56 protein-coding genes (1 of these 56 cut by a window edge) are annotated in these 57154 nt (G+C 66.5%); 39 read left to right on the top strand and 17 right to left on the bottom strand.

What is annotated here, in order from left to right; genetic code table 11:
• Positions 1-485: cutinase family protein (locus B1790_RS20910; protein ID WP_079925229.1), on the bottom strand; the 485-nt coding region annotated here is incomplete at its 3' end.
• A gap of 45 nt (positions 486-530) precedes the next feature.
• Complete coding sequence (locus B1790_RS20915; RefSeq protein WP_079925175.1) at positions 531-1961, bottom strand: APC family permease; 1431 nt, start codon at positions 1959-1961, stop codon at positions 531-533.
• Between the two features lie 110 nt (positions 1962-2071).
• Here B1790_RS20915 and B1790_RS20920 point away from each other — a divergent pair, with 110 nt between their 5' ends.
• The 4 genes from B1790_RS20920 (at position 2072) to B1790_RS20935 (ending at position 4980) form a co-directional block, all read left to right on the top strand.
• Entirely contained in the window at positions 2072-3268 is a 1197-nt protein-coding gene (locus B1790_RS20920) for an ROK family protein (protein WP_198952075.1), read from the top strand.
• A complete protein-coding gene (locus B1790_RS20925) occupies positions 3268-3999 on the top strand; it encodes a glucosamine-6-phosphate deaminase (protein ID WP_079925176.1) in 732 nt (243 codons plus the stop codon). Before B1790_RS20920 ends, B1790_RS20925 begins: the two co-directional genes overlap by 1 nt.
• Entirely contained in the window at positions 3996-4625 is a 630-nt protein-coding gene (locus tag B1790_RS20930; RefSeq protein ID WP_079925177.1) for a hypothetical protein, read from the top strand. Before B1790_RS20925 ends, B1790_RS20930 begins: the two co-directional genes overlap by 4 nt.
• A 70-nt stretch (positions 4626-4695) precedes the next feature.
• A complete protein-coding gene (locus B1790_RS20935) occupies positions 4696-4980 on the top strand; it encodes a type VII secretion target (RefSeq protein ID WP_079925231.1) in 285 nt (94 codons plus the stop codon).
• Here B1790_RS20935 and B1790_RS35400 read toward each other — a convergent pair.
• A complete protein-coding gene (locus B1790_RS35400) occupies positions 4977-5339 on the bottom strand; it encodes a hypothetical protein (protein ID WP_233165241.1) in 363 nt (120 codons plus the stop codon). The two genes, B1790_RS20935 and B1790_RS35400, sit on opposite strands and share 4 nt — an antisense overlap.
• Between B1790_RS35400 and B1790_RS20940 the strand changes: the two genes are divergently transcribed.
• The 4 genes from B1790_RS20940 to B1790_RS20955 are packed head-to-tail and all read left to right on the top strand — an operon-like array spanning position 5329 to position 8223.
• Entirely contained in the window at positions 5329-6357 is a 1029-nt protein-coding gene (locus B1790_RS20940; protein ID WP_233165242.1) for a hypothetical protein, read from the top strand. The genes B1790_RS35400 and B1790_RS20940 overlap by 11 nt on opposite strands.
• Before the next feature lie 41 nt (positions 6358-6398).
• Positions 6399-7130, top strand: a complete 732-nt coding sequence (locus B1790_RS20945; protein ID WP_079925179.1) for a hypothetical protein — start codon at positions 6399-6401, stop codon at positions 7128-7130.
• Between the two features lie 41 nt (positions 7131-7171).
• Positions 7172-7384 (top strand): hypothetical protein, encoded by a 213-nt coding sequence (locus B1790_RS20950; RefSeq protein WP_079925180.1) that lies wholly within the window; start codon positions 7172-7174, stop codon positions 7382-7384.
• Positions 7384-8223 (top strand): glucosamine-6-phosphate deaminase, encoded by an 840-nt coding sequence (locus B1790_RS20955; RefSeq protein WP_079925181.1) that lies wholly within the window; start codon positions 7384-7386, stop codon positions 8221-8223. The genes B1790_RS20950 and B1790_RS20955 overlap by 1 nt, the downstream gene beginning before the upstream one ends.
• On the opposite strand, the gene B1790_RS20960 is transcribed toward B1790_RS20955, so the two are convergent.
• Entirely contained in the window at positions 8143-9558 is a 1416-nt protein-coding gene (locus B1790_RS20960) for a Fis family transcriptional regulator (protein ID WP_079925182.1), read from the bottom strand. The genes B1790_RS20955 and B1790_RS20960 overlap by 81 nt on opposite strands.
• A gap of 170 nt (positions 9559-9728) precedes the next feature.
• Here B1790_RS20960 and B1790_RS20965 point away from each other — a divergent pair, with 170 nt between their 5' ends.
• From B1790_RS20965 to B1790_RS20985, 5 genes are all read left to right on the top strand, one after another.
• Positions 9729-11603 carry a hypothetical protein gene (locus B1790_RS20965; protein WP_079925183.1) on the top strand — a complete coding sequence of 625 codons (1875 nt, stop codon included), beginning with the start codon at positions 9729-9731 and terminating at the stop codon, positions 11601-11603.
• 11 nt (positions 11604-11614) lie between these two features.
• Complete coding sequence (locus B1790_RS20970; RefSeq protein WP_079925184.1) at positions 11615-13237, top strand: class I SAM-dependent DNA methyltransferase; 1623 nt, start codon at positions 11615-11617, stop codon at positions 13235-13237.
• 74 nt (positions 13238-13311) lie between these two features.
• Positions 13312-14409 (top strand): restriction endonuclease subunit S, encoded by a 1098-nt coding sequence (locus B1790_RS20975; RefSeq protein WP_079925185.1) that lies wholly within the window; start codon positions 13312-13314, stop codon positions 14407-14409.
• A 224-nt stretch (positions 14410-14633) separates the two neighbouring features.
• Positions 14634-15710, top strand: coding sequence for a YhcG family protein (locus B1790_RS20980; protein ID WP_233165243.1), 1077 nt, complete (start codon positions 14634-14636; stop codon positions 15708-15710).
• Positions 15707-18880: a type I restriction endonuclease subunit R gene (locus B1790_RS20985; RefSeq protein WP_079925187.1), complete on the top strand. Its 3174-nt coding sequence runs from the start codon at positions 15707-15709 to the stop codon at positions 18878-18880. Before B1790_RS20980 ends, B1790_RS20985 begins: the two co-directional genes overlap by 4 nt.
• Positions 18881-19200: 320 nt before the next feature.
• Here B1790_RS20985 and B1790_RS20990 read toward each other — a convergent pair whose 3' ends face one another.
• A complete protein-coding gene (locus B1790_RS20990) occupies positions 19201-20658 on the bottom strand; it encodes a cytosine permease (protein WP_079925232.1) in 1458 nt (485 codons plus the stop codon).
• Entirely contained in the window at positions 20658-20822 is a 165-nt protein-coding gene (locus B1790_RS34745; RefSeq protein ID WP_158083859.1) for a hypothetical protein, read from the bottom strand. Before B1790_RS34745 ends, B1790_RS20990 begins: the two co-directional genes overlap by 1 nt.
• Before the next feature lie 41 nt (positions 20823-20863).
• Between B1790_RS34745 and B1790_RS20995 the strand changes: the two genes are divergently transcribed.
• From B1790_RS20995 to B1790_RS35405, 6 genes are all read left to right on the top strand, one after another.
• Positions 20864-22330, top strand: coding sequence for a flavin monoamine oxidase family protein (locus B1790_RS20995; protein WP_369832390.1), 1467 nt, complete (start codon positions 20864-20866; stop codon positions 22328-22330).
• The gene (locus B1790_RS21000) at positions 22327-24357 is read left to right on the top strand and encodes an acetate--CoA ligase family protein (RefSeq protein WP_079925188.1); all 2031 of its coding nucleotides are present in this window, start codon (positions 22327-22329) and stop codon (positions 24355-24357) included. The genes B1790_RS20995 and B1790_RS21000 overlap by 4 nt, the downstream gene beginning before the upstream one ends.
• Positions 24354-25169 (top strand): SDR family oxidoreductase, encoded by an 816-nt coding sequence (locus B1790_RS21005; RefSeq protein WP_079925189.1) that lies wholly within the window; start codon positions 24354-24356, stop codon positions 25167-25169. The genes B1790_RS21000 and B1790_RS21005 overlap by 4 nt, the downstream gene beginning before the upstream one ends.
• Positions 25170-25198: 29 nt before the next feature.
• Positions 25199-26362, top strand: coding sequence for an acyl-CoA dehydrogenase family protein (locus tag B1790_RS21010; RefSeq protein ID WP_079925190.1), 1164 nt, complete (start codon positions 25199-25201; stop codon positions 26360-26362).
• A gap of 73 nt (positions 26363-26435) precedes the next feature.
• The gene (locus B1790_RS21015) at positions 26436-27029 is read left to right on the top strand and encodes a TetR/AcrR family transcriptional regulator (protein WP_079925191.1); all 594 of its coding nucleotides are present in this window, start codon (positions 26436-26438) and stop codon (positions 27027-27029) included.
• A gap of 239 nt (positions 27030-27268) precedes the next feature.
• Positions 27269-27958: a chitin-binding protein gene (locus tag B1790_RS35405; RefSeq protein ID WP_079925234.1), complete on the top strand. Its 690-nt coding sequence runs from the start codon at positions 27269-27271 to the stop codon at positions 27956-27958.
• A 238-nt stretch (positions 27959-28196) separates the two neighbouring features.
• On the opposite strand, the gene B1790_RS21025 is transcribed toward B1790_RS35405, so the two are convergent.
• Entirely contained in the window at positions 28197-28475 is a 279-nt protein-coding gene (locus tag B1790_RS21025) for a hypothetical protein (RefSeq protein WP_142271428.1), read from the bottom strand.
• A 145-nt stretch (positions 28476-28620) separates the two neighbouring features.
• Positions 28621-28752, bottom strand: coding sequence for a hypothetical protein (locus B1790_RS35675; RefSeq protein ID WP_255407292.1), 132 nt, complete (start codon positions 28750-28752; stop codon positions 28621-28623).
• Positions 28753-28876: 124 nt separating this feature from the next.
• Here B1790_RS35675 and B1790_RS21030 point away from each other — a divergent pair, with 124 nt between their 5' ends.
• The 3 genes from B1790_RS21030 to B1790_RS21040 all read left to right on the top strand — a co-directional run bounded on the left by B1790_RS21030 (position 28877) and on the right by B1790_RS21040 (position 31746).
• Positions 28877-29905, top strand: a complete 1029-nt coding sequence (locus B1790_RS21030; RefSeq protein WP_079925193.1) for an AraC family transcriptional regulator — start codon at positions 28877-28879, stop codon at positions 29903-29905.
• 97 nt (positions 29906-30002) lie between these two features.
• Positions 30003-30614 carry a dihydrofolate reductase family protein gene (locus B1790_RS21035; protein ID WP_079925194.1) on the top strand — a complete coding sequence of 204 codons (612 nt, stop codon included), beginning with the start codon at positions 30003-30005 and terminating at the stop codon, positions 30612-30614.
• Positions 30615-31344: 730 nt separating this feature from the next.
• Positions 31345-31746: a type II toxin-antitoxin system VapC family toxin gene (locus tag B1790_RS21040; RefSeq protein WP_079925195.1), complete on the top strand. Its 402-nt coding sequence runs from the start codon at positions 31345-31347 to the stop codon at positions 31744-31746.
• Here B1790_RS21040 and B1790_RS21045 read toward each other — a convergent pair.
• Positions 31743-33080, bottom strand: a complete 1338-nt coding sequence (locus B1790_RS21045) for a plasmid pRiA4b ORF-3 family protein (RefSeq protein WP_079925196.1) — start codon at positions 33078-33080, stop codon at positions 31743-31745. The two genes, B1790_RS21040 and B1790_RS21045, sit on opposite strands and share 4 nt — an antisense overlap.
• A 197-nt stretch (positions 33081-33277) precedes the next feature.
• Here B1790_RS21045 and B1790_RS21050 point away from each other — a divergent pair, with 197 nt between their 5' ends.
• From B1790_RS21050 to B1790_RS21065, 4 genes are all read left to right on the top strand, one after another.
• Positions 33278-34087 carry a carbon-nitrogen hydrolase family protein gene (locus B1790_RS21050; protein ID WP_079925235.1) on the top strand — a complete coding sequence of 270 codons (810 nt, stop codon included), beginning with the start codon at positions 33278-33280 and terminating at the stop codon, positions 34085-34087.
• 141 nt (positions 34088-34228) lie between these two features.
• Positions 34229-34810 carry a TetR/AcrR family transcriptional regulator gene (locus B1790_RS21055; protein ID WP_079925236.1) on the top strand — a complete coding sequence of 194 codons (582 nt, stop codon included), beginning with the start codon at positions 34229-34231 and terminating at the stop codon, positions 34808-34810.
• A gap of 113 nt (positions 34811-34923) precedes the next feature.
• Positions 34924-36804 carry a S9 family peptidase gene (locus tag B1790_RS21060; RefSeq protein WP_079925197.1) on the top strand — a complete coding sequence of 627 codons (1881 nt, stop codon included), beginning with the start codon at positions 34924-34926 and terminating at the stop codon, positions 36802-36804.
• A complete protein-coding gene (locus tag B1790_RS21065) occupies positions 36801-37451 on the top strand; it encodes a DUF3159 domain-containing protein (RefSeq protein WP_198952078.1) in 651 nt (216 codons plus the stop codon). The genes B1790_RS21060 and B1790_RS21065 overlap by 4 nt, the downstream gene beginning before the upstream one ends.
• Here the strand turns inward: B1790_RS21065 and B1790_RS21070 are convergent.
• Positions 37440-38141: a haloacid dehalogenase type II gene (locus B1790_RS21070; RefSeq protein WP_079925199.1), complete on the bottom strand. Its 702-nt coding sequence runs from the start codon at positions 38139-38141 to the stop codon at positions 37440-37442. The two genes, B1790_RS21065 and B1790_RS21070, sit on opposite strands and share 12 nt — an antisense overlap.
• A gap of 77 nt (positions 38142-38218) precedes the next feature.
• Between B1790_RS21070 and B1790_RS21075 the strand changes: the two genes are divergently transcribed.
• Both B1790_RS21075 and B1790_RS21080 read left to right on the top strand, forming a co-directional pair.
• The gene (locus tag B1790_RS21075) at positions 38219-38521 is read left to right on the top strand and encodes a WXG100 family type VII secretion target (protein WP_158083861.1); all 303 of its coding nucleotides are present in this window, start codon (positions 38219-38221) and stop codon (positions 38519-38521) included.
• Positions 38521-38808, top strand: coding sequence for a WXG100 family type VII secretion target (locus B1790_RS21080; protein WP_142271429.1), 288 nt, complete (start codon positions 38521-38523; stop codon positions 38806-38808). The genes B1790_RS21075 and B1790_RS21080 overlap by 1 nt, the downstream gene beginning before the upstream one ends.
• Positions 38809-39071: 263 nt before the next feature.
• Here B1790_RS21080 and B1790_RS34755 read toward each other — a convergent pair whose 3' ends face one another.
• Positions 39072-39227, bottom strand: a complete 156-nt coding sequence (locus B1790_RS34755) for a hypothetical protein (RefSeq protein ID WP_158083862.1) — start codon at positions 39225-39227, stop codon at positions 39072-39074.
• 151 nt (positions 39228-39378) lie between these two features.
• Here B1790_RS34755 and B1790_RS21085 point away from each other — a divergent pair, with 151 nt between their 5' ends.
• From B1790_RS21085 to B1790_RS21105, 5 genes are all read left to right on the top strand, one after another.
• Positions 39379-41412, top strand: a complete 2034-nt coding sequence (locus tag B1790_RS21085; protein ID WP_142271430.1) for a hypothetical protein — start codon at positions 39379-39381, stop codon at positions 41410-41412.
• A gap of 2 nt (positions 41413-41414) precedes the next feature.
• A complete protein-coding gene (locus B1790_RS21090) occupies positions 41415-41684 on the top strand; it encodes a hypothetical protein (RefSeq protein WP_079925203.1) in 270 nt (89 codons plus the stop codon).
• Positions 41685-42151: 467 nt separating this feature from the next.
• Positions 42152-43297: a hypothetical protein gene (locus B1790_RS21095; protein ID WP_142271431.1), complete on the top strand. Its 1146-nt coding sequence runs from the start codon at positions 42152-42154 to the stop codon at positions 43295-43297.
• 63 nt (positions 43298-43360) lie between these two features.
• Positions 43361-43576, top strand: a complete 216-nt coding sequence (locus B1790_RS21100) for an antitoxin (protein WP_079925205.1) — start codon at positions 43361-43363, stop codon at positions 43574-43576.
• Positions 43577-43640: 64 nt separating this feature from the next.
• On the top strand, positions 43641-44069 hold the full coding sequence (locus B1790_RS21105; protein ID WP_079925237.1) for a nitroreductase/quinone reductase family protein: 429 nt from the start codon (positions 43641-43643) through the stop codon (positions 44067-44069).
• Positions 44070-44075: 6 nt separating this feature from the next.
• On the opposite strand, the gene B1790_RS21110 is transcribed toward B1790_RS21105, so the two are convergent.
• Together B1790_RS21110 and B1790_RS21115 are read right to left on the bottom strand one after the other, a co-directional pair.
• Complete coding sequence (locus B1790_RS21110) at positions 44076-44909, bottom strand: MOSC domain-containing protein (RefSeq protein ID WP_369832391.1); 834 nt, start codon at positions 44907-44909, stop codon at positions 44076-44078.
• Positions 44906-45190 (bottom strand): ANTAR domain-containing protein, encoded by a 285-nt coding sequence (locus B1790_RS21115; RefSeq protein WP_079925206.1) that lies wholly within the window; start codon positions 45188-45190, stop codon positions 44906-44908. Before B1790_RS21115 ends, B1790_RS21110 begins: the two co-directional genes overlap by 4 nt.
• 341 nt (positions 45191-45531) lie before the next feature.
• Between B1790_RS21115 and B1790_RS21120 the strand changes: the two genes are divergently transcribed.
• The gene (locus B1790_RS21120) at positions 45532-46113 is read left to right on the top strand and encodes a TMEM175 family protein (RefSeq protein WP_233165245.1); all 582 of its coding nucleotides are present in this window, start codon (positions 45532-45534) and stop codon (positions 46111-46113) included.
• Here B1790_RS21120 and B1790_RS21125 read toward each other — a convergent pair.
• Entirely contained in the window at positions 46044-46784 is a 741-nt protein-coding gene (locus B1790_RS21125) for an alpha/beta fold hydrolase (protein ID WP_079925207.1), read from the bottom strand. The two genes, B1790_RS21120 and B1790_RS21125, sit on opposite strands and share 70 nt — an antisense overlap.
• Positions 46785-47372: 588 nt before the next feature.
• Here B1790_RS21125 and B1790_RS21135 point away from each other — a divergent pair.
• The 3 genes from B1790_RS21135 to B1790_RS21145 all read left to right on the top strand — a co-directional run bounded on the left by B1790_RS21135 (position 47373) and on the right by B1790_RS21145 (position 51180).
• Entirely contained in the window at positions 47373-48716 is a 1344-nt protein-coding gene (locus B1790_RS21135) for a TetR/AcrR family transcriptional regulator (protein ID WP_079925208.1), read from the top strand.
• A 138-nt stretch (positions 48717-48854) separates the two neighbouring features.
• Positions 48855-49715 carry a DUF427 domain-containing protein gene (locus tag B1790_RS21140; protein ID WP_079925209.1) on the top strand — a complete coding sequence of 287 codons (861 nt, stop codon included), beginning with the start codon at positions 48855-48857 and terminating at the stop codon, positions 49713-49715.
• Between the two features lie 22 nt (positions 49716-49737).
• On the top strand, positions 49738-51180 hold the full coding sequence (locus B1790_RS21145) for an NAD(P)/FAD-dependent oxidoreductase (protein ID WP_079925210.1): 1443 nt from the start codon (positions 49738-49740) through the stop codon (positions 51178-51180).
• Here the strand turns inward: B1790_RS21145 and B1790_RS21150 are convergent.
• Complete coding sequence (locus B1790_RS21150; protein WP_079925211.1) at positions 51122-51865, bottom strand: haloacid dehalogenase type II; 744 nt, start codon at positions 51863-51865, stop codon at positions 51122-51124. The genes B1790_RS21145 and B1790_RS21150 overlap by 59 nt on opposite strands.
• Positions 51866-51951: 86 nt before the next feature.
• Here B1790_RS21150 and mug point away from each other — a divergent pair, with 86 nt between their 5' ends.
• The gene (gene mug, locus B1790_RS21155; protein ID WP_079925212.1) at positions 51952-52470 is read left to right on the top strand and encodes a G/U mismatch-specific DNA glycosylase; all 519 of its coding nucleotides are present in this window, start codon (positions 51952-51954) and stop codon (positions 52468-52470) included.
• A 71-nt stretch (positions 52471-52541) separates the two neighbouring features.
• A complete protein-coding gene (locus B1790_RS21160) occupies positions 52542-53894 on the top strand; it encodes a sugar ABC transporter substrate-binding protein (RefSeq protein ID WP_079925213.1) in 1353 nt (450 codons plus the stop codon).
• Positions 53895-53916: 22 nt separating this feature from the next.
• Here B1790_RS21160 and B1790_RS21165 read toward each other — a convergent pair whose 3' ends face one another.
• Together B1790_RS21165 and B1790_RS21170 are read right to left on the bottom strand one after the other, a co-directional pair.
• A complete protein-coding gene (locus tag B1790_RS21165) occupies positions 53917-57027 on the bottom strand; it encodes a cytochrome P450 (RefSeq protein WP_079925214.1) in 3111 nt (1036 codons plus the stop codon).
• Positions 57028-57125: 98 nt separating this feature from the next.
• Positions 57126-57154: the 3' portion of a sulfite reductase subunit alpha gene (locus tag B1790_RS21170; RefSeq protein ID WP_079925215.1), read on the bottom strand. 1714 nt of this gene lie beyond the right edge of the window; the window shows 29 of its 1743 coding nt (coding positions 1715-1743); the start codon falls outside the window, past its right edge — the gene reads right to left on this strand; its stop codon occupies positions 57126-57128.

A 57154-nucleotide genomic window follows, 5' to 3' on the forward strand; every position in this document is an offset into this window, starting at 1 on the left:
GTCACCGCGGCGACGTGGTCGGCGGTGCTGGCAGGCAGCGGCTGCGGAGCGACCGCGGCGGGCACCCCGGCGGGGACCTGGTCGGCGGTGACGAAGCCGGCGACGATCGCGCCCTGCGAATATCCGCCGAGGACGATCTTGGTGGCGGGGCAGTTGGCCGCGGTGGCCTGCACGTGGTTGCCGGCGTCCCTGACGCCGTCGATCACCGTGCTGGCGAACGCTTCTCGATTGTTGAAGTCGTCGCTGGCGGCGTAGTTCACCGGGTAGACGTCGAGGGTTCGCGGGCCCAGCTGGGCACGAAGCGCGTCGACGTAGGACTGGCCGACGCCGCCGACGCCGGGTGCCTCACCGGTGCCACGGGCGAAGACGAGTTCGACGTCGGCGCAGGGTTCGGCCGTTGCGGTGGGTGCTGTGGTGGTCGCGAGAATCGCTCCGGCGGAGACGACGGCGGCGCCGAGCAGGCGGGGCAGCTTGGTGTTTGTCATCTGCTCCACCTACCCCGGCGACGGGTGACGAAAACCCTCGCCGGATTAGCTGGACGTGACGTCACCCCGCACGTCGACGAAGGTCTCGGTGATGTCCTTGGGGCCGAACGGCCAGGTCGTCTCGGCCTTGGCGTAGATCAGGAATGCGACGCAGCCGATGACGATCCAGCCCAGCGACAGCGCGATCGAGAGCCAGGTCGCCGAGTAGTAGACGTACACCCAGCCGACCAACGCGACGATCGTCGGCACCGGGTACAGCCACTGGCGATAGGGCCGTTGAAGATTGGGCTGGCGGCGGCGCAACACCACGATCGCGGCCACCTGCGCCAGCGACTGGATGATCACCAGCGTGGCGACCGCGGCGTTGATGATGGTGGTCAGCGTGAACAGCGACCCGATGATGGTGATGACGCCCATGGCGATCACGCCCGCGGTGGGCAGGTTCAGCTTCGGGTGCAGCTTGGCGAACACCGACAGGAAGACCTTGTCGCGGGCCGCTTCGAACGGCACGCGGGATCCGCCGAGCAGACCGGCGAACACCGAGCCGATGGCGGCGACCACGATCAGCGCGGTAATGATCTGTGCCGCAGTCGAACCCCAGGCCTGTTCGAGTACTGAGGAGGCGACGGAGGTGGAGGCCTTGATCTCGTCGAGCGGCAGGGAGCCGAGCACACCGATCTGCAGCAGGAAGTAGATGCTCATGATGCCGAGGATGGAGAACACGATGGACCGCGGGATGGTGCGGCCGGGGTCGCGCATCTCGCCGCCGAGGTAGGCGGTGGTGTTGTAGCCGAGGTAGTCGTAGACGGCGATGATCAGACCGGCGCCGAGGCCCGCCCAGAAGGTGCCGTGCGAACCGAAGGCGCCGGGGGTGAAGTCGAAGGCCTGCGCGGCGCTGAAGTGGCTGTACGCGGCGATGATCGTGCTGAAGACGGCGACGAGCATGACGACGAACAGGACGGTGGTGAGCTTGCCGATCTGGCCGATCTTCCTGAACAGGGCCGCCATGATCACCAGCGTGATGCCGACGCCAATCAGCTTGCCCAGCGCCGTGTTTCCGCCGTCGCCGCTCACTCCGGGGATCAGGTAGCCCAGGTATTGGACCAGGCCGATGATGCCGGTGGACATGATCAGCGGGATGAACAGCACCGCGCTCCACACGAAGAGGAACGGCATGAGACGGCCGGTGCGGTACTGGAAGGCTTCGCGGAGGTAGAGGTAGGTGCCGCCGGCGCCGGGCATGGCGGCGCCGAGCTCGGCCCAGATGAGGCCGTCGGCGAGGGCGAGGAGGGCGCCGATGATCCAGCCGAACATGGCCTCCGGCCCGCCGAAGGTGGCGACCATCGCGGGGATGGTGACGAAGGGCCCGATGCCGCACATCTGGGTCATGTTGATCGCGGTGGCCTGCAGCGGGCCGATTTGGCGTTCCAGCGCCGGCTGCTGGGGCGTCGAGGCTCCGGTGGTCGGTGAGCTCATCACGCACCTCCTTCGTTGTAGTTTGTTAGTAAAGTTTCTTAACATACTCGGCGCAAGTGTGCGAGAGTTCGTGTGTAAATTCTGGAGTCGACGAGGACGGGGAGGTGGCGGTGGACGGCCGTACGGCACCGCAGGCGGGGACCCCGGCGAGCATGCGCGCACTCAACCAGCGGCTGGTGCTCGACCGGCTGCGCGAACACGGCGAGGCGACGCGGCCGGAGATCGCCGGTCACACCGGGTTGTCCAAACCCACTGTCGGACAAGCGCTTCTCGACCTCGAACAGCACGGACTGGTGCAGGCGATCGGCCGCCGGTTGGACCGACCCGGCCGGGCCGCGGTGGTCTACCGCACCGCGCCGGACGCCGGCCACATCGTCGGAGTCGACGTCGGTCGGCGGGTGGTGCACGTCGCGGTGGCCAACCTGGACGGCGTCGTGGTGTCCCGCGTCGAGCAGCCGAACCGCAGCCGTTCCGGTGCCATGCTGGTGCGCATCGTGCACGAATCGGTCGCCCGCGCCGTCGCCGAAGCCGGGCTGACGGGAGACGACATCGTCGTCACCGTGGTCGGCACGCCAGGCATCCCCGACACCGAGACCGGCACCGTGCACCGCTCGCCGAACCTGCCCGGCTGGGAGCGGCGCGGACTGCTCGGCGAGCTGATGGAGTTGCTCGGCGCCAACGGCTCGACGGTGCTGGTGGAGAACGACGCGAACCTGTGTGCGGTCGGCGAGCATGCCCGCGGCGCGGCCCAGGGCGTCGACGTGGTGGCGTGCCTGACCGTCGGTACCGGCATCGGCATGGGAATCCTGGTTGGCGGCAACCTGTTCCGCGGTGCCCGCGGGGCGGCGGGGGAGATCGCCGACCTGCCCTACGGCCGGGTTCCGGCCGGGGTGACGTCGCATCGGCCCGGGCCCGTGGAGGTGGTGGCGGCCGGTGACGCGGTGGTGTCGGCGGCCCGCTCCGCGGGGCTTTCGCTGTCGACGGCCAAGGCAGTGTTCGAGGCGGCCCGCGCCGGCGACGAGCGCGCGGTGCGGGTGGTGGCCGACGAGGCGTCCAAGCTGGCGCGGGTGGTCTCGGTGGTCACCGCCGTGTTGGACCCGGGGCTGATCGTGTTGGCGGGCGGCATCGGCCGCAACGTCGACCTGCTGGCCGACCCGATGCGCCGCGAACTGGCCGAGACGATTCCCTTGGTGCCCGACATCGTCGGGGGAGAGCTGGGGGACGACGCCGTTCTGGTCGGGGCGATCGCCACGGCGATGGACACGGCGTGGGACCTGGTGTTCGAGCGAAGGGTGTTGGGACGGTAGTGGACGTCATCGTTGAGCGGGACGAGGCGGCGTGCGGCGCGACCGTGGCCGACGTGTTCGACCGCGCGGTCCGTTCAGGGGCAACGACTTTGGGGTTGGCGACGGGGTCGTCGCCGCTGTCGGTGTACCGGGAGCTGATTCGTCGGCACCGCGAGGAGGGGTTGTCATTCGCGGCGGTTCGGGCGTTCCTGTTAGACGAGTACGTGGGGTTGCCGACGGGGCATCCGCAGTCGTACGCGCAGGTGATCCGGACGGAGTTCGCCGACCACGTCGACCTGGGGGGCGTGTTCGGGCCGGACGGAGGCGCTTCTGACTTGTATTCTGCGGCAAGCGCTTACGACGCGCTGGTCGTCTCGTCCGGGCCGGTGCACGTGCAGCTGTTGGGGATCGGCGCCAACGGGCACATCGGGTTCAACGAACCGGGGTCTGCCTTGGACTCGCGGACGCGGGTGACGACACTGACGTCACAGACGCGTCAAGACAATGCGCGATTCTTCAGGAGCATCGACGAGGTGCCCCACCGCGTCATCACGCAGGGGTTGGGCACGATCAGCTCGGCCCGGCATTTGGTGTTGATCGCGACGGGGGAGCACAAGGCGGCGGCGGTGGCGGCGGCACTGGAGGGTCCCGTGACTCCGGAGTGCCCGGCGTCGGTGTTGCAGTTGCATCCGCGGGTGACTGTGGTGGTGGATGTGGGGGCGGCTAAGGAGCTGGAACGGATTGGCCTGTGAACGTTCCCTTCGTCGTTGCGACGTTCCTCGGCCTCCTGCTCCCAATCTTCGCCCCGCGCAACGACATCACCCTAGGTCGCCGAATGTTCTGGTCGGGGGTGGGCGTGGGCGTGGTGTCGGCGTTCTTCATCGCGTTCCCGCCGGACTGGAAGTCCGGTGCCCAGTTGTCGGCCGTCGTCGCGTTCATGATGCTCGGGACCGCCTACTTCACCAGTCCGTATCTTAAGTTTCGCGGGAAGATCCACGCCGCCTACCGGGCGGACGTCGAGGCCGAGGAACCACCTCGTCGGTCACGGCCTGGCGCGACCCGTGGGTTACTCACGTCGGCGCGAAAGCTGTGGTGGTTCATCGTGGCGGGGATGGCGCTGTGCACGTTCAACGTCGTCCAGCCCGCCCTGACGGGGGACGATCCGCGACTCGCGGTGACGATGGCGGCCGCAGCCGCCGTCATCGCGGTCGGCTTCGGTTTTGCCGAGGGGCGGGCCGGTGACCCGATCGCTCAGGGACAGACTCTGCCGTTCGTCGTCGCCTCGATCGTCACCGCAGGCATCTTCGCCGTTTTGTACGTCGGCGCCCGTGCGGTGGGCAAGAGGAAGCGAACACCGGGTGATCCGGGCTGCAACTGAGAATTGCCGACCTCCGGCAACCCCTGCATACCGGACAATGGGAGGGAAACGGGGATGGCGAGGGGTGGAGATGCAGGTCGATCCGCAGGTGTTGCGCGCGCTGGCGGGACAAGCCGACAGCGTCGCGGGTGCAGTGACGTCCGCAGACGTGGGAACGAAGGTGGTTACGGCGGCCGACGGCTTGCCCGGCTCGACGACCCAGTGGGCGGTCCATACGGTCGGAGACCACTTCACCCAGCAGGCGAAGAAGCTGGCCGACGACGTCACCAAGATGGGGCAAGCAGTGCGCGGCGCGGGCGACAAGTTCGAAGTCGCCGACGACGCGCTCGCGAAGTCCTTTGACGGGTTGTTCTAGACGATGCTTCCGTCACGATCCACCCTGCGAGGTTGGAACCCGGACTCGTTGACCACGTCGGCAACGGCGGTCTCTGCCGGGGCGACAACGGTGGCTGACGCGGTGAAGGACTTCGACGACTCCTGCCACCGCATGCCCGAGACGAAGGCATGGTCGGGTCGGTCGCAGCAGGCGGCGTCGGTGATGTTTGGACGGGCAGAGCGCAACGCCACGGCGTTCGCCGCGTACGCACACGACCTGGCGGAGGCGCTTCGGCACGGCAGCGAGACGATCGGCCCGGCCCGGGCCGCGCTCTTGGCCAAGGCCGACCAGGTGGATGCGGGCCCGTTGGAGGTGACCGACCAGTGGGTGGTGCTCATCGACCCGGTCAAGATGTCGGCTGAGGAGATGGCGAAGCTCGAAGAGTTGGCGCGATTGGAGCAGGAAGCCGTCAACCGCATGCTGACGGCGGTGGGGGACGCCGATGACGCCACCGCGAACGCTGTTGTGGCCGCGGGTAAATCGCGTGGCTTCGTCGAAGCGGGCCCGCCCACGGATATCGGTTCGATGATGATGCCGGTCGCACAGCGTCCAGGTGACCAGGTGCCCGATCCGCGCGATCCGATCGGTGTCGTGGCGCAGGAGGCGATCCGCAACGGAGACATGTCGGTGAAGATCCGCGAGGTCAGCGAGCCGGTGAAGAACCAATACGGTGACGAGGTCACCACGGTGACGATGCAGGACGGCAGCAAGCAGGTGCTGACGAAGTACGATCCGTTCGATTGGCCGAGCAAGGGCAACTTCAACTCGATCACGCAGTACGACAAGGACGGCAACGAGGTGTCGGAAACCAGTTCCTGGCACGACTACGGCACGGATTGCGATCAAACCACCATCACGTGGCCCAACGGCGCCTCCTTCATGATGTCGATGGATCAGTCGGGCACCAGGAGCGCGGGATTCACCACGCCCTTGGGGAAGCACTCCGCTGTGCCGGTCGAGTTGATCGACGACATGTCGAACAATGCCGGCGGCCTGATGTCCGGCTTGGAGAAGCACATAAAGGGCGGCGGTTCCTTGCCCATGGTGACCGCCGAGTCGCTCGAGAACGTCGGCAAGACAGCCAAATTCGGCGGGCCAGCCTTGAGCTTCGCGACGACAGTCTTCGACATGGCAATGGCCGACTCGGGTCGTGACAAGTGCATTGCCGCGGTGGCTGGCGCGGGCGGTTTCGGCGGGGGCTGGGGAGGAGCAGAGGCGGGCGCCGCTGCCGGTGCGCTCTTTCCTCCTGCCGCACCGGTTTTGGTGCCGACCCTCGCTGTGGGTTTCGGCATCGCTGGCGGGTTCTACGGCGCCGATCTCGGAAAATTCGTCGGAGAGATCGTATGTCCTTACTGACATTGCCCGAGCCAGCACATTGGCCGGAAGGTCAACGACGCTTGACCAAGCTGACGCTGGCCGTGGCCTTGTTCGTGGCGATTGGGATCTTCGTCGGCGTTAGGGAAATCGCCAACGGCAACTTATTGGAAGGCGCGGTCGCATTCGGCTTCCTGCCATTGTTCTTAGCGGTTGTCATTGCGGTGCAGCTAATGTCTCGCCGCCCGACCGTTCTTCGTGCCAGCCATGACCGCACCGGAACCGTCTTCAGGCCGAATCGGGTCATAACCACTGTGGCGTTTAGCCTGCTCGTCTACTTCATTCCGTTCGGGCTGGCCGTAGTGGCCCTCACGCTGACAGGCCAACTACACCTTTTCGCGTCCCGGCATGGACAGGCAGTCGCCGTCATCGGGATGGCCCTCGCAACGTGTACTGCCCTCACGGGACTTCTAACTGCTTGGCGCCGCGGCGGTGTCGGCTATGTGAAGCTCACGCCTACGGGCGTCGAGGTCGCCGACATCAAGAGCACGGAGATCGTGGCGTGGGAGGACGTCGTCGGCGTCGACGATCACTCCGAGGTCAACAAGAAGACCCGCAAGGCCGTCGTGCTCCGCCGTCGGGACGGCACTGAGAAGACCATCGACGGCTGCGACTTCTACGTGCCGAATGGTGTCGGGCTGTACTGGATGGTGCGGCATTACTGGCATCACGCTGATGACCGTCCCGAGCTGACCGACGACCGTGCGATGGTGCGACTCGGTGAAGGACGGTTCGACACCAGTGAGGACGGTTAGCTGCGCGGCGTCAGCTTGATGGCGGCGCGGTTGCGGGATCGTTGATCGACTGTGCCTGCCTGCCTGCCTCGCCGTCCCGTTACGTCGACCTGCTGGCCGACCCGATGCGTCGCGAACTGGCCGAGACGATTCCGTTGGTGCCCGACATCGTCGGGGGAGAGCTGGGGGACGACGCGGTGCTGGTCGGGGCGATTGCGACGGCGATGGACACGGCGTGGGACTTGGTGTTCGAGCGAAGGGTGTTGGGGCGGTAGTGGACGTCATCGTTGAGCGGGACGAGGCGGCGTGCGGTGTGACGGTCGCGGACGTCTTCGACCGGGCCGTGCGGTCGGGGGCTGGGACTTTGGGATTGGCGACGGGGTCGTCGCCGCTGTCGGTGTACCGGGAGTTGATCCGCCGGCACCGCGAGGAGGGGCTGTCGTTCGCGGCGGTTCGGGCGTTCCTGCTGGACGAGTACGTGGGGCTACCGGTGGGGCATCCGCAGTCCTACGCGCAGGTGATCCGGACGGACTTCGCTGACCATGTCGACCTGGCGGGTGTGTTCGGCCCGGACGGGGGAGCTGTTGACTTAGATTCTGCGGCAGCCTCTTACGACGCGCTGGTCGTCTCGGCGGGACCGGTGGACGTGCAGTTGTTGGGGATTGGCGCCAACGGGCACATCGGGTTCAACGAGCCGGGGTCTGCCTTGGACTCGCGGACGCGGGTGACGACGCTGACGTCGCAGACGCGCCAGGACAATGCGCGGTTCTTTAACAGCATCGACGAGGTGCCGCGCCGTGTCATCACGCAGGGGTTGGGCACGATCAGCTCGGCCCGGCATCTGGTGTTGATCGCGACGGGGGAGCACAAGGCGGCGGCGTTGGAGGGGCCCGTCACGCCGGAGTGCCCGGCGTCGGTGTTGCAGTTGCATCCGCGGGTGACGGTGGTGGTGATGTTGGGGCTGCGGAGGGGTTGGGGAGTCGGGACCAACCGCTCGGCGCAGACCAACATGCGGCAGAACACTCTTGGAACGTTAGGCCACTGCGTCGGTCGACTGGATCTCACTAGAGTCCGTGACGACGTCAGTCAAAGCGGCCAGCGCCTCCGAGAGTAGACGCTGAATGCCGGAATAAATTCCAGTGCAAGCGCTTTCGATCTTGACGGCGTTCTTCTGGATGGACCCGGCGGTCTTCTTGACGTCGTCAATTTTGTCGAGATGGACGACGGCCTCGGCGATCTTTTCCTCGGCGGTGGCCAACTGTTGGGCTCCGTGACGTGACGCCGCGGCCACTGCCGACGTGCGCAGCACCATCAGGATGGTGCGCACCAACTCGGGGTCGTCGGTCGCGGGGTCGAAGGCAAGGACGATGCGTCGGGCGCCGAGCACCCGGATGGACTGTCCGCCGTTCTGCTCGGGTGTCCTCACCAGGCCGAGCGACGCCGCAGCCTGACGGTTGCGCTCTGCTTCGCCGAAGTACTCCGACCAACCGGCGCGGGCCGAGTCGGTCATCTCGATCACGACGCGGGCAGTCCCGCCGTCGATGGTGAGGAGTCCGTCGCCCTTCTTGGACCGTGTCAGTGCGCCGACGATGGTGCGGGTGTCGGTGTACTCGTCACCGAGGCCGGCGGCGAGGCCGAACAGCACGGTGTTGACCGCGTTCTCGTACGTGTCACCCTTGATGGGGCTGACTTTCGCGATGGTGGTCCGCGCTTCCTGCAGCTTGAGTGCCATGGTTAGCTCGTCGACCTTTTGAACGACCTGCAGGTGGTTCTCGTCGATTCGCTGGGTGAGGTGCTGCTGGCGCGTCTCGAGTTCGGCGGTGTGCTTGGCCATCGGCGACGTCGGATCACTCGGATCGAACTGTCGAGCCGCCTTAGCCAATAGCTCTCCGACGCTCGCCTTCGCCTTGGCGTCGAGATCAACGCCGAACTTGTCCAGCACGGGCTGGAGCCGCTCAAGCAGTTCGGGGTTCTCACCGCCAAGCACCTTACGAACTTCGTTCTGCAAGTCGGTCTTGGCGGAGGTGACCGACTCGGTGAACTGCTTGCGGGTCGCCGCATCGGCCTCGGTGATTGCCTTTTGCGCGTCGGCGGCGGCCTTGGCCATTGCCTGGGAGGCGTCTTTGACGGTCTGCTGTGTGGCTTCGGCCGCCTTGACGGTCGACGCGGCGGCCTTGTCGCCGACGTCTTTCAGCATCTGTTCGAGCACGCGGGCGTCCTGGGCCTGGCCCGTCGCCGACAGCGCGTGGGCGCCGATCTTCATCGCCTCGCAGACGAACTCACGCAGGTCGGCGGTCGCCAACACTTGGGGGTCGTCGATGACGGGTCCGCGCTCGCCGGTGGTCCAGCGCTGCGCCTCGCGGATGACGTCCTTGTCTCGGACGGTCAGGTGTTCGACGACCAGGGCTGCGGCGTCGTCATCGAGATGAGCGGGTCGGTTGGTGTCCATCGGTACCTCCGGCGGTCTGCATCACGTCGGGTTGGTGATGCGCTGCAGCCAGAATGAGCGTTAGATCAATCATCACCAACAATGATGCTTGATAAGGGGGCTTATCAGCGTTCGTAGGAAGAGATTGTGGACATTGATCTACATTGGGATAGATACCAGAGGGGTGCACTATGAGCATGCTGACGCTGCAAGACGTCGCTGACCTCGCAAAGGTACGCCGACCGGTGGTCAGCATGTGGCGAAAGCGGCCGGTGGTGCACGGCGTGTCTATGCCATTCCCGGAGCCGGTGGCCGTGGTCGCCGGTGTAGCGCAGTACTCACGGCCCGACGTCGTCGACTGGTTGAGCCGGACCGGGAGAGGAAACAACGTCGACTTCAGCTACGACGCGGCGGCGCTCGCCGCCCCGGACGGTGTGGTGCTGGAGGACGTCGTCACCCTGCTGTGCTGGCACGTGCTGACCGGCGAGGAACTTGGCGGCACCACCCTGGCGCAGCGGATCCGCCTCGCTGCCGAACACGATTCCAACGACACCCTGCTGCTTCGGGAGATCAAACAGTTGCAGCCGCCGCCCGCAGCGCTCGTGTACGTCGACGATTTGGTGGAGGCGTCCTACGGTGCATCTGATGCATTGGCCCGCGTGGAGTCCGGACGTCTGAAACGAACGCTCGCGGCGCGGGACCTCACGCCCGAGGCAGTCGAACTGCTTCGGGCAGTGACGACGGCGTGTGTCGGGCACTTGGACCAAGACGGTGCTGCATTGCGGACCGACGGGATGCCACTGACGTTGGAGGTCGCCAACGGTGCGGATCTATACGTCGTAGGAGACGACCGAGCGATCCGTCGTCGCGCAGTCATCAAGGGGATTCCGGTCAGCGAGACGGACGCGCGACGACCCAGCGTCTCCGTCTGGTCGGTCGTCGGTCTGGATCTGGCCGCGGCTCTCGATCGGGTCGACGAGGTCGTGGTGGCACTCGATCAGAACGATGTCGCGGTGGTGCTGGGTCCGGCCACTGCGCTGTGCGACCATCTCGCGGGGGCACCCCAGCAGCGCCGAGCTCAAACACTTCGGGTCGGCAATCTCGTTGCAGCCATTCGCCTTCCACGAGGAATGTGGCGCGAAGCGCACCGGCAGAGCCTGTCGGCGTGGATATGCCTCGGTGGAGCACGCTCGCAGCGTCCATGGATCGCCGACCTCGCAGCCGCGGACCATGTCGAACTGGCTGACCTCGCGGCTGACGTCGCCGGTGCCCTCGCCCAGACCGACGATCGCGCCTTTCGCTACGCCCGCCGAACCGACTTGGCCGGTGTCATCGCGGCCGGGTCGCTCGTGCCGCGGGGTGTGCGAGCCCCTAGGCTGCGCAATGCCGACTCGACGACGCACCTGGAACGGGTGCACGGGGCTACCTTGACCACGACTACACCCCTGCAACCGTTGGACGTCCTGGTGGCGCCTTCTCCCGGCCGGTTTCGGATGCGGTTCCGGTCGCTCGGCGAACTACACGAGCAGAAGCACGTGATCATCAAGCGCGGCAGCAGAATCAATCCTGCCGACGCCACCTCGGATGGGACGGTCGCAGTGCTCCCCGTCGATGTCGTCGGCGCCCTGCGACTCGACCCCTTCGACGCGTCACACAGGTACCCACGCGCGAATCGCACCGACCCCGGCGACGTCGTCTTCGTCGAGAAGCCACGTCCACGAGCGTGGGTCGACGTGTCCGGTGGTGCACTCGTCGCCTCGCCCGCGAAGATCATCCGGCTGCGAGAGTCAGCGGAGTTCGGCCCGTGGCTACTCGTCGCCGTCATCAACGAAATGTGTTTGGCAGGAAGCGAATGGCCGACATGGAGCGTCCCCGTGATGATGCGTGACGAAGCCGATCGGCTAGAGGCTGCGCTCCTGGATGCGAACCGATACGAGCATGAAGCGCGTCGACGAACCGACGCCGCGCGGGATTTGAAGAAGGCGTTGATCGAGGGGGTCGCCGCCGGCGCGCTGACCCTCGACGCGCAACCGACCACCCCCGGCATCGCCGGACTACGAGAATAGGAAGGGCACCGATGCCTCCCAGGAAGAAGGCGGAGCCGCAGGCGCCGTCGACCATGAAGGAGCTCAAGGACACGCTCTGGAAGGCCGCCGACAAACTGCGTGGTTCGCTGTCGGCCAATCAGTACAAGGACGTGATCCTCGGGCTGGTGTTCCTCAAGTACGTCTCCGACGCCTACGACGAGCGCCGGGCGGCGATCCGTGCTGACCTGGCGGCCGAGGGGATGGACGAGTCGCAGATCGAGGACCTGATCGACGACCCCGAGGAGTACCAGGGGTACGGAGTGTTCGTCGTGCCGCCGAACGCACGCTGGAAGTTCCTGGCGGAGAATGCGAAAGGCCAGCCAGCCTTCGGCGGTGAGCCGGCCCGCAACGTCGGTCAGCTCATCGACGACGCGATGGACGCCGTGATGAAGGCGAACCCGACACTGCAGGGCACCCTGCCGCGGTTGTTCAACAAGGACAACATCGACCAGCGGCGGCTGGGGGAACTGCTCGACCTGTTCAACAGCGCCCGGTTCAGCCGTCAGGGTGACCAGCGCGCGCGAGATCTGATGGGCGAGGTGTACGAGTACTTTCTCGGCAACTTCGCTCGCGCCGAAGGCAAGCGGGGTGGCGAGTTCTTCACCCCACCCAGCGTGGTGCGCGTGCTCGTCGAGGTGCTGGAGCCCACCAGTGGGCGGGTGTACGACCCGTGCTGCGGGTCGGGCGGCATGTTCGTGCAAACGGAGAAGTTCATCCACGAACACGACGGTGACCCGAAGAACGTCTCGATCTACGGCCAGGAGAGCATCGAGGAAACCTGGCGGATGGCCAAGATGAACCTCGCCATCCACGGCATCGACAACAAGGGCCTGGGTGCGCGATGGGGTGACACCTTCGCCCGGGATCAACACGCCGACCTGCAGATGGACTTCGTGCTGGCGAATCCGCCGTTCAACATCAAGGATTGGACTCGCAGCGAGGAAGATTCGCGGTGGCGCTACGGCGTACCTCCCGCCAACAACGCGAACTACGCCTGGATCGAACACATCCTGTCCAAGCTCGCTCCCGGCGGCAAGGCCGGTGTAGTCATGGCGAACGGCTCGATGTCGTCGAACTCCAACGGGGAGGACGACATTAGGGCGCAGATCGTCGAGGCCGATCTGGTGTCGTGCATGATCGCGCTGCCCACTCAATTGTTCCGTAGCACCGGCATTCCGGTGTGCGTGTGGTTCTTCGCCAAGGACAAGTCAAAGGGCAAGCAGGGCTCGGTCGGCCGTTCTGGACAGGTGTTGTTCATCGACGCCCGCGAGCTGGGTTACATGGTGGACCGCGCCGAGCGGGCTCTCAGTGACGAGGACATCGAGCGGATTGGTGACACCTTCCGGGCGTGGCGGGGTACTCCCGCGGCTGCTGCGAAAGGGCTTGCCTACGAGGATGTTCTGGGCTTCTGCAAGTCGGTGGAGCTCGCTGAGATCAAGGCCGCCGACTATGCGCTGACGCCGGGGCGATACGTCGGTGCGGCTGCTGTCGCGGACGACGGTGAACCGATCGACGACAAGATAGCGCGGTTGAAGACCGAATTGTTTGCGGCGTTTGATGAGTCGGCTCGGGCGGAGCTGGTCGTGCGGAAACAACTGGAGCGGTTGTCGTGACTTGGCCCGTCGTCGCTTTGGAGAAACTGGCAGCCGATGAGCGGAGCGCAATTTCGAAACCGTATGGATCTGCCATGGTGAAGGAGGACTACCGGGACTCGGGCGTGCCGGTGGTTCGAGGCGTGAACCTGACCAAAGGCATCTTTCATGATGACGACTTTGTGTTCATTGAGGACGAACTGGCCGCCCGAATGCCCGGCGCCGAAATGGGACCCGGCGATCTCGTCATCACACATCGCGGCACCGTTGGGCAAGTTTCGATGATTCCCCGTAATTCACGGTTTGAGCGCTACGTTGCTTCGACAAGCCACGTGAAGGTTCGCCTAGACCCACAGAAGGCGGTACCCGAGTTCTACTACTACTGGTTTGCCTCGCCTGGCGGTCAGCATTCGATTCTGTCTAATGTATCGGCCGTCGGTGTGCCTGGTTTAGTCCAGCCCGTAGCCACAGTGAAGAAGTTGCAAGTCCCGTGTCCGCCCGTCCGTGAGCAGAGTGAGATCGCGGAAGCGTTGGGCGCCCTCGACGACAAGATCGCCGCCAACGTCACGGTTCTTGACGCTATCGATTCTCTCGTCGCTGCCAAATACGAGGAAGCACTACTGGCTGGCCAACAAATGCTCCCGCTCGGTCTGCTTGCGACCTTTCACAATCGACGCCGAGTCCCGCTTTCTTCGCGTGAGCGCGACGCGCGGCCCGGAACCGTTCCGTATTACGGTGCCGCTGGCCGACTTGATTTCGTTGACGAGGCATTGTTCGACGAACCGCTCGTACTGGTCGGCGAAGACGGTTCCGTTGTAAATGACGACGGAACCCCGGTCCTTCAGTACGTGTGGGGGCCGTCTTGGGTTAACAATCATGCGCATGTGTTGACTGGTAATGGGATCGCAACGGAAACGCTTCGGTGCGCGCTTGTCCGGTCTGACGTTTCGCACCTAGTGACGGGGGCCGTCCAGCCCAAGATCAGCATGGGGAACCTAAGGAGACTTGAGCTGAAGGTCCCGTCTGCGATCGCTCAGTTCGATTCGAGGTCGCAGGCGTTTGCGGCAATGACCCGGTCTGTGACTACAGAGAATGAGAGACTTGCTCGTACCCGCGACGAACTCCTGCCCCATCTGATGTCCGGGAAGCTCCGAGTTGACGATCTCGAAACCGTCGTCTCGGAGGTCGTTTGATGCATCTCAGACGTGTTCTGGCGCCCGTCATAGACACATCTTGGACACCCAAAAAAGACACTGTGCGAGTGGTGACTATGTCGTCGGCACGGACATATGCCTTTGCGGCATTCGCGACTTCTGACAACCTCCCGCCGAAGGTGCGGTCACGGCGGAAATTGCTCAGTTTTGTCGCCATGAGCGCACGTTTGACGGGGCGATGAGCAATGTCAACGAGCGACCCTGTGAGTCCCGACCGCAAGGTGGCGTTTCCGGCCGCACCGCCGAAGGCGGCTGTCCCGAAGTGGTACCCGGAGTTCTTCGATGCGGTCGCAGAGCGCGTTGAGTCCGGGCGCCAGTGCGCGATCACCGCAGCCAATCAGGAGCTGGTCACCACATACTGGGCCGTCGGAGCGGAGATCCTGGCCCGTCAGAACGCCGAGGGGTGGGGTGCGCGTGTCGTCGACCGGTTGTCGTACGACCTGCGCGAGCGATTTCCCGATGCCAAGGGGTTCTCACCGCGCAACCTCAAGTACATGCGCGCCTTCGCCGCGGCGTGGCCGGACGTCGAAATTGTGCAACGCAGCGTTGCACAATTGCCGTGGCGCCATCACATCGCGCTGATCGAGAAGCTCGACACCCCTGAACAGCGGCTTTGGTACGCCGAGTCCGCCGTTGAGAGCGGCTGGAGCAGGGACATCCTCGTCCATCACATCGAGGGCCGGCTCCACGAGCGGACGGGTCGCGCCATCACGAACTTCGCGCGCACGTTGCCGCCACCGGACTCCGATCTCGCGCAACAGGCTACCCGCGACCCGTACCTCTTCGACTTCGTAGGCAGCGACGACATTCGGCGGGAACGTGACCTCGAACGCTCGCTGATCGATCACGTCGAGAAGTTCCTGTTGGAACTCGGCCAAGGATTCGCGTACGTCGGCAAGCAGGTTCACCTGCAAATCGGTGACCAGGACTTCTACGCCGACCTGCTCTTCTACCACCTGACGCTGCGGTGCTTCGTCGTCGTCGAACTCAAGGTGGGCGAGTTCGATCCCAGCGACCTAGGCCAACTCGGCCTGTACATGGCGGCCGTCGACGATCTCCTACGGCACGCCGACGACAAGCCGACCATCGGCTTGCTGCTGTGCAAGACCAAGAACAACGTCGTCGCCGAGTACGCCCTGCGTGGGTACACCGCGCCCATCGGTGTCGCGGAGTGGAAGACGGCGATCACAGCGAGCCTTCCCGCCGAACTCGAATCGAGCTTGCCCACGATCGAAGAACTGGAAGCCGAGTTGGCCGACGAGTACGGAGAACCCACATGACCGGATTCAGCGAAGCCGACTGGGAACAGATCGCGCTCGAAAGCCTCGCAGAGCAGGAGTGGTTGCCGCTCAACGGGACTCAGATCGCGCCGGGCGCCGAGAACGGCCGCGAGTCCTGGGACGAGCTGGTTCTGCCCGGTCGCATGCTCGCCACGATGCGGAGCCTCAACCCGCACGTGCCCGCCGAGTACCTGGATCAAGCGCGAGCCGCGATCGTCCAGCCGGCCTCCCAGGACGCAATCGCCGAGAACTACCGGCTGCATCAAATCCTGGTGCACGGTTACCGCGGCGTCAGCTACATCGACTCCGGCGGCATCGAACAGAACCCGACCATTCGGCTGGTGGGTCCCCGTCCTGAGGACAACGAATTCCATGCGGTGCAACAGGTCACGATCCGCACCTCGGAATATCAGCGGCGCTTCGACATCGTGTTGTACCTCAACGGGATGCCAATAGCGCTCTTTGAACTCAAGCAAGCCGGATCGGCGCACGCCGACATCGCGGCGGCGCACGCCCAGTTCCAGACGTACCTGCGCGAGTTTCCGATGGCCTTTCGCTTCGCCGTACTCACCGTCGTCAGCGACGGCATCACCGCTCGCTACGGCACGCCGTTCACCCCGCTCGAACACTTCTCGCCGTGGAACGTCGACGACGACGGTAAGCCCGTTAAGTTCGGCCAGGCGGTCGACGACACCCACCTCGGCACCGAACTCGAATTCCTCATCGACGGCGTCTTCAACCCCGAGCGGTTCCTGCAGCTGCAACGCAACTTCACCGCGTTCGATGAGGGTGCCGATGGCCTGTCCAAGCGAATCGCCAAGCCGCACCAGTACTTCGCCGTCGCCAAGGCCGTCGGGACCACCGTGGCTGCCGCCGAGAGCAACGGCAAGGCCGGCGTCGTCTGGCACACCCAAGGTTCGGGCAAGTCGATGGAGATGGAGCTGTACGCCCACCTGGTCGCCGAGCAGCCCAAGCTCAAGAACCCCACCATCGTTGTCGTCACCGATCGCAAGGAACTCGACGGCCAGCTCTACGAGACCTTCAATCGGTCGACGCTGCTGGCCGAGTCTGCCGTCAAGGTGACCACGCGCGGCAAACTCCGCGAGGAACTGTCCAACCGCACCACGGGCGGCATTTACTTCACCACGCTGCAGAAGTTCGGACTCACTGAGGCAGAACGTGAATCGGGTGCTGATCATCCGTTGCTCACCGACCGGCGCAACGTCATCGTCATCGTCGATGAAGCGCATCGCAGCCACTACGATGACCTTGACGGCTATGCCCGTCACATCCGCGACGCCTTGCCGAACGCCGTGTTCATCGCCTTCACCGGCACGCCGATCTCCTTCGCCGACCGCAACACGCGAGACGTCTTCGGCCCGACGATCGACGTGTACGACCTGACCCGTGCCGTCGACGACAAAGCCACCGTCCCGGTGTACTTCGAGCCGCGGCTCATCAAAGTCACCCTCGCCCATGGGGTCAGCGAAGACGACCTAGATCAGGCTGCTGACGAGGCCACCCTCGGGCTCGACGACGTGGAGCGGTCGCAGATCGAGAAGTCGGTCGCGGTGATCAACGCGGTCTACGGAGCGCCCGAGCGGTTGGCGACGTTGGCGCACGACATCGTCACGCACTGGGCCGTCCGATCCGAGGAGATGCGCAAGTTCATCTCATCGCCGGGGAAGGCCTTCATTGTCGGAGCCACCCGGGAGATCTGCGCCAACCTTTACGACGAGATCATCAAGCTGCGGCCCGAGTGGCACGACGACGCCGTCGACAGGGGCGTGCTCAAGGTCGTCTACTCCGGCTCCCCGCAGGACCAGGGCGCCGTCGCCAAGCACGTGCGCCGCGACGCGCAGAACAAGGTGATCCAGAAGCGGCTCCGCGACGCCGAGGACGAACTGCAGATCGTCATCGTCAAGGACATGATGCTCACCGGGTTCGACGCACCGCCGCTGCACACGCTTTACCTCGACCGACCACTCAAGGGTGCGTTGTTGATGCAGACACTCGCGCGGGTCAACCGGACCTTCCGCGGCAAGCCGTCCGGGCTGCTCGTCGCGTACGCGCCGCTCGTCGAGAACTTGAACCAGGCGCTCGCCGAATACACAGAGACCGACCGCGAAACCAAGCCCGTCGGCAGGAACATCGACGAGGCGGTCGCACTCACCGAGGCGCTCGTCGTCCAACTCGACGAAGTGTGCGCCGGCTATGCGTGGCGGTCCAAGATCGACACCTCACCCCACGCGTGGATGAAGGCGGCGGTGGGGCTCACCGAATATCTGCGCTCGCCATCGACTCCCGGCAACCAGGTAGCCGAGGGGGAGCAGACCCTGGGCGAGCTCTTCCGCAGACTGGCAAACCCACTGATGCGGGCGTGGGCGTTGTGCGCAGGCAACGAGTCACTCGATGTGCTCCGGCCGACGGTCAAGTTCTATGAGCAGGTTCGGGTGTGGATGGGCAAGTTCGATGCGCAGGAACGTCAGGCCAGCGGCAAGCCGATCCCCGAGGACATCAAGCGGCTGCTATCCACGCTCGTCGCGGAATCGACGGCCTCCGGCGAGATCGTTGACATCTACGAGGCCGCTGGGCTGCCAAAGCCCTCGCTGTCCGACCTGAGCCCCGACTACGAGGCCAAGGCGAAGGCGGCGTCGAATCCCCACCTGGCGATCGAAGCGCTGCGAGCAGTGCTCACCGAGGAGTCGACCAAGGCCACGGCCAACAACGTTGTGCGGCAGCGGGCATTCTCCGAGCGGATCGCCGAACTCATGCGGCGGTACACCAATGGACAGCTCACCTCAGCGGAGGTCATCGCTGAGTTGATTCAGATGGCGAAAGAGGTTGCTGCCGAGGCTAATCGGGGGGATCATTTCACCCCGCCGCTGTCGAGTGACGAACTAGCGTTCTATGACGCCGTGGCCACCAACGAATCGGCCGTCGAACTACAGGGCGAAGACGTGCTCGCCCAGATTGCTCGGGAGTTGGTCGGCGTGATGCAGCGCGACACCAAGACCGATTGGACCGTGCGCGACGACGTGCGCGCCAAGCTACGCTCGTCAATCAAGCGACTGTTGGTGAAGTACAAGTATCCGCCCGACAAGCAGCCCGAGGCGATCAAGCTCGTCATCGAGCAGATGGAGACGATGGCGCCGCGCTTTGCGCGATAGTCGGCGAGGCTCCGCGGGTCGTGCGGTATATGTGTCAGCTCAGACAACCCCAACTGAAGACCCTGAGGAAAGCTGCTTGGCGCGTTTGAGCCGCGAGGCGCATATGGCCGTTGAGGTCCAGCGACTATCAGCCCAAGTCGGCGAGACGTGCCAATCGCGATTTAACTGGCCGTTGCCGAATGCCGCACTCAATTTGCTGAAGATCTTCTCTGGCCGCCTAGCATCTGTTGGCTGCGGCTGTGCGGGAAGCTTGTCACCCCCGGATGCCTAAATTCAATGTTGCAGATGCATCCGGGGGCAACGGGCGGCGAACAGGACCCCTAGGCCCGCCGCTCGTACCCACCTACACCGAGCGGTTGCACGACCAACCGCGTCAACACGTAGTGCACCATTCCCGCGACCAGGAACGCGGGGATCGACGCCGTGGTGTAGCGGAACAGCTCACTCGGTTCGTACGAAACAGGGTTCAGCAGAAGCGAATACGTGACCGCACCGGCCGCGACCGCGACGAAGGCGACGACGTTCACGCCCTTCCAGTAGCCGTACCGCGACTCGCTGGGCGGCAGGAACAGATCGCGGACGTGCAGCTGGCGCCGACGCAGAATGTAGTAGTCGACCAGCTGGACGCCGCACAGCGGTGCCAAGACGACCGCGCCCCAGGACAGGAAGCGGCCGTAGTTGTCGTACACCGCGGCCGGGAAGAAGACCAGGATCGCGGCCGGCCCGAGGATCACCGCGATCAGCCACGGCCACGCGGCGGTGCGGAACACCCGGCCGCCGCCGCCCTTGAGCGCCACCATCGACGCGTAGCCCTGCGACAGGATGGCGGTGACGTTGGCCAGGCACACGATGACCAGCGCCACCACGCCCAGGACGACGCCTGCGAGCGGGATCATCCACTGGGTCGGGTCGTCGATCTGCAGGGAGAGCGCAGCGAGCGCACCGACGGCCGCGGCGACCACCGACGCGCCGAAGATGCCCATCCAGTTCGGCCAGAAGCCCGCGCGGGACGTGCGGCTCAGGCGGGCCAGGTTGCCCATGTTGGGCCACCAGGCGAACCCGCCCGCGATGTTCAGCTCGATCGCCAGCAGGAAGCTGAGGTGGTTGTCGTCGCTGACGCCGCCCAGCGGTTCCAGCGCGGCGAGCTCGGGCCAGGTGTTGTGGGTGAACACGATGACGATGATGCCGACCAGGATGACCACCAGCATCGGCGCGATGATCCGGCAGACCGCTTCGACCGACACCGGCCCGCGGGCCAGGATGAGGGCCGAGACGATGATCGCGACGAGGGCGAGAAGGCTTGCGGCCGTGCCGGCTTGGGATAACTCGACTCCAAAGAGCTGGTTGACGACCGTCACCAGGCCGTGGCCGAACATGATGGCCAACACGGCCGACCATGCCGCGGCCAGCACCGTGGACGCGGCGACCATCACCAGTCGTGCGCCGTTCTCGCCGAACGCGCTGCGTAGCCCGACGAACTGCTCGATGCCGTACTTCACCGACGGCATGCACGGCGCCAGCGAGATCAGCAGGACGCTGATCCCGTAGCCGATCACGATCGACGCGATGGCCTGCACGACGCCGACGTAGTAGGCGACCGCCGCGCCTTGCAGGAAGGCCCAGGTGGCCACCGCAAGGCCGATGTTGACCCAGGAGTGCTGCCAGAATCCCCAGATCCGTTCCTGGGGGAGCAGGGGGAGTTCGGTCAGCGTGGCGTCGAAGTCGTCGGTGGCGACGGCGGCCTTCGAGGCCTTTCCGCCGCGGAGGAGGTGGGTCATCAGTACGCCCACCACATCAGTGCGGCGATGACGACGACGAGCGAGATGCACGCGGCCAGAAAGTCTTTCAGCGGCAGGTCGGGCACGATGATCGTCGACCCGTCCGGGTGGTCGACCAGGTGCAACCGTTCGCGGAGTTCCCGGTCGAACGTGACGTCGTCCATGCAGACCTCATTCTTGATTGGCGGACCAGTTTATTTACTTTGTGTCCGCAGTCACGTTCTGTCAAGCCGGTGAAGCAACTCACGAAAAATACTTGACTGGCGCGCCAGTTATGAATAGCGTCAACCGCATGTCGAATGTCACACCGCCGCCGACGGCCACCGTCGTGGTCGTCGGAGCCGGGTATGCCGGCCTGTCAACAGCATTGGCGCTGCACGACGAGGGCGTCGACGTGCTGGTGCTCGAGGGCTCGGACCGCGTCGGCGGCCGGGTGCTGTCCGAACGCATCGACGGTGACCTCGTCGTCGACCACGGAGGGCAGTGGGTCGGCCCGACGCAGACCCGGCTACTCGCCGCCGCCGAGCGTTTCGGCTGCACCACCTTCCCGACCTACAACACCGGCGACCACCTCGAACTGTGGTCCGACGGTGTCTGCCGCCCCTTTCACGGCGCCGGGCCCGACGGAGCGCCCGGCGTCGACGCCTATGTGGCGGCCGCCGAGGTCATCGACGAGTGGGCCGCGACGATCGACCTGAACGACCCGACGGCGCACCCGCGCCTGGTCGAGTGGGACTCCGAGACCGTGCAGTCTCACCTCGACCGCACCGTCTCCGACGAGGACGCGCGCCTGCGCCTGGCGCTCGCCGTACAGGGTGTGTGGACCGTCGAACCCCGCGACATCTCGTTGTTCCACTTGCTGTTCTACGTCGCGTCGGCCGGCGGATTCGACCAGCTGATGGAGACCGAGGGCTGCGCGCAGGAGCGCCGCTTCACCGGCGGCGCCCAAGCGGTGGCGCTGGCCATTGCCGAGCACCTGGGTTACCGGGTCGTCCTCGGGACCCCCGTGCGGCGCGTCGAAACCCTCGACGACGGACGCGTCCGCGTCGACACCGACCGCGGGCAGGTGCTCGCCGACCGCGTCGTCGTCGCGACGTCTCCCGGTGCCGCCGTACGCATTCGGTTCACTCCGCCACTCCCGCAGGCCCGCAACCGGTGGATGGAGCGCACTCCGATGGGTGACGTCGCCAAGATTCACACCGTCTACGACACCCCGTTCTGGCGTGCCGACGGCTACTCCGGCGAGGCCACCGCCTACGGCGACAACTCGGTCGGTGTGGTGTTCGACAACTCGCCCGACGACGGCAGCGTCGGGGTCCTGGTGTCGTTCGTCTACGCTGACCGGCAGCACCGGTGGTCGGCGCTCGCCCCGGAGCAGCGGCGGGCCGACGTGTTGGCGACGCTGAGCGCACTCTTCGGCGAACGCGCGGGAAACCCGTTGCAGTACCTCGAAAAGGTCTGGCCCGACGACCCGTGGGCGCACGGCGGCTACGCGGCCAATCCGGCACCGGGAGTCTGGACCGAGCACGGTGCCACCGGTTGGCGCACCGCGTGCGGGTCCGTGCACTGGGCCGGCACGGAGACGTCGAGCGTGTGGAACGGCTACATCGACGGTGCCATCGATTCCGGGCATCGCGCCGCGGCCGAGGTGACGGCGGCACTCCGGTCATGACCGCCGATCTCGCCGTCTTCAGCGACCCGACGTCGGTGGCCGTCGTCGGGGCCTCCGACGACCCCGCCAAGTGGGGCTACTGGCTGGCCTCCGGGGCTCTCCAATCTGAGCACCGCCGCCGAATCTCGTTGGTCAACAGTCGATCCACGTCCGTTCTCGGACACCCCTGCGCGACCAGCGTCGCCGCGCTCGACCACACCCCGGATCTCGTCGCACTGTGCGTGCCCGCACGCCACGTCGACGCCGTGGTCGACGAGTCCCTCGACCGCGGCGTGCGCGGCTTCCTCGGGATCACCGCCGGTGTCGCCGACGACGCCGCCCTCGCCCGCCGCATCACCTCCCGCGGCGCCCGACTGATCGGCACCAACAGCCTGGGGATCTACGACTCCACCACCGAGCTGCAGCTGATGTGGGGCAGGCCGACGCCCGGTCCGCTGGCCGTGGTCTCCCAGAGCGGACAGCTCGGTTCGGAACTCGTGGCCGTCGGGCGCAGGCACGGCCTCGGGGTGTCCCGGTTCGTGTCGATTGGCAACCAATCCGACGTCACCGCAACCGAATTACTCGACGACCTCGCCACCCACGACGCCACCCGTGTCGTCGCGCTGTACCTGGAGAGCCTCACCGACGGTGAGGCGCTGTTCGACACCCTGGGCAGGCTGCGCGCGGCGGGCAAGCCGACGGTGCTCCTGACGGTCGGCGCGAGTGCCGCGAGTTCGCGGCTGGCCCGCACGCACACCGGCTCGCTGACGTCGTCGCTCGACGTGGTCGACGCCGCCTGCCGCGCCGCCGGCGTGATCCGCGTCGTCACCCCCACCGAGGTCGTCGACGTCGCGCGGACCCTGCTGGCGGCGCCCTGGCCCCGCGGCCGCCGAGTCGCCGTCGTCGGGGACAGTGGTGGGCAGAGCGGCATCGCCGCCGACGTCGCCGTCGCTGCGGGACTCGAGGTTCCGACGTTCTCGGCCGCGCTCACCGACACCTTGACGGCCGAGTTGCCCGCCGGCGCCGCCTGTGACAACCCGGTCGACCTGGCCGGTGCGGGGGAGCGGGATCTGCAGAACTACGCCGCCTTCGTCGAGCGCGTGATCGCCGACGGAGACGTGGACGCGGTCGTGATGACGGGGTACTTCGGCTGCTATGGCGAAGACACTGCGTCACTGGCCGACGCCGAACACGCGGTGGCCAAACGGCTCGGCGCCGCGGTGAGCGCCACGGGAGTGCCCGTGCTCGTCCACACCATGGCGTCGCAGTCCGCGACCGCGATGGTGCTGGAGCAGTGCGGCGTTCCCGTCTTCGACCGCATCGAGTCGGCGATGCGCTCACTGGCCGTGATCGGCTGTGCGGCAACCCCTGTCCGCCCCGACTCGGTGCGCACGATGACGTCGAACGCGCCCGTCGCGCCCGGCTACTGGGCTGCTCGTGCCGTCCTGGCCGACGCGGGCGTCCCGTTCCCGCCCGGGGTGTTGGTGCGCACGGCCGCCGACCTGGCCGAGGCGACGCGTCACCTGCAGTCGCCCTACGTGCTCAAGGCCGGTTGGCTGGAGCACAAGAGCGAAGTCGGGGGCGTCCTCACCAATGTGGTTGGACCCGAACAGTTGTCGGCCGCCTTCGACGACATGCGGGACCGCCTCGGCGCGGGTGACTACGTCGTCGAGGAACAAGACACCCGCGGGCACGCCGTCGAAATCCTGGTCGCCGGACGTCGGGATCCCCAGCTGGGCGCCGTGGTCGTCGTCGGGGCGGGCGGCACCGACACCGAGATTCACCGGGACGTCCGGATGGAGCGCGCACCCGTCACACGCGCCACGGCGACGTCCATGCTCGAGGGTCTGCGCTGCGCGCCGCTGCTTCACGGCTGGCGCGGGCGGCCGCCCGTCGACGTGGCCGCGCTCGCGGAGCTGGTCGTGTCGGTGTCCCACCTCGTCGCGCACCGCCGCGACATCACCGAGATCGAACTCAACCCGGTGCGGGTGACCGCCGGCGGCGTCCTCGCCGTGGACGGGCTCATCATGGGAGACAACACAATATGACGACGCAGTACAGCCTGGACCTTTCAGCCGAGTTCGCCGGTCGCGTTGCTCTGGTCACCGGCGGCGGGTCGGGCATCGGACGGGCCATTGCCGAGCGGTGGGCCCGCGCGGGCGGCACCGTGGCGGTACTCGGCCGTCGACGGGAGGCCCTCGACGAGACGGTGCGACGCATCGTCGACGCCGGCGGACGGGCCGAAGCGGTGGTGTGCGACGTTCGCGACCACGCCGGTGTCGCAGCCGCCGTCGACGCCCTGGTCGACACCCACGGCCGGATCGACGCGCTGGTGAACAACGCGGCGGGCAACTTCGTCGTCCCGTCCGAGGACCTGTCGCCGGGCGGCTGGAAGGCGGTCACCGACATCGTGCTCAACGGCACGTACTACTGCACGCATGCCGTCGCGCGGCACATGTTGGCGCAGGGCAGCGGTTCGATCGTCAACGTCATCGCGAGCTACGCCTGGCACGGCCATCCCGGCACGGTGCACAGCGCGGCGGCCAAGGGCGGCGTCGTCGCGATGGCCCGCACGTTGGCCGTCGAATGGGGTGGCCGGGGCGTCCGGGTGAACTGCCTCGCTCCCGGTCCCACCGAGACCGAGGGCGCCGGGGCCGCGCTGTGGGGTGACCCGCAAGCCCGCCGCGAGGTCCTGGCCAGCGTTCCGGCCAACCGGTTCGCCGCACCGGAGGAGATCGCCGAATCCGCCGCGTTCCTGCTCGGCGACCGCGCCGGCTACGTCACCGGCGAGGTGCTGGTCGTCGACGGCGGTCAGTGGCTCGGCAAGTCCGTCTACACCGATTCATCCAAGCGCAACTGACACTTTCGCCCGACTGCAAGGAGACCGACATGTCCAGCACCACCAACATCCCGGCCTGGCCGCTCACCGACGAGCAGCGCCAAATCGTCGAACTGTGCCACGACTTCGCGGCCAAGGAGATCCGGCCTCGGGGCCGTGAGGTCGACGAGGCCGACGTCGTGACCCCGGTCGACATCTTCGCCAAGGCAGCCGCCGTCGGCATCACCGACTTCATGATCCCCGAGGAATTCGGCGGCGGCGGCTTCACCGACGTCTTCACCCAGTGCCTGGTGCAGGAGGAGCTGTGCTGGGGTGACCCCGGCATCGGAAACCTGATGTGCTCCAACGGCTTCTTCTCCGACCCCATCATGGTGCTGGGCACCGAGGAGCAGAAGAAGCGGTGGCTGACACCGCTGACCGGACCGAAGGCCGTGATGACCTCGTTGGCCACCACCGAGCCCGAATCCGGCTCCGACGCCGCGTCTATCGTCACGACCGCCACCCGGGTCGAGGGCGGCTACCGCATCAACGGGCAGAAGGCGTGGATCTCCAACGCCGGCGCTGCGGAGTTCTACGTGGTGTTCGCTAAGACCGACACCACCAAGCGTTCGGGGGGCATCTCGGCGTTCCTCCTCGACAAGGACACGGAGGGTCTGAGCTTCGGCGAGCCGATGAAGAAGATGGGCCAACGGGCCATCGTGTGCCGCGAGATCTTCCTCGACGACGTCTTCGTGCCCGAGGAGGACCGCCTCGGCGACGAAGGGCAGGGCTTCTACGGGCTGATGGGGACGTTCGACATCTCCCGGGTGGTGCTCGGTGCGGCCGCGGTCGGCGCGGCACGGGCGGCGTACGAATACGCCTTGGAGTACGCGAAGACGCGCAAGCAGTTCGGCGTGGCGATCATCGAGCACCAGGCCGTCGCGTTCCGGCTCGCCGACATGGCCACCCGGATCGAGGCGGCGCGCCTGTTGGTGTTGCACGCCGCTCGGATCATCGACAGCGGTGCCCCGGCCCGTGGAATCGCCGCGATGGCGAAGCTGACCGCGTCGGAGACGGCGATGTTCGTCACCCACGCCGCGGTGCAAACCCTTGGCGGATGGGGCTATTCACGGGAGTACCCGGTGGAGCAGTGGATGCGCGACGCCAAGCTGGAGGAGATCGAGGAGGGCACCAGCGACATCATGAAGCTGGTGATCTCCCGCAACCTGGGCTGAAGTTGACCGGCCCGCCAGTCAACGGACTTGTACGATCGGAGCGCCAGTAGCACCAGCCGACCGGAGGGCCCCGATGCCGCGTCCCAGCGTGGAAGCCGAGCGGCGACCGCAGATCCTCGCCGCGGCGTGTGCGGCGATCGCGTCGATGGGCGTGCCGGCCCTGCGCTTGTCCGACGTCTCGAAGCAGGCCGGTGTGAGTTCGGGGACGATCCATTACTACTTCGAGACGAAGAAGGACGTCATCACCGCGGCGTTCGAGTTCAACCTGACGGACTCGCTGGCCCGGCGCCACGAGCTGCTGGCGTCGGGCAAGGACAGCTTGGCGATCCTGCACGACCTCGTCGACTCGTACCTGCCCAGTGACGAACTCTCGGTGCGCGCGTGGAAGGTGTGGCTCGCGCTCTGGGCGGAGGGCAGCCGGGACCCCGTTCTGCAGGAGATCAACGATCGGCTCTACGGCCAGTGGCGTGACGTCGTCGCCGGAGTGATCGGTGCGGCGCAGGACGAGGGCACAGCGAAGGCCGGAGATCCAGTGTTGTTGGCCAACATGCTGATTGGCATGCTCGACGGGTTGGCGGTGCAGGTGCTGCTGGAGTCGTCGAGCATGACCCTGGCGACGATGCGCGAGACGTGTCAGGCATTCGTGAGCGGTGTCATCGAAGGGTAGACCGACCAAGGTGGGCAGGCGATCGCGGCCGCGGTCGGTGCCGGGTCGCCAGCGCGACGTGTAACGAGAACCGCCCCACCGACGATGCTCATTTATGTGGTGCGTGCCCTCCCAGGGACCCTCCGGCGCCTCAAGTCGACCCACAGCCGGCACAGGAATAAATCATAGATTGACTATGTAGTGTCTATTTGGGTCGGGGTGACTCGGAGCAACTACTCCGGACTAAGGAGCGAATGACGATGAACCTCAAGAAAGCCGTCGCAGGGGTGACCTTTGCGGGCGGGATCGGGCTAGCCCTCATCTCCGGCAGTTCAGGGGTCGCATTCGCGGCTCCTGGCGGTGGCGGAGGAGGTTGCCAGCCGCCGTTCTGTGCGGGCGGGCCTGGCCCTGGTAGTCCAGGTGGACCGGGTGGACCGCAGCAAGGGCGTGGTCCCGGTGGACCGGGCGGACCCGGCGGACCTGCTGACTTCCGCGGGCCGGGCGGCCCCGCAAACGACCGCGGCCCGGGAGGGCCCGGGGGCCCAGGTGGACCCGGCGGTCCAGGTGACTTCCGTGGTCCAGGCGGCCCCGGCGACGACCGCGGACCCGGCGGGCCGGGAGGACCTCGTGGACCCGGCGGACCGGGTGACTTCCGCGGCCCGGGTGGACCTGGCGGTCCCGGCGACAACCGCGGGCCGGACGGTCACGACTGGGGACCACGGCCCCCGAACGCGTTCGGCGGCTGGCGTGACGCCCCCTGGGGCGGCGGACCGGCGCCGTGGGGTTGGGGCGCGCCGCCGCGGGTCGGCTGGGACCGGCCGTTGCCACCCCCCGGCGGGTTCTGGAACTACGGACCCGTCAACTACTGGGGTTTCAACGAGACTCCCATCTGGGAGCCGAATTTCAACGCGTGGGGTTTCTACTTCTTCGGAATCTGGATCCCGCTGTAAACCGACCTGACGGAAGGGACGGCCGCCTCGCGACGCGAGGCGGCCGTTTCGTTGTCAGCGGGCATGGGCGTCTCCTTCTGTGGGGGTCTACGACTCCGTCTCGCGAAGCGGGCCGATCAGCAGCTCACCGAAATCATCGTGCTGAGAACGGGATTGGTGATCAGTCCCTTGTCGCCGTCCGAGAACCAGGTGGCCAACCCCTCGGCGGCCCGCATGTAGCGCAGGGGTGCGACAGTACTCAGCTGTGGGCCCCATTCGCGTCGCACCGCTGCTGGCTCGTGCGCTTCCGGTAGCGGTGATAGGCGTTGCCGCTTGCGATTCCGAGAGTGTCACCGATCTTGGTCCAGCCGATGCCGATGTCGCGGGCGGCGTCGACCGCTGCTCTGAGCTGCTCCTGGGAGTCGGGGGTTCCGGAGTGCTCGACCTCTTGGGCAGCGTCGGCCAGTCGGCGCACTGCTGTGTCGTGTTCGGCGGTCCATCCGCTGTAAGACTTGGCTTTTCGACGTGGGGTGTTCATCGTTTCTCCTGCGATTCCCCTGGCGCGTAGCCGGGGATGAGTGGGGCACCGGGGGGACGGTGCTCGAAATGGGGAGTGGGCGCGGCTCAGGACGAGGTCGACTGAGCGCCGGCGAATGGCCGACGACGGCGTTTGCGTGCGAGTTCTAGACGGCCGACCGGATGACGGTCGGAGGGTCCTGGATGTAGGGCCAGAAGCGGCGGCCGACGCGGTGCACCTGCGTCTCTAGCGTCACCGGACGCGCGGTGGCGTGTGCGTCGGGACGGAGTACGTTCATGGCCTTCCTTGGGTCAACCCTGCGGTCTAGCAGGAGTTCTACCTAAAGAATGGCCGGTGGGGTACTGGCGCGTCTTGACGTTCTGCGACACACTTTTACCATTTCCCGACAAGGAGCGACGGACATGGGCAGTCTCATCCGCGCGACCGTGCTGTGGGGATATCGCGAGCTGGTCCATCAGCTCGGAGGCGACGCGAACCAGTTTCTGTCGACATATGGCATCCCGCGCGGAGCCGATGCGCAGGAGGGCGCGTTCATCAGCTTCGACGCCTACATTCACATGCTGGCGGCCAGCGCCGACGAGTTGAGCTGTCCAGATTTCGGTTTGCGCCTGTCGAAGTGGCGGGGGTTGGACGTGCTGGGTCCCATTGCGGTCGTCGCCCGCAACGCGCGCACCGTGCTCGACGCCGTGGATGCGATCGCGCGCTACCTCTACGTGCACTCACCTGCGCTCCGGTTGGCGAGGGCGCCATGGTCCACGGGACCCGACGTCGCGTTTGTCCTCGAGGCAACCGAATGCGAGCTCCCGGAGTTGGCGCAGGGCTACGAGGTTGGCATGGGACTCGCCATGCGCATCATCCAGACGTTGGGCGGCCCAGGTGCCGTGCCCGCCTCGGTGTCCTTTCTGCACGCTCAAATGGGTGCCGACGAGGCGTATCAGGAGGCGCTGGGCTGCCCGGTGCAGTTCAGTCAAACATGGTGTGGCTTCGAGCTTTCCGCGGCTCTTGCCGCGACGGCCATCGAGGGGGCGGACACGGCAACCAGGCGGATCGCCAGGAAGTACCTCGACTCTCGCTATTTGCCGCCGATGGCCCCGCTGTCGCAGCGAGTGGCGGATCTCGCCGGGAACCTGCTGCCCACGGGGCAATGCAGCGTCGAGGTGATCGCAAGCGATCTCGCGATGCACCCCAGGACGTTGCAGCGCCGGCTGGCGGAGGAGGGCACGTCGTGCCAGCAGGTCATCGAGCAGGAGCGGCGAGCGCACGCCGGCCGGTATCTCGCCGAACCCGACCTGACGCTGGGGCACGTCGCCGGACTCCTCGGCTACTCCGAGCAGAGTGCGCTGAACCGTTCCTGCCGTCGATGGTTCGGAATGACCCCGCGGCAGTATCGGGCCGGGTTGCGCACTCAGCGGCTGCGGAGCGGCGCCTAGGAGGCCTAGCCGCGTGATAGCACGCGACCCACGATGAGTTTCGCCGACCGCGTGGGTCTGCTCCACGTCACCCCTTACGCTCTCCACCGGAGGACTCATGCCACGCACCAATCTCTCGATGTCGATCTCCGCCGACGGTTACGTCGCCGGCCCCGACCAGAGCGAACAGAATCCGCTCGGCATCGGTGGTCAGCTGCTGCACGGGTGGCACATGGGGCCGCAGCAGGATCACCCCGTCAACCAGCAGGTGGTCGCGGAGATGCTCGACGACATGGGCGCGACCATCATGGGCCGCAACATGTTCGGGCCGGTGCGCGGGGCGTGGGGTGACTCGGACTGGACCGGCTGGTGGGGCGACGAACCGCCATACCACTGCCCGGTGTTCGTGCTGACCCACCACGCCCACGATCCGATCGCGCTGGAGGGGACGACGTTCCACTTCGTCACCGACGGCGTCGAATCGGCCTACGCGCAGGCGCTCGAGGTGGCGGGGGACCGGCCGATCAGCATCGCGGGCGGCGCGTCGTGCGCGCGGCAGGCGATCCGCGCGGGCCTCGTCACCGAGATCGACCTTCAGGTGAGCCCCGTGATTCTCGGGTCGGGGGAGCGGCTGTTCGACGGCTTCGACGCGGGGAGCCCTCGGTTGGAGTTGGCGCGCGTCCTCGATGCGCCCGGAGTGGCGCACCTGCGCTACCGCGTCCTGGGGTGAGCTCCTCACCCTGTGACCTGGAGTCGGAGGACGTGGACTTGCGCCGTTCGGTACGGGTGCGTGAACCCCAGGTGCGATGACCTGCTTCCGCCGCCGTCAACGGAAACAGGTCCTGTCCCCAGTCCGCCGATCGTCCCGAGGCTGAGGACTCAGGCCAAATCCGCGATGGCGGGCGATAACGTCGCCCCCCTCCGCGAGCGCCCGTGCTACTACGTCGCACGGGCTCGGCTCGGCGGGTAGCGCAGGCTCCGCAGCCATGCACGTCCTTATCCGAGCTATGGCCGAGACGTGCGTGACGGTTGTTGTTTCGCGTTCAGTCGCGAAAACCACGACCGTGGAGTAGGTCTCGCGCTTAGGACCCGAGAAGGGCAGTGGGGCCAGAGTCCCCGGCAATCAACCGGCTTTCGTGGTGCTCGGCGCCGAGCACGAGACATGCCACCTGTTCCCTCGCAACTCCCGCGCATCAGATCATGCAAATTTGCATGTTATGATGTGCTTATGCCGAAGACCGTGCAGATTCGTGACATCGACGATGATGTCTACGCCGGTTTGGTGCGACGTGCCGCTGAGGACGGGATCACAGTCCCCGAGTTGCTACGCCGTGAGGCCACGCGCCTTGCTTCTCGGCCGTCTGTTGCCGAGTGGTTACGTCGCACGGGACGACGGCCGTCCCAGGTCACCACCGCGGACGTACTGGCTGACCTGGACGCCTGGCGCGGCGAGTGGCCCGATGCTCGTCGTTGATGCGTCGTGCCTTTTCGAGGTCGTGGCTGATACCCGTCGGGCACCCGAAATTGCGGCTCGACTCGCGGCCGAACCCGATCAAGCGGCGCCCGAGGTCGTCGACGTCGAAGTCCTCGGCGTGATTCGTGCCCAACACATGCGTGGTGGTCTCGACGGAACCGCAGCCGCGCAGGCAGTGGCCGATCTACGCGAGTGGCCGGGTGAGCGGCATTCGCATCGGTGGATGCTTGACCGTGTTTGGCAGCTGCGGGACTCGGTCCGAGGATGGGACGCCTTCTACGTCACGCTCGCCGAGGCGCTCGACGCCACGTTGGTGACCTTGGACGGCAGGCTGGCGCGTGCGCACGGACCCAAGTGCCGTATCGAGGTACTCGGCGGCCCAAGCTAGCCGTCGGTGCGCAACGCCCTTCGCGCCAATGCGGCCGCTGCCGGGCTGACGATCCTCGGGCCGGTCAGGGCGGCTGGTCGGTCGGTCACGTTGAGCAGAGCATGGTGGGCGGGCAGCTGGTAGAGGACTGATGCGTTGGGAGCTTGACCGCTCGGGTGGCGCCACCCGAGTTCGGCCAGTAGCGCCAAGATCGTGGGAAACGGAACAGCGGCACCGGGGGACGCCGCGGCGTACGCCAGCATCAGCAAGGTCGCTTGGACGTCGAACTCCTCACCGGACTTCGGAATCAATCGGCTTGCCAGATGCTTGACGAGCTTGCCGGTGTCGCCCCGCGCCGCCTCGCCGACCTTCGTCAGCAACAGCGTGCCCTTGCTCTTGCGCAGCAGTCCCATCGCCTGCACGCCTTCGCGGAACCGTAGCAGCGGGTAGCAGTGGGTCTCGCGATTCTTCTCACCGAACCAATCATGCATCGCAGGAACGACTTTCGACACCGCTTCGACGTCGACCGGTTTCAAGTAGCCGGCCGTCGTCAACGGAATCCCGCCGTCCCCGGCCCGGTCGAGGAACCACTGATAGGCCCGCAGATGCGCGGCCCAGTCGATGGTGTCCACCGGTTCCGGCGCGGCCAGTGTGAGCGCCGTCTTGGTCAGATCGTCGCCGTACGGGGTGTACGTGAGCTGATGAACCATGTCGACCAGTCGGACGTCGACGCCTGCTTCGCGCAGCACGAAGTACGCGTCGCCGAATCCCTTGTTGAGTCGCTCCGGTTCGAACAGCGCTGGGTCCGGCACCACCTCGGCGAGGCTCTCGGCGTCGACTAAGTGCCCACAGTCCTCGGGCGGCGCGGCACGTTCACCGTCGACGACGAGAGCTGCGGGACAGTCGCTCTCGGCGGGTAGTACTCCTTCCAGGCGAAGCGTCAGTTGCCAGTTGTCGCCGTAGTCGTAGAGGTAGTGGAGAACGTCGCCCGGCTCTGTGAGGGTTTCGTCGAGTCGCGTCGCGGCGGCGGGTAGACCGTCGTCGTCCTCGTCCCACTCCTTGTTGTCGACGTCGTAGGGGCAGAGGAACAGTTGGCTGTCGTGGTCGAACGCGCCGCCGCCGAGCGAGAAGCGATGCAAGTGCGAATCGGTCCAGTCGAACGCGACCTGGAGCACCTGGTGCAGTAGATCCAACGTCAGGTTCGAACGCACGTCCAGGAGTCGCCAGATCGGTGGGGTCGCATCGTCGATGTCTGCCCGGATTCGGTAGACGGCAACGTCGCGCCGTCGCGTCCGACGCAGATCGGGGCGCGACACCGGTTCCGGCACCAGTCGGAGATGCGGTCGCTCGCTCACCCCGCTCACTTTAGATCGGTCCGTCGTCCAGTCGAACTCGGCGCGTCGCCGCCGGCATGGTCGTCGACGCCACCGGATCGTTCGCCGGCGCCTTCATGGTCACCGGCGTGGTGCTGCTTCTCGGAATCCTCTGCTATACCGTCGTTCTCGGACGGATGGACCGCATGGCCCCGCCTGACCCAACCCAGGAGGTCCCCATGGTCACATGTTCGGTCGCCCAGTTCGCCCCCGGCGACGACAAGGCCGCCAACCTGACGTCGATCCGCCGCCTGGTGTCCGAGGCGCGGGCGCAGGGCAGCGAGCTCGTCGTGTTCCCCGAGTACTCGATGTTCACCGTCCCGGTGATGGACGAGCGCTTCGTCGCCTCGGCCGAACGCCTCGACGGCCCCTTCGTCGCCGAACTCACCGCGCTGGCCGCCGAGTACGGGATCGCCGTCGTGTGCGGTCTCAACGAGGCCACCGACGAGGGCGACCGCATCCACAACACGCTTCTCGCGGTCGACGGCTCCGGTGACGTCGTGGCCACCTACCGCAAGCTCCACCTCTACGACGCGTTCGGCTACACCGAGTCCAGCCTGGTACAGCCGGGCGAGATCGAGCCACCGCGGACCTTCACCGTCGGCGGCCTGCGCTTCGGCTTGCAGACCTGTTACGACCTGCGATTCCCCGAGGTGACGCGGCGGCTGGTCGACGCCGAGGCCGACGTGGTGCTGGTGCCCGCCGAGTGGGCGCCAGGCCCGTTGAAGGAAGACCACTGGACGACGCTGGTGCGGGCCCGCGCCATCGAGAACACCGTTTACCTGGCCGCCGCCGACCAATGCGGAAACAACGGTGCCGGCAGCAGCATGATCGTCGACCCGATGGGCGTCGTGCTGGCGTCGGTGGGGGAGGAGGAGGGGCTGGGCACCGCCACTCTCGACCCCGAGCGCATCGAGCGGGTTCGGGCGAAGAACCCGGCAATTCGGTTGCGGCGCTTCGGTGTCGTGGAGGCGACGCAGCGGCTCTGACGTGCGGCTCGGGGTGACCGCTTGACCGGGATGTCACTTAGTGACACAGTGGTCCTGTCGCTAAGTGACAGGAGGTCCCACATCGACACTGCCGAGGCATCGAGCACCGCCGACGACAAGCAGGCGCAAGCACGTCTTCGAGTGTCTCGTCATGCCTGCGAACTGTTCTGGGAGAAGGGCGTCGCGGGGACCACTGGTGACGACATCGCCGCTGCAGCAGAACTTTCCACCAGAACCATCTGGCGTTACTTCCGCTCCAAGGAAAGTTGTGTCGAGCCGGTGCTGGCTCAGTCGGCGAAGCGCTTCATCGCGCTGGCCAGTCGCTGGCCCGACGAGCTGTCACTGGCCGACCACATGGCGGCGGACATGATCGAAAACCCGCTTACCGAGCGGGAACTCGCCGACGAGATTGCCTCACTCCGGATCGCCACCATGTCGGCGACGGATCCAGCCCTGCGTACCGCGTACCTGATGGTGCACGACGAGATGGAGCGCGACTTCGTCCCCGTCGTGGCCAGGCGGCTGCGGCTTCCGGAGGACCACCTTACGGCGCGCCTGTGCGCGGCGGCGGTCACCGCGGCGTTCCGCGTCGTCGACGAGGACGTCGGGCGCCGCGCCATCATCGAGAAGGAAAAGGTCAGCCAGCAGGAGGCTCTCGCGTTGGTCGACCGGGCCATCCGGGATGCCACCAACGGCCGTCTCGGCGGACCCGTGGAGCACTGACCTAGCTCAAATCACAATCCCCACAACCCAATAGAACACCATCGCCATCGCCAGGAGGTCAACGCCTGGCGGCGCGCTCAACCATGCCCTCATGCCCCTGTGAAAGGACCGTCATGGCACTGCCCGACCTGATTCCCGTCGAGGACTTCTTCCGACCGCCGACCCGCGCGGGCGCGTTGATCTCACCGGACGGCACCAAGATCGCCTTCCTCGCCCCCTGGAAGGAACGTCTCAACGTGTGGGTCCAGGGTCTCGAACCCGACGCCGACGAGGCCCGATGCGTGACCGCCGACTCCAACCGCAGCGTCCTGCACTTCGAGTGGACCGACGACCCCCGGTGGCTGATCTACCTCCAGGACACCAACGGCGACGAGAACTGGCACGTCCACCGAGTCGACCTCGACGACCCCGGTGCCGCCGCCGTCGACCTCACGCCGTTCCCCGGGGTGATGGCCGCACCTCTGCGCGAGGTGAAGAACGGCAGGACGATGGTCATGCTCAACAACCGGGAGGCCACCCTGCTCGACGTCCACCAACTCGACGTCGCCACAGGCGATCTCACCCTCCAGGCCACCAATCCCGGACACGTCAGCGGCTGGCTGTGCAGCGACGACGGAGCTCTCTTCGCCACCTCGCTGACCCCCGACGGCGACCTGGAGCTGTCCGCATGGGACGACGCCAGCGGGACGCTGCGGCCCATCGTCACGTTCGGCGGCGGCGACTATCCCGTCGGCATCCACCCGCTGGTCGTCACCCCCGACGGTACGGGCGTGTGGATGGGGTCCAATCGCGGCACCGACCGCACCCGCCTGGTCCGGGTCGACTTGACCACCGGCGAGGAGACCGTCGTCGACGAGCACCCGGAATTCGACGTCGACCCGCGGGCGGTCGTCAGCCCCACGATTCCGGCTCCGCTCATTCAGGACCGCCGCACCGGCGAGTTGCTCGGTGTGCGCTATTTCGGTGAGCGCCAGGTGATCCAGGCCGTCGACGCCCGGTTCGGCGACGTGCTGACCAACTTGGAGAAGCTGTCCGACGGAGACCTCGGCCGTCTCTCCTCCGACGAGTCCGGCGAGCGCTGGGTCGTCGGGTTCAACCACGATCGCGACCCCGGCAACACCTACCTGTACGACCACCGCACCGGGGAGAGTCGACTGCTGTTCCGGCCGTTGCCTCACCTCGACCCCGAGCAGTTGGCGCCCATGCGTCCGGTCACCATCACCTCGCGCGACGGCTTGGCGCTGCACTCGTATCTGACCATGCCGGTCGGGGTGGAACCGAAGGGGCTGCCGCTGGTGCTCGTCGTGCACGGGGGACCGTGGTACCGCGACAGCTGGGGCTTCGACGCCGGTGTGCAGTTGCTCGCCAACCGGGGATATGCGGTGCTGCAGGTCAACTTTCGTGGTTCCCTGGGATACGGCAAGGCCTTCCTCAGGGCGGCGATCGGCGAGTTCGCAGGCAAGATGCACGACGACCTCGTCGACGGGGTGAACTGGGCGGTCGCGCAGGGCTACGCCGATCCCGACCGCGTGGCCATCTTCGGCGGCTCCTACGGCGGGTATGCCTCACTGGTCGGTGTGACGTTCACACCCGACACCTTCGCCGCCGCAATCGATTACGTCGGGATCTCCGACTTGGCGAACTTCATGCGGACGTTGCCGCCGATCGCGCGCCCGCATTTGGCCAACAACTGGCACAAGTACGTCGGTGACCCCGAGGACCCGCAGCAGTTGGCGGACATGATGTCGCGCTCGCCGATCACCAAGGTCGACCAGATTCGCACCCCGCTGCTGGTCATCCAGGGCGCCAACGACGTGCGGGTGGTGCAGGCCGAGTCCGACAACCTCGTCACCGCGTTGCGTGGGCGTGGCGTCGAGGTCGACTACCTCGTCCAGGCCGACGAGGGCCACGGAGCGGTGAACTCGGAGAACGTGTTCCGCATGTGGCATGCGATCTCGGGGTTCCTCTCTCGGCATCTCGGCGGCCGCGCGTGAAAGAGGCTGTCGAAGAACGGAAGCCCTCCGTACTGCAGCAGGCGGGAGGTGTGCCGGGGCTGATCTACGCCAGTGTGCCGAGCGTGGTGTTCGTGGTGGCCGACGCCGTCACCGGACTGCACGCTGCGACGGCGTTGGCCGTGGGGGCCGGTGCGGGTATCACGCTGCTGCGGCTGCTGCGCAAGGAACCGTTGCAGCCAGCCGTGTCCGGTCTGGTGGGCGTGGCGATCTCGGCGTTCATCGCGTACCAGAGCGGGGATGCGAAAGATTACTTCCTGGTGGGCATTTGGGGGAGCCTGGCGTTCGCGGTGGTGTTCTTCGCCTCGGTGCTGGTGCGTTGGCCGCTCGTCGGTGTCATCTGGGGGGCGATGAGCGGAGGCGGCCAGGCGTGGCGCGCGGACAGGTCCGCACGGATGGGCTACGACGTCGCGACGCTTGCCCTGGTGGCCACGTTCGCGGCGCGATTCGTGGTGCAGAACTGGCTCTACGACCTCGACGCGACGGGATGGCTCGCGTTCGCCCGAATTGCCATGGGATATCCACTCAGTGGCGTGGCGCTGGTGGTCGTCGTCTGGGCGGTCCGACGGGCAGATCGGCGGATGGCGTCGCGAGTGAGCGACGACGTTCGGTGCGTTCTACGAGAGTGACTCGACCAAGACGGCCAGGTCGTCGGCGTGGAGGTCGAACCGGTCGTCTGCCGACGGGCGTTGCGCGCCAGGGCGGCCGATGTACGCGGTGCGGAACCCGTGCTCGGCCGCGGCGCGAAGATCCCAGGGATGCGCGGCGACGAAGAGCGTCCGTGCCGGGTCGAGGCGGAGCGCGTCGATCGCAAACTCGTACGCGGCGGGAGCGGGTTTGAAGGTGCGCACCGATCCGGTGGACAGTGCGGCGTCCCAGCTGATCGCGTTCGCATTCGCCAGTCGCGCAAGCGAATCGAGATCGCCGTTGCTGACCCCGGCGACGAGAGACTTCTTGCGGAGCGCCGCCGTCGCGGGGGCCACGTCCGGCCACGCCGGATATTCGGAGTCCAGGTTCTTCACCAGGGCCATGGCGGCGGGCGAGGGGTTCCCGCCGGCCCGTGTGATGGCCTCCCGCGCAGAGTTGCTGACCAACTCACGATGCGGCCGCCATGGCGCGGTGCCGTCGACGACGGCGTTCATCAGCCGCTCGAGGATCTCCGCCCACGCCGTGTAGAGGGCGGCGCCGTCGTCCACACCGGCTTCGCCGGCTAGTCGCTTGGCGACCCTCGCCCATGTCCCGTCCTCGTCGACGAGTGTCCCGATGACGTCGAAGACGATGGCGTTCAGCTGATGGGGGACGAATGCGGCTGTGTCCATGGCTTCCACTCAAGCAGATCAGGCGCCAGGAATTGCTGCGATGGACCGGCTCCAGCACATGGGAAAATGGTCGGGTTATGGGTGATTTACAGGTCTCGGAATCAGTAGTGGCTGGTGTGGCGAAATCCCTGCGGGCAGTCGCCGACGACACGAAGTCGGACTTGGCTGGATTGGACGGAGAACTGTCCCGGCTGCTCGGTGCGGGCTGGACCGGCCAGGCGGGCTCTGCCTTCGACAAAGTGTGGGCACAGTGGCACGAAGGCGCGAACAACGTGGTCAAGGGTCTCGAGGCGATGGCGTCGGCTCTGGAGGAAGCCGCGCATAGCTACGGAGCGACCGATGCCGCAGGTGAAGCGGCGATCAATTCGGCGGGCATGTGATGGCTGGCTTCTCGGTGGACCTGGAAGCGTTGCTCGCCGGGGTAGACCAGATGTCGGGGTTTCACGCCAAGCTGGAGCAAGCGCTCGCGTCGGTGGATTCGTCGGTGTCGGCGCTGGGGAGCAGCTGGCACGGTGACGCTGCTGCAGCGCAGGATGGCGCTCAGCAACAGTGGAACCAGGGAGCCCAACAACTGCGTGAAGCGTTGGCGCAGTTGCGGGACATCGTTGAGCAGGCGCACACCAATTATTCGGACGCGGCGGCCACGAATACACGTATGTGGGGCTGACGCGGCGTGGCACCCATTGTCGTGGACCCCGAGGTCTTGGCCGGGGCGGGACGAAGTGTCTCCGGGGTCGGTGACGAGTTCGCCAAAGCGGTCGGGACATTGTCGGCGAGCCTTGGTGGAGGCGCTCCCAGCGGACTGGACGCCGCCGGGCTTTCGTTCGGTATGGGCTATCAGAAGGCGGCGCAAGAGCTGTTGGATGCCGCCGGTGAATTCGTCGACGCGGCGCGCAACGTTGGCTTCGGAATTTCGCAGTCGGCGTCCAATTACTCGCACGCCGACGCGGCTTCGACCATCGGTGGCGGCGGGACGCCGCTGGCCGCCCCGGAAAAACCCGCGAAGTTCGACGCGCCGTCGTGTCCGCCATCCTTGGGCGGCGGCGTCACGCCGCCATTTCTGTGGTCGGTACTCGAGAACTTCATCCCCGACTCGTGGCCCGACGGTGATCCGGGCCGGTTGAAAGCGTCGGCGGACGCGTGGAAGACATTTGGAACCTCGATCGGCGCAATCGCCGCCGGTCTCACTGGACCGTCGGGAATCGTTGCAGACCAACAGATTCCTGAAGGCGGCGCGATGACGTCGAAGCTGACGGTGTTGGCGGATTCGCTATCTGGCATAGCCACCGAAGCGGGGAACCTGGCCACGCACACCAGCGACTTCGCCGACGACGTCCAGTCCACTCAGGACGCCATTCGGGATCTGTGCGACCGGGTCTCACCATCGGGCTTCTTCGACGGCGTCAAGGCGATCTTCAGTGGCGACGCCCTCGACGAGATCAAGGAAATCGCCCATGACGTTCAACAGGTGTTGGAGAATTTCGGTCGTCAGGTTGACGGGAAGATCGCGCTGATGCAGTCGCTGATCACCGCGCTCGACGGTGCGGTGGTGTCTCTGCAGCAGAGCGCGCGCCGCGAGTTCACGCACTACCTCGGGGACGAGGTCGGGGGCGCGTTGGCCAGTGGATTCGAGTTCGAGTCGAATCTCGGTGAAGGGTTCATCAAAGCCGGTCTGAATGCGGTCGTCGGCATCCAGCAACTCGACCCCACTCGGTTCGCGTCCGACTATGACGGAGCCAAGGCCGCATGGGGCGGCGTGCTCGAAACCCTCAATTACGCCAACCCGTCTGTCGTCGCCATGGATCCGGTCGGCGCATTCGAGCATGGCAAGGACATGCTCGGTGGAATCTTGCACACGGAGGATTGGACCTCCGACCGGCCCGGATTGGGTCTCGGCGGCGTGGTCTTCGAAGCCGCGTCGGCGGCCACCGGCGTCGGTGCGGCGAAGACGGGCCTCCGGGGCGCCAGCGCCGCTGCGGATGCGGGTGAAGAGGGTGCGGCGATTCGTGCCGTTGCCGGAGCCACCGACTCGACGCTGCCAATCGCCGGGCGGGCGTCCGAGATCGCTAGCGAGCTCGACGGCCTGACAACCTTCGCCGACGACGTCCCCTCTGGGGCAAGCCCCGGTGCTAGTAGTCCGTCACTCCCGCCATCCCTAACCGATCCCACCCTGGCACGGGTTCCCGAGGCGCCCCACCTGCCGGAATCGCCTCCAGTGCATGGTGTTCCGGACACCGCCCCGCATGGCGCGCCCGAGGTCGCGACGCCGCGCGCATCCGAGATGCCTCCGCAGCACGTGCCGGAGGCTTCTGCTCCGCGAACCGACCCGTCTCCGCCGAACTCGGCTGATACGGGTGGGCCGCACGCAAGAGAATCGACAACCGGTCAACTAAGTCCGACTGCACCGGAGACCGTTTCACGGCCCGCTGTCTCATCCGAGGTAGTCGAATCGAGACCGTCGAGCCCCGCTCCACAGCCGGCATTGGTCGGCGCGGAGAACGGGTCGGTTCGGATGGCTGACGATCTGTCACCAGGATCTGGCCACTCGCCGGCTGATGGGCAGCCAAGCGTCCCGGCGAATTCATCGGCGGCCGGTGTACATTCCGATTCCCAGGTGCCGGCAGGTTCGAATTCGCACCATGACGGCCCGCCCGGCCCGGGGCATGAGGCCTCTGGAGACACGAATTCGGGCGGTACATCTGAGGGTGAACACCAAGGTGCGAGCCACGATGGGGTCTCAGATGTCGGGGATCCGCACCCGCCGCAGCATGACGATCCGTCGGGCCTTTCGCCGGAGATGCGAGACGACATCCTCGGCACCGAAAAGGGCATGCGACCCGACCCGTCGGACTACCTTTCGCCGGAATATATCCAGGAGCATCTTGATAAATTCAGCGACGGTGCGTCGCGGTTCATGCCGGAGACGAACCTCGAGCGGTTCGGCATCGCCCAGATCGATGGCACGTCGTTCATGATGACGGCGTACGACGCCGATGAGTTGTTGCGGATTGCCGATGGCGACCCGCGCGTGATGGAGCGTTCGCTCGGGTTGCCAGAGGGATTCTTGGAGGACAACAAGATCGTACGTATCGACGTTGCAGATCCGGAACAGTACAACCTGCGAATTCCCTCGGGCAACGAAGCGGGCGCCAACAGCGAGTGGATCCCAGGAGGCTATCTGCCCGATGGTCTACCTGAAGCTGTGATCGACGGTCGTGGCGTCCCACCGAATGATTTGTCCATAACGGACATCGATGATTGGAATGACTAACTATGAAGAACCGCTACGACGAAACCCATTTCTCCGCCGAACATCGTTTCTCCATCGGAAACGATCTCAAGACAGGCGGTCATTATCTTGCGATTCCGGTGAGCAACGGGGTCGTGGACTACAACGAGCAGTACCACATCACAGAGGACCAGTACCGGGCGTTTGCCGCCGACTTGAACTCGGCCCTTGAGTTCGTCCAGGGTTGTCGTCGCCGTGAGCACGATGACCAACTCATTTACCCCCCCGGAACACGGCGAGGATCACCAATTTAGAGCCGGAATCATTCCAGGTAGGCCACGGGCGCTGTCACTACCGGCGACGCCTGGGCGGTCCGTAAACATAGACGAGCACTGGTGCGTATCGTGCGCCCTCGCACAGCGCTGTCACCGGGGTCCAGATCCGCGTTGACGTCAGCACGTCGTGTTTCGGCTCGCGGTGATTAACAGGTGGTTGAACATCGGTTGGCGAGCAGCGTCACGCAGCCACACCCACCTTCCGTCAACCAGTTCACTTGCTTCGGTTCTGATCTCGTCGAGCAGGTACTCGAATGTGTCCTCGGCATCCGTCACAGCAGCGTTGGCGATTCGACTAATGGTGTCGTCGTGGGGCGCGAGGACATTTGTGAATCTGGATGTCGGAGAGCAACTGGTTCGGATCAATCGCATCGGCCATGAGCATCAGGGCACGACCTAAGGCGAGCGCTGCCAACGTGTCATAGGCCCGTCGTAGCGTCCGCGCCATGAACGAAGCACGTAGGCGGCGAGCCGCCAAGCAAGACCGGCGGGACGCCCGCCGTGCGCTCAAACGCCGGCGAATCGCCATCGACGAAAATGTCATGATCACGACGATCCGCAGCGCTTTGGCGGGTCATCCCCTGGAACTGCTTCATTCGGTCAGTTCCTTCATGAGCACGCTTCCGGGGGAGGAACTTTCCTTGGCGAACGCGATCACTGCTCTCGTCGAATGGCAGTGTCGCGAGACGACCGCACTGCTCGCCGTCGCGGGTGAAATGCTCGTCGATGACGAGGCGCTTCGGGAGCGGTGCCGCCTAGAGGTCGCCAAGCGACACCACCACCTTCCGAAGTGGATCGTCGGCCTACGCGACGTCCAGGTGAATCGGGCGGTGCGACGAGCGGATGCCGTCGGTGATGGTGACGAGCTGTTCGTTGGGCTGGTAATGGCTGATTCGACGGAGCTGACGCTTGGAGTCATTCTCGACCACAACGTCCTGTCGTCGGTCACGGATTTCGCAATTCTTGCCGAACCGTTTGAAGAGGCAGTCGCACGCCAGCTCGAAACATACGATCCAACAGTCCCTTTCGGATCGATGAACCTTGCCGACGCACGAACGTGGATCGACGAAGGTCTGAGATGGAGCGCTCTTCTGCAGAGGTCGAGGTCCGCTGAGTGGCGCGAAGTCCTGCCAATCGTGAAGTGGGTGCTCGCTCAGCTCCCGGGCGGTGGATGCGGGTCCCAGCGGCCGGCGTGGGAGGAGGACGTCGCCGACGACTTGCTCGACGGGTTCCTGTCGTCACCGGCGGGCGCGCCGTTCGCCGACGTCGACTATCGAGTCTTGCTGCGTGAGCTGTGGGACACCGGCTGTGGCGATCCCTTGAGGTGGAGTGCGTCCCGGCTATGGGTCATTCTCCGAACGCGTTTCAACGACTACGACCTCCCACTCGAGATCGCCTTGGACGCTCCTGCTTTGCTGCGTGCCTACGTTCCATTCGCCCACGGGCAGAGCGGAATTGCCCAGCATCTGACCGACGAAGCGATCGCGACGATCGACAGGTTGAGCCTGGGGTATCGGCGAGAGCTTCTTGCGAACGTCATCGATCACGACGACGACCCGTGGATGATCAGCTACCCCGATCGGGCATCGTGATGGGCCTACAGGGCGTTGGCCAAACGTCATGCACTTCGATCGCATCGTGAATACGCTGAGAACATGCGAACGCTGCACCTGCCGAACGTCCCCGACGAGGTGATGGAACGCCTGGAACGACTTGCCCGAGCCGCCGGCACTTCGGTCGAGGCGGTGGCCATTCGGGAGCTGGACGCGGCAACGCGCCGCGTAGACAATTCGTCGTTGGTGGCGACCCTTCCTCACCTGGGCCTCTCGACCGACGCCATCGTGGGGACCGTCGACGTCGATCGCAGGTGACCGCTCACCGAGAACTGAGATGCGCACCTACACACCCGCGCCTGACAGTGCCACCATGGAACGCATGGCTGACGAGATGACGTCCGAACGGGAGTTCAACGCGCGCAACATCGCGGAGTTCCGCAGCAACGGTGGCAAGGTGGGCGGGCAGTTCGAGGGCTTCCCGCTGCTGATCGTGACCTCGACGGGTGCCAAGAGCGGTGAGCGACGCGAGAACCTCATCGGCTACTTCGACGTCGACGACAAGATCTACGTCGTCGGCTCGGCGGCCGGCCGCGATGCCAGCCCGGGGTGGGTGTTCAACTTTCGGGCCGACCCGTCCGTCACCGTAGAGCTTGGCGCAGATCCGCCGAAGCCGATGGTCGCCCGCGAACTGCCGAAGGCCGAGCGGGACCGCGTCTACGACCTCATCGTCGAGCGGGCTCCCGGCTTCGGTGAGTATCAGAAGAAGACGGACCGGGTGATCCCGGTCTTCGAACTCGCCGCCAGCTGACGCGGCCTATGACGATTCGACGGTGACCTGGTCGCCGGCGCGAATGGTGCCAGCGGTCACGACCTCGAGATACGCTCCGGCGCAGGGCAAGACGCCCATGTCCAGTGCGGCGACACGGTTTTCGGCTGCGGGCGTCCGCAGCGCCGCGGGATCCCGCGGCAGCGAGCCGTGCTCCAGGGTGGGGATGACGCATCGCGGCGTCGGGCCGATGGCGCGCAGCCGCACCTCGCCGACGACGAGGGTGCGACCGGTCCACTCGTTCTCGGCGTAGGCCGGAAAGCCCGGCGGCGTCGCGATCACCAGGTTGGGGCGGTAGCGCTGCGCCTCGGTGCCGATCTGCTCGAGGGTCGCGGTGGTGATGACGTGCACCGGCGCGTAGTCGGTGAAGGAGGTACCCGGGGTGGCCTCCGCCAATTCCAGAATCGGGGCGTCGACCTCGGCGTCCAGACCGAACTCGAGCACCTGCTCGGGGTCGGCCCGCTCCACCGACGCGCCGGCGGGTCGACTACGCGACAGGCGCACCGGCCGGGCGACAAGCTCGGACAGCCGTGCGTCCACCTCGTCGGCATCGGCGGACATGACGGCACCGTCGGGCATCCGGATGCTTACCCGGCCGGAATCCACCGTGGCGCTGCAGGTTAGGAGACTGCGCCAGAGTCGTGCCTGCTTGGCGCTGGCCACCCGGCCGGTCTCCTCGTCGATAAGTGCGAGGCGACGGTCGTCCTCGACGCCCTGCTCGTCGAGGAACATGACGTCCACGGCTTCGCCGAGCATCGACTTCACGGGATAGCGGTACATGGTGCCGACGTGCATCCGCACGTCTACGGCGGCAGTGCTCACGACGACACCCTGGTGTCGACGAACAGTTCGCGCCACTCGTCGGCCACGGCTGCCGCCGCGTCGGAGTCGAGGACGGGGTGGCCGCTGGCCGCCGCAACCACGGCCCGGCCGAGGGCGAACGGAGACAGCCCTCGTCGGGTGCTCACGTCCACCAACTGCGAGAAGGCGTCCTTGGCGTCGCAGCGCCGCAAGCCGACGAGTACCCCCAGCGCCAGGTCGAGGGTCCGGGTTCCAGAATGCTCGTCTGCCCACGGGTCGGCGACGCGGCTGCTGCCATTCACTAGCGGTTCTCCTCTTCCACGACGGCCCGATGGTTCATCTGAATGGGGCCGTTCTCCCAAACGATAGCCCCGGGCGCCCTCCCGTAGACGACTTTTGGCCTGAGAGATCGCTGTCTGCAGGGGGCGTCGCCGTTGCTGACGTCAGCCTGGCCGGAGGGCACCTGTGCCCCGGCTCGTCAACGATTGATGACGCTGCACGGCGGGATCGTCGTCCTAGGCCTCACACAACGGTGGACCACGACCCACGCGGTCGCTCCGGGATGCAGGCCAGTGCATAATGGGTTATCACGCCCATTGTGCGAGAGAGGGTCATGGTGGCGCGGCAACCAAGGTTGGAGCGGGTGTTCTCCGACGGCGTGTTCGCCGTCCTCATCACCGTTCTCGTACTCGACCTCAAACCGCCGGAGAAGGCCACCTTCGGTGCATTGCTGCCACTGTGGCCAACCGGCTTGAGCTATGCGGTGAGCTACCTGTTCATCGCGATCGTATGGGTCAACCACCATCACCTGTTCAGCTATGCCGAAGTTGCGACGCCACGTCTCGTGTGGGCCAACTTCCTGCACCTGTTCTCGGTGTCACTGCTTCCCTTCGCCACCGAGTGGATTGCCGACAGCCGCCTCGCGGCCGCACCGGTCACGTTGTACGCCGTTCTGTTCGTGGTCGTGAACGCCACCTACCTCGCCCTGTGTTGGGAGGTCGTCGACCGTCCCGCCCGCGAGGACGTGACGCAGTTGATGCGTCGCCTCTTGACCATGCGCTCGTTCGTCACCATCGGGATCTTCCTGACCGCAGCCGTGCTCGCCACGTGGTGGCCGGCTGTGGCCATGGCCATGATCGGTCTGTGTCTGGCCGGTTACCTACGTCCCGACGTTCCCGCGGGTTCGTCGTCGATCGCAGGCGGCTCCGCCGACACCGCGGCGTAGGCCTCGGCGATCACCTCGAGGACGGCGTTGGGCGCAGTGATTTGGGGCGTGTGGTCGATCCGGTGGGAACGGAGGTGAGCGCCCATGCGGTCGGCCATGAACGACTGCGTCTCCGGGTTGATCATCCGATCCTCCTCGGCACGTAAGTACCACGTCGGCAACGTCTTCCACCGCGGTGCGGAAACGGGCTCCTGGATGCACGCCACCGCGATCGGTCGCTGCGCAGCGGCCAAGAGGACCTGATCTTGGGCGTCGGCGTGTTGGGCGAAGGCCTGGGCGAACGCCTCGTCGGGCAACCACAGGTAGCCGTTGTCGTCGGGCGCGAGGTGGGGTGCGGTCGGATGCGGTGCGTCGCGATAGAAGACGTCCGCGACGGTCTCGTGTTCGTCGGGCGCCAAGGCTGCGACGTAGACCAGGGCCCGCACCTGCGCGTGCCGGCTGGCTCCCAGCACGGCACCCGCGTAGGCGTGCCCGACCAGCACGACCGGGCCTCCGATGCGAGCGACTGCCCGGTCGACCGCGTCGACGTCGTCGGTCAGCGAGGTGAGCGGAATCGGCGCGGCGATCACCGGTGTGCCGTTCCGGTTCAGGGCGGTGATGATCTTGCGCCAGCTCGATCCGTCCGCCCATGCGCCATGGACCAGGACGACCGACACCCGTTCTGTATTCATCTCACAACTCCTTGTTGGGGTGCGCGACTTGTTGGGGTGAGCGACCCATATTGCACGAGACCGTCGGCGGAGGGGCATGGTGTGGAGTCGACACCGTATGCATAATGGGCCAGGCAACCCATGATTGCAAGCGCCCGGCGGCGAGCAAGAGTCCACCGTGGCCGTCGTCAATCACGACTACGCGACAGTCAACGGGCACCGGCTGCTTTACCGCGAAGCGGGCGCGGCCGATGCTCCGGTCATCGTGCTACTGCACGGATTCCGCGGCAGCTCTCACGCCACGCGATGGCAGTACCTCACCGGCGTCGTTGACCAGACACTGGTGGACCCCGACGCGTGGCTCCACGACTACGTGTCGCTCTGCCGTCCCGGCATTGACGAGGTGCAGTTGGGTTGGACTACGCGTCCAACCCTATGCCGACATGCGCCTCCTGGACGGCGGGCAATTGCTGCTCGAGTCGGCGCTCGACGAGGTGGCGTCGCTGATCACCACCTTTCTCAAGGAGTACGTGAAAGGTGACTGACGCGTAGCCGGGGCGGCCTGGTCACGCCAGGAACAGTGGCCACACGGGTATCTTCGTATGCACGATGACCACCGCAGATGCGTCGGCGAACCGGAGTTTCACCGCCAAGGGCCTCGCGACGCGCGAGCGCATCCTGCGGTCGGCCGCCGACGTCCTGCTCGCCGACGGGCTCACGACGTTCAACCTGGACAAGGTGCGACAAGCCGCGTCGGTCAGCGGTTCGCAGCTCAACCACTACTTCGACGACCGGCAGGACCTGATCCGCGCCGTCGTGAAGCGTCAGATCGAGATCGTGCTGCAGTTCCACCGTCAGCCGAAGCTGGGCGGCCTCGACACCTTCGAGGACTGGGAGCGGTGGGCCACTCTCAACGTGCGCTACCTGCGCAAGGTCGGCTACCGCGGCACGGCCACCTATCACGCGCTGGCCGGCCAGCTGGCGAAGTCGGACGACGCCACCCGGCAGACGTTCGCCGACGGATATTGGCGTTGGGTCAACCTTCTCGAAGACTCGTTCGCCCGGATGAAGAGTCATGGCCTCCTGGTCAACTCGGCCCAACCTCGCCAGCTCGCGCTGGTGGCGGTCAGCCTGCACCAGGGCGCCGGGTTGCTGGCCTTCTCCTACCGGCAGGAGTGGCCGCTGGCGGACGTCACGAGATTCGTCGTCAACTACGTGCGGATGTTCGCCAAGGACCCCGACGAACGGGCCCCGCGTCCGGCGCGCAAGTCCCGACCACGACGCCGCCCCCACCGCGTCGACCGGGACGCGGCCCCACGATTCACCGCCAAGGGCATGGCCACCCGGGCCAGGATCATCGACGGCGCCGCCGAACTCATCTTCGAGCACGGGGTCAACGGCACCAGCCTCGACGACGTCCGCCGCGCCGTCGGCGTCAGCGGATCGCAGATCTCCCACTACTTCACGGACAAACAAGATCTCACGCGTCAGGTGATCGCGGCGCGCACCGACTTCGTCGTCGCCTTCCACACCCAGGAGGCGCTCGGTCACCTGGACACCCTCGAGTCGTTGCGGGATTGGGCCGATCTGTGCTGGACCCAGGCCGGGGAGAACTACCTGCGGGGCGGGTGCGTCTACGGCTCTCTCACCGGGGAACTGCTGGAAGCCGACGACGCGGTGCTCGACGATCTCGCCGACGGGTACGAGCGCTGGCTGGAGGTGTTCGAGGACGGCCTGACGGCGATGCGCCAGCGGGGTGAGCTCACCGACGACGCCGATCCCCGTCACCTCGCCGTCGCAATGGTCGCCGCCCACCAGGGCGGCACGTTGCTCACCCACGTGACCGGATCCGTCGAACCCTTTCGGGCCGCCGTGAACGCCGCGCTCGACTACGTCGCCAGCTTTGCCGTGAAGACGCGCAAGCGGCCGTCGAAGACGAAAAGGTCCTCCTAGCAACCACTTCACAGCACATTGGTGGACGGCACTCTGGACAATATGGGCCGCATAGCCCAGAATAATGGGACCTGTCGCCCATTTAACCGTGGAACCACTGGCCGGGCGTCGTGGGTCGGTGCGACGAAGGGGCACATCATGGGATTGGCATGGCAGCAGGGGCCGTTGGCCTCACGTTCGGTCGGCCACTTCCTCACCCCGGAGCCCTTGCCTGCGTTGTCGTTCGTCGAGCCGCTGCGCCGTCGGATGCGGGTCCGACTCGGCGACGCCTGGATCGCCGACAGTCAGGACGTGGTGCTGCTGCACGAGCCGGGCCGCTATCCCGTCGCCTACTTTCCGCGCGAGGACGTGACGTCGGGGGTGCTCGTCGACGACGGCCACGTCACCGAACACGCCGACCTGGGGCCGGTGACGTGGTTCGGCGCCCGGGTTGCCGACCGCGAGGTCAAGCGGGCAGCCTGGCAATACGCCGAGCTGCCCGACCACGCAAGGGTGCTCAGCGGACGCGTCGCCTTCGCGTGGCGGGCGATGGACGCATTCTACGAAGAGGACGAACGCGTCCTGGGGCACGCCGCCGACTTCTACCACCGGATCGACATCCGCAGCACCTCAAGGCATCTCGCCGTCCGCGACGGTGACCGTGTGGTCGCCGACACCGTGCGCCCGCTGGCGCTCTACGAGTCGGGGTTCGCGCCGCGCTGGTACGTGCCCCGCGAGGACGTCGACGAGACCGCGCTGCAACCGGTGGAGGGGCAGACCTTTTGTCCCTACAAGGGATTGGCGAGCTACTACGCCGTCGGAGACCGGCCGCGGGCGGCGTGGTCGTATCCGAACGCCTGGACCGAGGTGCAGCGCGTCAGCAACTTCGTCTCCTTCGAACCGGACAAGGTCGACGTCTTCCTCGACGGCGTGCAGCTCCACCCCGAGCCGGGGCAAACCGTGATCGCCCATGGCGTCGACCGCGGTCTCGACGCCGACGAGATCCGCACGCGGACCTAGAGCAAAATTGTTGGGAGAGAACATGGCAGGGGTCTACGACGTCATCGTCCTTGGCGGCGGACCGGTGGGCATCAACGCCGCCGATCGCGCCCACGCAGAGGGTCTGTCCGTCGCGCTCGTCGAACGCGAACTCGTCGGCGGTGAATGCAACTTCTGGGGATGCGTGCCAAGCAAGTCGTTGCTGCGACCGGTGCTCGCCGTCGCCGAGGCGCGCAAGGTCGACGGTGCCCGCGAAGCCGTCGTCGGGGCGATCGACGCGAAGGGCGTCTTCGCTCGCCGGGACAGGTATGTCACCAACTGGGACGACGCCCCCGTCGCCGGCGCGGTTCTCGGCATGGGCGTGGACCTGGTTCGTGGACACGCCCGCCTCGACGGGGCACGACGCGTCGTCGTCACCACCGCGGAGCGACGGCTGGAACTCCACGCCCGCCACGCGGTGATCGTGTGCACTGGCAGCACTGCCGCGGTGCCCGACCTCCCCGGCGTCGCCGAGGCCAAGCCGTGGACCAACCGCAGGGCGACCGACAGCAGTACGGTGCCGACGCGGCTGGCGGTGGTGGGGGCCGGGGGAGTTGGCGTCGAAATGGCCACTGCCTGGCACGGTCTGGGCTCACGGGTCACGCTGTTGGCGCGCACCGCCGGGCTGCTTCCGCGGATGGAGTCGTTCCTCGGCGAGCACGTGCACCGCGGCCTCGTCGAGGCAGGCGTGGAGGTGCGGACCGAAGTGCTCGTCACCGAGTTGCTGCGCCCCGGCGGAACCGGACCCATTCAGGTCACCCTGGACACCGGTGAGCGGCTCGACGTCGACGAGATCCTCTTTGCCACCGGGCGGACACCGAACACCGCCGACATCGGGCTGGAGACCGTGGGGCTCGCGCCCGGTTCGTGGCTCGACGTCGACGACACCTGCTTGGCCCGCGGCGTCGAGGGTGATTGGCTGTATGCCCTCGGCGACGTCAACCATCAGGCGCTGCTTACCCACCAGGGCAAGTACCAGGCGCGCATCGCCGGCGCCGTGATCGGTGCGCGTGCCAACGGGCGGGCGTTGGACTCGAAACCGTGGAGTGCGCACGTGGCCACCGCCAACGATCTCGCCGTCCCGCAGGCCTTCTTCACCGACCCGGAGGCAGCGTCGGTCGGGCTCACCAGCGCGCAGGCGACGGAGCGCGGCCATCGCGTGCGGACGGTCGACGTCGACATGGGGCAGTCGGTGCCCGGCGCGAACTTCTACGCCGACGGCTACACCGGGCAGGCACGGATGGTGGTCGACGAGGACGACCAGACGTTGCTCGGGGTCAGCTTCGTGGGTCCCGGGGTGGTGGAGATGCTGCACTCGGCAACGGTCGCCGTCGCGGGCCGGGTGCCGATTACCCGGCTCTGGCACGCGGTGCCGTGCTTTCCGACGATCAGCGAGGTGTGGCTGCGGCTGTTGGAGGGGTACCGGGACGGCGCTCCAGCAGGCTAGCGAGCTCGGTGAGGTTGGCGGCCAACAGGTTTGGCCGTGGAACGCCGTCGGCGATCAGCGGCGCGTTGCCGGGCCGGGTGATCAAGGCGCCTTGCATGCCTGCGCCTTGGGCTCCAATCGTGTCCCAGGTGTGCGCCGCCACCATCATGCACTCCGAGGCGTCGACCCCGAGCTGCGCGGCCACCCGGCGGTAGAGGTGAATCGACGGCTTGAACACCCCGAGGGTGTCCACGGTGAACTGGTGCTCGAAGAAGTCTCCGAGTCCGGCGTTGTCCAGCGGCGAGGCCACGTCGGGGCGATGAGGGGAGTTGGTCAGGGTGACCAGGCGGTAGCCGTCGGCCCGCAGGCTCGCCAAACCCGGGGCGACGTCGGGGAGGGCGGGCATCGTGCGCATGCCCTCGGCCAGCGCGAGCAGGTCGTCGTCGGTGGGGGTCACGTCGCGGATCGTCGCGACCATCTGCAGCACGGCGCGGCCGAGGGTGAAGAAGTCGACGTAGTAGCCGGACAGCGTCAGCGTCATCGAATAGGTGACGAGCTCGCCGAACCACGTGCGAAGGACGTTGGCGTCTCCGAAGATTCGCTCGAAGTGCGGGCCGAGGGATTCGATGTCGAGGAGTGTCTCGTTGACGTCGAACACCAACACCGACGGCGTGCCTGCAGTGGACGGGGAGTCGAAGTTCGTCATCTTTCCACTATGGGTGACGTCACCCAATTTTGCGAGTGTCAGGACCCGTCTATTTGCGTCGCCGCAGGTGGTTGACTGAGGACGAGATGAAACCGAGTGGCTACGACCCCGACGTGCTGGGCCCGGGGCTGGACGTGGTGTTCTGCGGCATCAACCCGGCCTCCAGTGCGGCCGCCGACGGGCACAACTTCTCGAACGCGAGCAACCGCTTCTGGGCGGTTCTGCACCTGGCCGGGTTCACCGACGGGCGATTGCGCGCCGAGGACGAACGCCAGTTGCTGACCCACGGCTGCGGCATCACCGCGGTGGTGTCGCGCCCGACGCCGACGGCGGCCGAGGTTGGCGCCGAGGAGTTTCGGGACGCGAGGCCCGCCTTCGAAGCCAAGATCCGCCGGTATCAGCCTCGGGCCGTCGCCTTCCTCGGCAAGCGCGCGCTGTCGGCCATGCTCTCGACGCGTGACGTCGCCTGGGGTAGGCAGCCAGTGGACTTCGCCGGCGCGACCGCCTGGGTCCTGCCAAACCCCAGCGGCCTCAACCGCGGTTTCAGCCTCGACGCGCTCGTGCGGGCCTACGCCGAACTCCGCACCGCGGTACCCCGGCGCTGACGACGCCGCCCACGATCACCACGAGTCAAACCATCGTCTGACCACCGGTCTCTCCCTTACCGTCCTCCCACGTGACCACCGCAAACCTCAGTCGCCGCCGCGCGCTCCAACTACTCGGACTCGCCGGTGGGGCACTGGCTTTCGCGCCAGCTCTCGCCGCGTGCGGCTCCGAGGGCAGCACCGCGGCGCTGTCCACCACCGCCCCGACGGGCGGACGTTTCGACGGCGTGACCCTCAAGCTGCTGGTCAACCAGCCGCACGTGACGTCCTTCCGCGACGTCCTGGCGCCCAAGTGGAGGGCGGCCACCGGCGGCACCCTCGAGGTCACCGCCGCGCCCTATGACCAGTTGACCAGCAAGCAGGTCCTCGACGTCCAAAGCGGCACTGGCGAGTTCGACGTCTTCGACTACTTCTACTTCGGCCTCGGCGATCTCGTCGACGCCGGCGCGCTCACCGACCTCACCGGGTGGATCGACGCCAACGGCGACGAGATCGGCACCAGCGGCTACCTGAAGTCGATCTACGACCCGTACACCCTGCTCGACGGCAAGCGCTACGGCCTGCCCTACGACGGCGACGTGCACATCCTCTTCTACAACACCGAACTCTTCGACCGGTACAAGGTAACCCCGCCGACCACCTGGGACGAGTACGACGACGCCGCCGCCAAGATCACCACCGACGCCAAGGGCGCCGCCTACGGGGCCATCGTCTCCGGTCAGCAGGTCCCGATGATCCTCGGCTGCTCCTACGTCAACCGGCTCACCGGCTACGGCGGAAACCTGTTGGACGCCAACGGCAAGCCGGAGCTCACCTCCGACGCCTCGGTCGCCGCGCTGACCCACCTCGTCAAGGTCAACCCCGTCGCGTTGCCTACCCCGCTGCAAGTCGGCTTCGACCAGGCCAACATCGCCTTCCTCACCGGGCAGGGCGCAATGCTCGACACCTGGACCGACATGGCCCTGCGCGCGGAGGACCCGACGGCGTCCAAGATCGCAGGCAAGTGGGGCGCACTCTCACTGCCGGTGGGCGGGAGCAACAAGACCCCGCGCACCGCCCTCGACGCCGGTTTCGGGCTCGGGATCTCCACTGCCACCAAGAATCAGGACGCCGCGTCGGCGTTCATCGCCTGGGCGACCGCCGCCCCGCAGAACCTCGTCGTCTCCTCGACCCCCGGCGCCGGCATCGACCCCGCTCGTGGCGAGGTGCTCGACTCCGACGGTTACGCCAAGGTGGTGACCAAGGCCATCGGCCCCATCCGCGAGGGCCTCAACGGCAACCCCCTGGTGTGGCCCAAGGAGGCCGGCGCGCCACAGTTGTTGCAGGGCTTGGTCGACCAGCTCGCCCTGGCCGTCAACGGCACGCAGACCGTTCAGCAGTCGCTGGAGAACTCCCAGAATCAGTGGGACAAGGCCCTGGCCTAACCCCTCGAGTTCGAGTACCCGCTCATCCCGCCCACACGTCCTCCACGTAGTGGTCGGACGCCACCAACCCCTCAAGCCATTCCTTCGCCGCCACGTCATCGGCACCCGTACGCGCGCTGTAGATGGTTCGGAACGCCGCCCGCACCGCCGGCGCCATCCGGCCCCCGTCACCGCAGATGAAGACGTGGGTGTTCTTCGCAGGATCGCCCAGCAGCTCCCAGACGTCGTCCGCATCGGCGGCGATCCGATCCTGCACGTACTTGACCCCATCCACGGGAGCCCGCGAGAACGCCGGCCGCATCCGCACGATGCCCTCCCGCTCGCCCTGCTCGAACGCCTCGCGGAAGATGTAGTCCACGTCCGGATCGCGAACGCCGAAGAAGCACAACGCCGGTGAGAACGGTTCGCCCGCCTGCTTCGCCGCCAACCTGTCACCGAGGAAGCCGCAGAACGGTGCGACGCCCGTGCCCGCGCTCACCAGGATCACGTTGCGCTTCGGCTCCGCGCCCGCTCGGAACGCCTGCCGCGCCGGGTCGATCCTCGCCCGGATCCGGGTACCGGGCACGACCCCCGCCAGATGATTCGACGCCACCCCCTTGAACAGCCCGTAGCCCGACCGCGCCGGCGTGTCGAGCACGCTGACGATCAGCGCGACCTCGTGCGCCGACAACTTCGACGACGACGCGATCGAATAGTGCCGTGGCGTCATCGGTTCCAGGAGCTCCAGTAGTTCGGCACCGGTCAGTGCGCACGCCTTGAACTGCGCCAGGCACTCCAGCGGGCTCAGCGCACACGGATCCTCCGAGTCTGCCAACGCCTCGAGCGCCTTCCGTTCCGGCTCGCACGGGTTGACCGCCGCCATCTTCTTCAGTTGGCTGCGCGTCGCCGGCTTCCGCAACTCGACGAAGTGCGTCAGCAGCTCGCGCACGCTCACCTCGCGGTCCAGCGCGATCAGCCGGCGCGACGTGCGCCGCGGATTGATCGACAGCCGCAGCTCCGGGTCGATCTGCAGCAGCTCGAGCACCGTGTCCACCACCTCGGGTGGATTGTCGGCCAGCACCGTCAGATGGTCACCCGTCGAATACGACACATCCGGGGGAAGCGCCACCCGGACATAGTGTTTCGCCTGACCCGGCACGTTCACCAACTCGTCGTTCAGCGTGACCGTCATCGGCTGCACCGCGAATCGCTCGTCGATCGCCGCCGTCAGCGGGCCCTCGATGAAGCGCAGGTCGTACAGCGGTTCGTCGTTCGTGGTGAGCGATACGGCATCCGGATCGCCGTAGTGTTCCGCCAACGCCGACCACAACGCCGTCTCGAACTCCTCCAGCGTCCCCGTCAGATCACCCGACGTGTCCGCCGCCGCCCTCGGCACCAGCGGCCGTCCACCGAGCGCCGTCAGCCGCTCGTCGTAGATCTTGGGCACGGCCTGGTACGTGTCCGCCCAGTTGTGATCGCCGACGCCGAGCACCGCGAACAGCGGTTCATTCTGGAGGACGGCATCATCGGACTGCAACCACGAGTAGAACTCCCGCGCGTCATCCGTCGGCTGACCGTTGTACGACGATGCGACGATCAGCACCGCATCGGCCTGGGGTAACCCGCCCACCGCCGTGTCCAATGCCGCCACCGTTGCGACACAACCGATGTCGGTTGCCTCCTCCGCGAGCTGCTTGGCCAGTGCCCGGCAGGTGCCGAGATTCGAGCCGTGTAGCACCGCCAGCGTCGTGCCCGCCCGAACGGGCGCCGACGCCGAAGTGGCGACGGCGGTGGCAGGAGCAGTTGCCACCACCACCCGCTCCTCCGACGTTCGCCGCACCAGCTCCACGGAGAACCCGACCGGCCGCCGACTCAACCCCTCCCACTGCAACACGTAGTGCTGCGAGTCGATCAGCCGATAGCGGTGCACCAGCCGCGCGAGCAGCATTGCCGCCTCGTGCAACGCGAACTGCCGCCCGATGCACGACCGCTCCCCTGTGCCGAACGGCTTGAACAGCGCCGTCGACCGACCCTCGGCGACATCGGAGTCGAACCGGGACGGGTCGAACAGCTCGGGGTTGTCGCCCCACTCCGGCTGCCGGTGCAGCGCGCCGGTCAGGATCGTGACGGCCTCGCCCGCCTTGACCGGATACACGCCGCCGATCACGTTGTCCGCCAACGCCATCCGATCGAAGTTCAGCACCGGTGGCGACAGGCGCAGCGTCTCGCTGATCACCTGGCGCAGGTAGGCGAGCTTGCCGATGTCGTCGTACGTCGGCAGGTAGTCGTCGTCGGTACCGAATGCGGCGTCTACCTCGGCCTGCACGCGGGCCAGCACCGCGGGGTGGTGCACCAGGTTGTAGACGGCGTTCGGCATGAGCTCCGACGTCGTCAGCTGCCCGGCGATCAGGAACGTCATGATCTGGTTGCGGACGTTGTCGTCGGACAGGGCCCCGTCGGCGCCGAGCATCACGTACAGCAGATCGCCGGTGCCGCCGCCGGAGTGTCCGGCGATCAGCTCGTCGAAGTACCCGTGCAGGGTGGCCAGCTCCGCCTCGAATGCGGGCGACTCGCCGTTGGTGAAGACCTCGGTCAGCGCGTTGGTGAAGCTCTGCGGGATGGGCGCCAGGCCGTCGTAGTCGTACGACTCGAACCGCGCCCCGAACCCCGCCAGCCCGACGGTGTCCATGGCCAGCTTCTGCAGATCGCCTGACACGTCGACCGGACCCACCCCGACGCGCGCGTCCCACCGCGCGACCAGCTGCTGGTTGATCGCCAACATCGCGTCGTGGTAGTTGCGCAGCCCGGAGTAGCTGAATCCGGGCAGTAGAACGTCGTGTGCCGTCTGCCAATTCGGCTCGCCGTGGAAGGCGGTGAACAACCCGTCCCCGGCCAAGGGGCGGATCCGTGCCAGCGACGCCGTCGGGTTCTTGGCGAACCTGCTCTCGTCGCACAGCTCCGCGACGAGTTCCTCGGAGCACGCGTAGAGCTTGCGATTACCGCTCCAGTCGCCGTAGAAGATCGGGCCGTGCAACTCGGCGAGGATGTCGATCGGCAGCGCGTACGGCCTGCCGGCGAGTTGCGCATCGGTCGGCAGGGACACGGAAGGGACGTCGTCGAGCGACGGCGGGGCGGACGGCGCGTACTCGGGCATGCGCGCAGCATATTCACCGCGAGCTGCAAATTTGCGCCAACGTCAACAATTGCAGGGCTTGGCTGTCGTACTGACACCGCACTCTCGAGGAAGGAGGCTCAGTACACGTCGCGCACGTAACGCTTCT

The sequence above is a fragment of the Mycobacterium sp. AT1 genome, from assembly GCF_002043095.1.
In the GTDB taxonomy this organism is placed as follows: Bacteria; Actinomycetota; Actinomycetes; order Mycobacteriales; family Mycobacteriaceae; genus Mycobacterium.

Bases quoted from the DNA above. Each gene is read 5' to 3' on its own strand.
- B1790_RS20915 (WP_079925175.1), bottom strand. From the start codon at position 1,961: ATGAGCTCACCGACCACCGGAGCCTCGACGCCCCAGCAGCCGGCGCTG.
- B1790_RS20935 (WP_079925231.1), top strand. From the start codon at position 4,696: ATGCAGGTCGATCCGCAGGTGTTGCGCGCGCTGGCGGGACAAGCCGAC.
- B1790_RS35400 (WP_233165241.1), bottom strand. From the start codon at position 5,339: ATGAGCACCACCCACTGGTCGGTCACCTCCAACGGGCCCGCATCCACC.
- B1790_RS20960 (WP_079925182.1), bottom strand. From the start codon at position 9,558: ATGGACACCAACCGACCCGCTCATCTCGATGACGACGCCGCAGCCCTG.
- B1790_RS20965 (WP_079925183.1), top strand. From the start codon at position 9,729: ATGAGCATGCTGACGCTGCAAGACGTCGCTGACCTCGCAAAGGTACGC.
- B1790_RS20970 (WP_079925184.1), top strand. From the start codon at position 11,615: ATGCCTCCCAGGAAGAAGGCGGAGCCGCAGGCGCCGTCGACCATGAAG.
- B1790_RS20975 (WP_079925185.1), top strand. From the start codon at position 13,312: ATGGTGAAGGAGGACTACCGGGACTCGGGCGTGCCGGTGGTTCGAGGC.
- B1790_RS20985 (WP_079925187.1), top strand. From the start codon at position 15,707: ATGACCGGATTCAGCGAAGCCGACTGGGAACAGATCGCGCTCGAAAGC.
- B1790_RS20990 (WP_079925232.1), bottom strand. From the start codon at position 20,658: ATGACCCACCTCCTCCGCGGCGGAAAGGCCTCGAAGGCCGCCGTCGCC.
- B1790_RS34745 (WP_158083859.1), bottom strand. From the start codon at position 20,822: ATGGACGACGTCACGTTCGACCGGGAACTCCGCGAACGGTTGCACCTG.
- B1790_RS21000 (WP_079925188.1), top strand. From the start codon at position 22,327: ATGACCGCCGATCTCGCCGTCTTCAGCGACCCGACGTCGGTGGCCGTC.
- B1790_RS21005 (WP_079925189.1), top strand. From the start codon at position 24,354: ATGACGACGCAGTACAGCCTGGACCTTTCAGCCGAGTTCGCCGGTCGC.
- B1790_RS21010 (WP_079925190.1), top strand. From the start codon at position 25,199: ATGTCCAGCACCACCAACATCCCGGCCTGGCCGCTCACCGACGAGCAG.
- B1790_RS21015 (WP_079925191.1), top strand. From the start codon at position 26,436: ATGCCGCGTCCCAGCGTGGAAGCCGAGCGGCGACCGCAGATCCTCGCC.
- B1790_RS35405 (WP_079925234.1), top strand. From the start codon at position 27,269: ATGAACCTCAAGAAAGCCGTCGCAGGGGTGACCTTTGCGGGCGGGATC.
- B1790_RS21025 (WP_142271428.1), bottom strand. From the start codon at position 28,475: ATGAACACCCCACGTCGAAAAGCCAAGTCTTACAGCGGATGGACCGCC.
- B1790_RS35675 (WP_255407292.1), bottom strand. From the start codon at position 28,752: ATGAACGTACTCCGTCCCGACGCACACGCCACCGCGCGTCCGGTGACG.
- B1790_RS21030 (WP_079925193.1), top strand. From the start codon at position 28,877: ATGGGCAGTCTCATCCGCGCGACCGTGCTGTGGGGATATCGCGAGCTG.
- B1790_RS21035 (WP_079925194.1), top strand. From the start codon at position 30,003: ATGCCACGCACCAATCTCTCGATGTCGATCTCCGCCGACGGTTACGTC.
- B1790_RS21040 (WP_079925195.1), top strand. From the start codon at position 31,345: ATGCTCGTCGTTGATGCGTCGTGCCTTTTCGAGGTCGTGGCTGATACC.
- B1790_RS21050 (WP_079925235.1), top strand. From the start codon at position 33,278: ATGGTCACATGTTCGGTCGCCCAGTTCGCCCCCGGCGACGACAAGGCC.
- B1790_RS21060 (WP_079925197.1), top strand. From the start codon at position 34,924: ATGGCACTGCCCGACCTGATTCCCGTCGAGGACTTCTTCCGACCGCCG.
- B1790_RS21070 (WP_079925199.1), bottom strand. From the start codon at position 38,141: ATGGACACAGCCGCATTCGTCCCCCATCAGCTGAACGCCATCGTCTTC.
- B1790_RS21075 (WP_158083861.1), top strand. From the start codon at position 38,219: ATGGGTGATTTACAGGTCTCGGAATCAGTAGTGGCTGGTGTGGCGAAA.
- B1790_RS21080 (WP_142271429.1), top strand. From the start codon at position 38,521: ATGGCTGGCTTCTCGGTGGACCTGGAAGCGTTGCTCGCCGGGGTAGAC.
- B1790_RS34755 (WP_158083862.1), bottom strand. From the start codon at position 39,227: ATGAAGTTCTCGAGTACCGACCACAGAAATGGCGGCGTGACGCCGCCG.
- B1790_RS21085 (WP_142271430.1), top strand. From the start codon at position 39,379: ATGACGTCGAAGCTGACGGTGTTGGCGGATTCGCTATCTGGCATAGCC.
- B1790_RS21090 (WP_079925203.1), top strand. From the start codon at position 41,415: ATGAAGAACCGCTACGACGAAACCCATTTCTCCGCCGAACATCGTTTC.
- B1790_RS21095 (WP_142271431.1), top strand. From the start codon at position 42,152: ATGAACGAAGCACGTAGGCGGCGAGCCGCCAAGCAAGACCGGCGGGAC.
- B1790_RS21100 (WP_079925205.1), top strand. From the start codon at position 43,361: ATGCGAACGCTGCACCTGCCGAACGTCCCCGACGAGGTGATGGAACGC.
- B1790_RS21105 (WP_079925237.1), top strand. From the start codon at position 43,641: ATGGCTGACGAGATGACGTCCGAACGGGAGTTCAACGCGCGCAACATC.
- B1790_RS21125 (WP_079925207.1), bottom strand. From the start codon at position 46,784: ATGAATACAGAACGGGTGTCGGTCGTCCTGGTCCATGGCGCATGGGCG.
- B1790_RS21135 (WP_079925208.1), top strand. From the start codon at position 47,373: ATGACCACCGCAGATGCGTCGGCGAACCGGAGTTTCACCGCCAAGGGC.
- B1790_RS21140 (WP_079925209.1), top strand. From the start codon at position 48,855: ATGGGATTGGCATGGCAGCAGGGGCCGTTGGCCTCACGTTCGGTCGGC.
- B1790_RS21145 (WP_079925210.1), top strand. From the start codon at position 49,738: ATGGCAGGGGTCTACGACGTCATCGTCCTTGGCGGCGGACCGGTGGGC.
- B1790_RS21150 (WP_079925211.1), bottom strand. From the start codon at position 51,865: ATGACGAACTTCGACTCCCCGTCCACTGCAGGCACGCCGTCGGTGTTG.
- mug (WP_079925212.1), top strand. From the start codon at position 51,952: ATGAAACCGAGTGGCTACGACCCCGACGTGCTGGGCCCGGGGCTGGAC.
- B1790_RS21165 (WP_079925214.1), bottom strand. From the start codon at position 57,027: ATGCCCGAGTACGCGCCGTCCGCCCCGCCGTCGCTCGACGACGTCCCT.